Source organism: Bacillus sp. CD3-5 (genome assembly GCF_006349665.1).
GTDB lineage: Bacteria > Bacillota > Bacilli > Bacillales > Bacillaceae_G > Bacillus_A > Bacillus_A paranthracis.
This window is the reverse complement of the sequence record NZ_VEPX01000017.1, coordinates 1-57,671: the sequence shown is the minus strand read 5'-3', so window position 1 is coordinate 57,671 and position 57,671 is coordinate 1. Positions and strand designations below refer to the sequence as shown.

51 protein-coding genes and 1 pseudogene (1 of these 52 running past the window's edge) are annotated in these 57,671 nt (G+C 36.8%); 17 read left to right on the top strand and 35 right to left on the bottom strand.

The genetic code is table 11. From position 1 onward, the window contains the following. Together FH036_RS23735 and FH036_RS23730 are read right to left on the bottom strand one after the other, a co-directional pair. On the bottom strand, nt 1–150 hold the 5' end (the start) of the coding sequence (locus FH036_RS23735) for a hypothetical protein (RefSeq protein WP_000415622.1). The gene continues 183 nt to the left of window position 1, outside the view; 150 of the gene's 333 nt are visible here — the first part of the coding sequence; its start codon is at nt 148–150; its stop codon lies off the left edge, out of view. Between the two features lie 183 nt (nt 151–333). Continuing rightward, nucleotides 334–549 carry a hypothetical protein gene (locus FH036_RS23730; protein WP_139896318.1) on the bottom strand — a complete coding sequence of 72 codons (216 nt, stop codon included), beginning with the start codon at nt 547–549 and terminating at the stop codon, nt 334–336. Between the two features lie 161 nt (nt 550–710). Here FH036_RS23730 and hpt point away from each other — a divergent pair, with 161 nt between their 5' ends. Both hpt and FH036_RS23720 read left to right on the top strand, forming a co-directional pair. Further along, on the top strand, nt 711–1,238 hold the full coding sequence (gene hpt / locus FH036_RS23725) for a hypoxanthine phosphoribosyltransferase (RefSeq protein WP_001019304.1): 528 nt from the start codon (nt 711–713) through the stop codon (nt 1,236–1,238). Nucleotides 1,239–1,452: 214 nt separating this feature from the next. Beyond that, nucleotides 1,453–2,355, top strand: coding sequence for a diacylglycerol/lipid kinase family protein (locus FH036_RS23720; protein ID WP_000167907.1), 903 nt, complete (start codon nt 1,453–1,455; stop codon nt 2,353–2,355). Between the two features lie 91 nt (nt 2,356–2,446). Here FH036_RS23720 and FH036_RS27680 read toward each other — a convergent pair. Further along, nucleotides 2,447–2,620, bottom strand: a pseudogene (locus FH036_RS27680) (DUF7003 family protein); the annotation flags it as partial. 145 nt (nt 2,621–2,765) lie between these two features. Between FH036_RS27680 and FH036_RS23715 the strand changes: the two are divergent. After that, a complete protein-coding gene (locus FH036_RS23715) occupies nt 2,766–3,713 on the top strand; it encodes an Rpn family recombination-promoting nuclease/putative transposase (protein ID WP_139896310.1) in 948 nt (315 codons plus the stop codon). A 224-nt stretch (nt 3,714–3,937) separates the two neighbouring features. On the opposite strand, the gene FH036_RS23710 is transcribed toward FH036_RS23715, so the two are convergent. The 6 genes from FH036_RS23710 to FH036_RS23685 form a co-directional block, all read right to left on the bottom strand. Then, nucleotides 3,938–4,117 carry a hypothetical protein gene (locus FH036_RS23710; protein ID WP_139896309.1) on the bottom strand — a complete coding sequence of 60 codons (180 nt, stop codon included), beginning with the start codon at nt 4,115–4,117 and terminating at the stop codon, nt 3,938–3,940. Between the two features lie 75 nt (nt 4,118–4,192). Next, nucleotides 4,193–4,540, bottom strand: coding sequence for a YxeA family protein (locus tag FH036_RS23705; RefSeq protein ID WP_000819356.1), 348 nt, complete (start codon nt 4,538–4,540; stop codon nt 4,193–4,195). A 239-nt stretch (nt 4,541–4,779) separates the two neighbouring features. Beyond that, the gene (locus FH036_RS23700) at nt 4,780–5,370 is read right to left on the bottom strand and encodes a DedA family protein (RefSeq protein ID WP_139896308.1); all 591 of its coding nucleotides are present in this window, start codon (nt 5,368–5,370) and stop codon (nt 4,780–4,782) included. Continuing rightward, nucleotides 5,370–5,948 (bottom strand): class I SAM-dependent methyltransferase, encoded by a 579-nt coding sequence (locus tag FH036_RS23695; protein ID WP_001176076.1) that lies wholly within the window; start codon nt 5,946–5,948, stop codon nt 5,370–5,372. The genes FH036_RS23700 and FH036_RS23695 overlap by 1 nt, the downstream gene beginning before the upstream one ends. A 142-nt stretch (nt 5,949–6,090) precedes the next feature. Then, the gene (locus FH036_RS23690; RefSeq protein WP_139896307.1) at nt 6,091–8,040 is read right to left on the bottom strand and encodes an ABC transporter permease; all 1,950 of its coding nucleotides are present in this window, start codon (nt 8,038–8,040) and stop codon (nt 6,091–6,093) included. Further along, on the bottom strand, nt 8,027–8,797 hold the full coding sequence (locus FH036_RS23685; RefSeq protein WP_000859654.1) for an ABC transporter ATP-binding protein: 771 nt from the start codon (nt 8,795–8,797) through the stop codon (nt 8,027–8,029). The genes FH036_RS23690 and FH036_RS23685 overlap by 14 nt, the downstream gene beginning before the upstream one ends. Nucleotides 8,798–9,103: 306 nt before the next feature. Here FH036_RS23685 and FH036_RS23680 point away from each other — a divergent pair, with 306 nt between their 5' ends. Next, entirely contained in the window at nt 9,104–9,976 is an 873-nt protein-coding gene (locus FH036_RS23680) for an AraC family transcriptional regulator (RefSeq protein ID WP_139896306.1), read from the top strand. 47 nt (nt 9,977–10,023) lie between these two features. Here the strand turns inward: FH036_RS23680 and FH036_RS23675 are convergent, their stop codons facing one another. The 3 genes from FH036_RS23675 to FH036_RS23665 are packed head-to-tail and all read right to left on the bottom strand — an operon-like array spanning nt 10,024 to nt 11,584. Continuing rightward, complete coding sequence (locus FH036_RS23675) at nt 10,024–10,653, bottom strand: SdpI family protein (RefSeq protein ID WP_044793618.1); 630 nt, start codon at nt 10,651–10,653, stop codon at nt 10,024–10,026. A 23-nt stretch (nt 10,654–10,676) separates the two neighbouring features. Then, on the bottom strand, nt 10,677–11,315 hold the full coding sequence (locus FH036_RS23670; RefSeq protein ID WP_001225596.1) for an SdpI family protein: 639 nt from the start codon (nt 11,313–11,315) through the stop codon (nt 10,677–10,679). Next, a complete protein-coding gene (locus FH036_RS23665) occupies nt 11,312–11,584 on the bottom strand; it encodes an autorepressor SdpR family transcription factor (RefSeq protein ID WP_001070541.1) in 273 nt (90 codons plus the stop codon). The genes FH036_RS23670 and FH036_RS23665 overlap by 4 nt, the downstream gene beginning before the upstream one ends. Nucleotides 11,585–11,792: 208 nt before the next feature. On the opposite strand from FH036_RS23665, the gene FH036_RS23660 reads away from it, so the two are divergent. The 6 genes from FH036_RS23660 to FH036_RS23635 all read left to right on the top strand — a co-directional run bounded on the left by FH036_RS23660 (nt 11,793) and on the right by FH036_RS23635 (nt 20,354). Next, on the top strand, nt 11,793–12,488 hold the full coding sequence (locus tag FH036_RS23660; protein ID WP_139896305.1) for a response regulator transcription factor: 696 nt from the start codon (nt 11,793–11,795) through the stop codon (nt 12,486–12,488). A 2-nt stretch (nt 12,489–12,490) separates the two neighbouring features. Then, nucleotides 12,491–13,513, top strand: coding sequence for a sensor histidine kinase (locus tag FH036_RS23655; protein WP_000765332.1), 1,023 nt, complete (start codon nt 12,491–12,493; stop codon nt 13,511–13,513). 94 nt (nt 13,514–13,607) lie between these two features. Then, complete coding sequence (locus tag FH036_RS23650) at nt 13,608–15,581, top strand: FtsX-like permease family protein (RefSeq protein WP_000145041.1); 1,974 nt, start codon at nt 13,608–13,610, stop codon at nt 15,579–15,581. Between the two features lie 74 nt (nt 15,582–15,655). Next, nucleotides 15,656–17,611 carry an ABC transporter permease gene (locus tag FH036_RS23645; protein WP_000144899.1) on the top strand — a complete coding sequence of 652 codons (1,956 nt, stop codon included), beginning with the start codon at nt 15,656–15,658 and terminating at the stop codon, nt 17,609–17,611. 20 nt (nt 17,612–17,631) lie between these two features. Further along, nucleotides 17,632–18,384: an ABC transporter ATP-binding protein gene (locus FH036_RS23640; RefSeq protein WP_000393249.1), complete on the top strand. Its 753-nt coding sequence runs from the start codon at nt 17,632–17,634 to the stop codon at nt 18,382–18,384. Continuing rightward, on the top strand, nt 18,381–20,354 hold the full coding sequence (locus FH036_RS23635; protein WP_139896304.1) for an FtsX-like permease family protein: 1,974 nt from the start codon (nt 18,381–18,383) through the stop codon (nt 20,352–20,354). The genes FH036_RS23640 and FH036_RS23635 overlap by 4 nt, the downstream gene beginning before the upstream one ends. A 50-nt stretch (nt 20,355–20,404) precedes the next feature. On the opposite strand, the gene FH036_RS23630 is transcribed toward FH036_RS23635, so the two are convergent. The 16 genes from FH036_RS23630 to FH036_RS23555 all read right to left on the bottom strand — a co-directional run bounded on the left by FH036_RS23630 (nt 20,405) and on the right by FH036_RS23555 (nt 38,019). Further along, nucleotides 20,405–20,596, bottom strand: coding sequence for a YjcZ family sporulation protein (locus FH036_RS23630; protein ID WP_001290392.1), 192 nt, complete (start codon nt 20,594–20,596; stop codon nt 20,405–20,407). A 168-nt stretch (nt 20,597–20,764) separates the two neighbouring features. Further along, nucleotides 20,765–22,090 (bottom strand): gluconate permease GntP, encoded by a 1,326-nt coding sequence (gntP, locus tag FH036_RS23625; RefSeq protein WP_139896303.1) that lies wholly within the window; start codon nt 22,088–22,090, stop codon nt 20,765–20,767. A gap of 199 nt (nt 22,091–22,289) precedes the next feature. Next, the gene (locus FH036_RS23620; protein ID WP_000539282.1) at nt 22,290–23,015 is read right to left on the bottom strand and encodes a GntR family transcriptional regulator; all 726 of its coding nucleotides are present in this window, start codon (nt 23,013–23,015) and stop codon (nt 22,290–22,292) included. After that, on the bottom strand, nt 23,015–24,031 hold the full coding sequence (locus FH036_RS23615) for a sugar kinase (protein ID WP_139896302.1): 1,017 nt from the start codon (nt 24,029–24,031) through the stop codon (nt 23,015–23,017). Before FH036_RS23615 ends, FH036_RS23620 begins: the two co-directional genes overlap by 1 nt. Further along, a complete protein-coding gene (gene dagF / locus FH036_RS23610) occupies nt 24,024–24,779 on the bottom strand; it encodes a 2-dehydro-3-deoxy-phosphogluconate aldolase (protein ID WP_000181938.1) in 756 nt (251 codons plus the stop codon). Before dagF ends, FH036_RS23615 begins: the two co-directional genes overlap by 8 nt. A 1-nt stretch (nt 24,780) precedes the next feature. Then, the gene (locus FH036_RS23605) at nt 24,781–25,884 is read right to left on the bottom strand and encodes a DgaE family pyridoxal phosphate-dependent ammonia lyase (protein ID WP_139896301.1); all 1,104 of its coding nucleotides are present in this window, start codon (nt 25,882–25,884) and stop codon (nt 24,781–24,783) included. Continuing rightward, nucleotides 25,862–26,962, bottom strand: a complete 1,101-nt coding sequence (locus FH036_RS23600) for an amidohydrolase/deacetylase family metallohydrolase (protein ID WP_138320877.1) — start codon at nt 26,960–26,962, stop codon at nt 25,862–25,864. Before FH036_RS23600 ends, FH036_RS23605 begins: the two co-directional genes overlap by 23 nt. Before the next feature lie 278 nt (nt 26,963–27,240). After that, nucleotides 27,241–28,101, bottom strand: coding sequence for a M15 family metallopeptidase (locus FH036_RS23595; protein ID WP_138320875.1), 861 nt, complete (start codon nt 28,099–28,101; stop codon nt 27,241–27,243). Nucleotides 28,102–28,183: 82 nt separating this feature from the next. Further along, on the bottom strand, nt 28,184–29,290 hold the full coding sequence (locus tag FH036_RS23590; RefSeq protein ID WP_070807055.1) for a sensor histidine kinase: 1,107 nt from the start codon (nt 29,288–29,290) through the stop codon (nt 28,184–28,186). Next, a complete protein-coding gene (locus FH036_RS23585; protein WP_070807056.1) occupies nt 29,283–29,981 on the bottom strand; it encodes a response regulator transcription factor in 699 nt (232 codons plus the stop codon). Before FH036_RS23585 ends, FH036_RS23590 begins: the two co-directional genes overlap by 8 nt. Nucleotides 29,982–30,300: 319 nt before the next feature. Beyond that, on the bottom strand, nt 30,301–31,407 hold the full coding sequence (gene menC / locus FH036_RS23580; protein WP_139896300.1) for an o-succinylbenzoate synthase: 1,107 nt from the start codon (nt 31,405–31,407) through the stop codon (nt 30,301–30,303). Beyond that, nucleotides 31,408–32,853 (bottom strand): o-succinylbenzoate--CoA ligase, encoded by a 1,446-nt coding sequence (locus FH036_RS23575; RefSeq protein ID WP_139896299.1) that lies wholly within the window; start codon nt 32,851–32,853, stop codon nt 31,408–31,410. 323 nt (nt 32,854–33,176) lie between these two features. Further along, nucleotides 33,177–33,995 carry a 1,4-dihydroxy-2-naphthoyl-CoA synthase gene (menB, locus tag FH036_RS23570; protein ID WP_098669626.1) on the bottom strand — a complete coding sequence of 273 codons (819 nt, stop codon included), beginning with the start codon at nt 33,993–33,995 and terminating at the stop codon, nt 33,177–33,179. A gap of 69 nt (nt 33,996–34,064) precedes the next feature. Beyond that, nucleotides 34,065–34,877 carry a 2-succinyl-6-hydroxy-2,4-cyclohexadiene-1-carboxylate synthase gene (gene menH, locus FH036_RS23565; RefSeq protein ID WP_044793636.1) on the bottom strand — a complete coding sequence of 271 codons (813 nt, stop codon included), beginning with the start codon at nt 34,875–34,877 and terminating at the stop codon, nt 34,065–34,067. Further along, the gene (gene menD / locus FH036_RS23560) at nt 34,874–36,628 is read right to left on the bottom strand and encodes a 2-succinyl-5-enolpyruvyl-6-hydroxy-3-cyclohexene-1-carboxylic-acid synthase (RefSeq protein ID WP_139896298.1); all 1,755 of its coding nucleotides are present in this window, start codon (nt 36,626–36,628) and stop codon (nt 34,874–34,876) included. Before menD ends, menH begins: the two co-directional genes overlap by 4 nt. Further along, nucleotides 36,625–38,019, bottom strand: coding sequence for an isochorismate synthase (locus FH036_RS23555; protein ID WP_044793638.1), 1,395 nt, complete (start codon nt 38,017–38,019; stop codon nt 36,625–36,627). Before FH036_RS23555 ends, menD begins: the two co-directional genes overlap by 4 nt. A gap of 194 nt (nt 38,020–38,213) precedes the next feature. On the opposite strand from FH036_RS23555, the gene FH036_RS23550 reads away from it, so the two are divergent. Both FH036_RS23550 and FH036_RS23545 read left to right on the top strand, forming a co-directional pair. Continuing rightward, nucleotides 38,214–39,167 (top strand): 1,4-dihydroxy-2-naphthoate polyprenyltransferase, encoded by a 954-nt coding sequence (locus FH036_RS23550; protein WP_000425747.1) that lies wholly within the window; start codon nt 38,214–38,216, stop codon nt 39,165–39,167. A 109-nt stretch (nt 39,168–39,276) separates the two neighbouring features. Next, nucleotides 39,277–40,008, top strand: coding sequence for a yteA family sporulation protein (locus FH036_RS23545; protein ID WP_044793639.1), 732 nt, complete (start codon nt 39,277–39,279; stop codon nt 40,006–40,008). Between the two features lie 44 nt (nt 40,009–40,052). Here the strand turns inward: FH036_RS23545 and cspD are convergent, their stop codons facing one another. Beyond that, a complete protein-coding gene (cspD, locus tag FH036_RS23540) occupies nt 40,053–40,253 on the bottom strand; it encodes a cold-shock protein CspD (protein WP_001193054.1) in 201 nt (66 codons plus the stop codon). 391 nt (nt 40,254–40,644) lie between these two features. Here cspD and FH036_RS23535 point away from each other — a divergent pair, with 391 nt between their 5' ends. The 3 genes from FH036_RS23535 (at nt 40,645) to FH036_RS27505 (ending at nt 42,639) form a co-directional block, all read left to right on the top strand. Further along, nucleotides 40,645–41,427, top strand: coding sequence for a TIGR00266 family protein (locus tag FH036_RS23535; RefSeq protein ID WP_001201256.1), 783 nt, complete (start codon nt 40,645–40,647; stop codon nt 41,425–41,427). A 278-nt stretch (nt 41,428–41,705) separates the two neighbouring features. Beyond that, entirely contained in the window at nt 41,706–42,428 is a 723-nt protein-coding gene (locus FH036_RS23530) for a lipase family protein (protein ID WP_001260122.1), read from the top strand. Nucleotides 42,429–42,504: 76 nt separating this feature from the next. Continuing rightward, nucleotides 42,505–42,639 carry a hypothetical protein gene (locus tag FH036_RS27505; RefSeq protein ID WP_000911070.1) on the top strand — a complete coding sequence of 45 codons (135 nt, stop codon included), beginning with the start codon at nt 42,505–42,507 and terminating at the stop codon, nt 42,637–42,639. A 133-nt stretch (nt 42,640–42,772) separates the two neighbouring features. On the opposite strand, the gene glgP is transcribed toward FH036_RS27505, so the two are convergent. From glgP to glgB, 5 genes are all read right to left on the bottom strand, one after another. Continuing rightward, complete coding sequence (gene glgP, locus FH036_RS23525) at nt 42,773–45,181, bottom strand: glycogen phosphorylase (protein WP_139896297.1); 2,409 nt, start codon at nt 45,179–45,181, stop codon at nt 42,773–42,775. Between the two features lie 18 nt (nt 45,182–45,199). After that, nucleotides 45,200–46,630 carry a glycogen synthase GlgA gene (gene glgA / locus FH036_RS23520; RefSeq protein ID WP_139896317.1) on the bottom strand — a complete coding sequence of 477 codons (1,431 nt, stop codon included), beginning with the start codon at nt 46,628–46,630 and terminating at the stop codon, nt 45,200–45,202. Between the two features lie 112 nt (nt 46,631–46,742). Then, nucleotides 46,743–47,777 (bottom strand): glucose-1-phosphate adenylyltransferase subunit GlgD, encoded by a 1,035-nt coding sequence (glgD, locus tag FH036_RS23515; RefSeq protein ID WP_000504147.1) that lies wholly within the window; start codon nt 47,775–47,777, stop codon nt 46,743–46,745. A gap of 18 nt (nt 47,778–47,795) precedes the next feature. After that, entirely contained in the window at nt 47,796–48,926 is a 1,131-nt protein-coding gene (gene glgC, locus FH036_RS23510; protein ID WP_000057612.1) for a glucose-1-phosphate adenylyltransferase, read from the bottom strand. Continuing rightward, nucleotides 48,874–50,811 carry a 1,4-alpha-glucan branching protein GlgB gene (gene glgB, locus FH036_RS23505; protein ID WP_000111375.1) on the bottom strand — a complete coding sequence of 646 codons (1,938 nt, stop codon included), beginning with the start codon at nt 50,809–50,811 and terminating at the stop codon, nt 48,874–48,876. The genes glgC and glgB overlap by 53 nt, the downstream gene beginning before the upstream one ends. A 469-nt stretch (nt 50,812–51,280) precedes the next feature. Between glgB and FH036_RS23500 the strand changes: the two genes are divergently transcribed. Together FH036_RS23500 and FH036_RS23495 are read left to right on the top strand one after the other, a co-directional pair. Then, nucleotides 51,281–51,886, top strand: a complete 606-nt coding sequence (locus tag FH036_RS23500; protein ID WP_000053941.1) for a CalY family protein — start codon at nt 51,281–51,283, stop codon at nt 51,884–51,886. 32 nt (nt 51,887–51,918) lie between these two features. Continuing rightward, a complete protein-coding gene (locus FH036_RS23495; RefSeq protein ID WP_139896296.1) occupies nt 51,919–56,142 on the top strand; it encodes a S8 family serine peptidase in 4,224 nt (1,407 codons plus the stop codon). Between the two features lie 179 nt (nt 56,143–56,321). On the opposite strand, the gene FH036_RS23490 is transcribed toward FH036_RS23495, so the two are convergent. Further along, nucleotides 56,322–57,266: an L-lactate dehydrogenase gene (locus tag FH036_RS23490; RefSeq protein WP_000715338.1), complete on the bottom strand. Its 945-nt coding sequence runs from the start codon at nt 57,264–57,266 to the stop codon at nt 56,322–56,324. Between the last annotated feature and the right edge of the window lie 405 nt (nt 57,267–57,671).

Here is a 57,671-nt window from a genome sequence, read left to right as displayed (position 1 = left end):
ACTTTCGCTCCATTTATTCCATTTCATTGTAAATTTAGAAGAAGAATGATCGTCTTCTCGATCAAACAAGTGCAAAAAATCCATCTCGCCAGCTAGCATTACGGTGTTGCTAGTTGCTAACAAAGAAAAGGTCGTCCAACGTTTCTCCATGCCCTCCTACTCCTTTTTCACATATAGAGTGCCTAAAACTGAATTTACCTAAAATATGCTTGCCTTTTACCTTACACCCATAGTTTATCCAAAACACTACTATGCAACTATCGATTTCCCTTACAACTACCTTACATTTTTGTAAGAAACAAAAAACCTTCACTATGCCTATGTGAAGGTCTCTTATTTCTTATCTATATGGTCTTTCATATCATCAAGTCCAGCTTCTTGCAGCTGTGACATCATACCATGGGAAATTGCGCCTAATACTAAAGTCATTCCAATTAGTGAAATCCGAATCGCTGGTACATCAATTATATAAGCCAACAATCCAAGAACAATTGTTAAAAGTAATGCTTTTATAAATGTTACAGTTGTGTACTGTTTCTGCTTCATTATAATCACCCTTTATGGAAGCGTTTTCTTAATATAATTAGTATATCATATCATCAGATGATTTTGTTAGTGTATTTGTAAAAAATTACTATCTCCTTTGACTTTTTCCTTTCTATCCTTTACAGTCGAAATGTTCACAAGTTTTACACTGTAGGAGGACTCCAATGAATATTGAAATAAAAGACACTTTAATTTCTGAAGAACAATTACAAGAAAAAGTAAAAGAACTAGCACTTCAAATCGAACGTGATTTTGAAGGAGAAGAAATCGTAGTCATCGCTGTATTAAAAGGATCTTTCGTATTTGCTGCTGATTTAATTCGTCACATTAAAAACGATGTAACAATCGACTTTATTTCTGCATCTAGCTACGGAAATCAAACAGAAACAACTGGAAAAGTGAAACTATTAAAAGATATCGATGTAAACATTACTGGAAAAAACGTCATTGTTGTAGAAGACATTATCGATTCTGGTTTAACACTTCACTTCTTAAAAGATCACTTCTTTATGCATAAACCAAAGGCACTCAAATTCTGTACGCTACTTGATAAACCTGAGCGCCGCAAAGTGGACTTAAAAGCTGAATATGTTGGCTTCCAAATTCCAGACGAATTTATCGTTGGCTACGGTATTGACTGTGCTGAAAAATATCGTAACTTACCATTTATCGCTTCAGTTGTAACGGAATAATCGTATAACTTAAAAAATCGATAGTACATGAAATTTATATCGGCGATTTTCAAAATATATCGACTGTAACTCAAATTATATCAGCGATTTTTCAATATATCGCCTTACCGACAATAACCGACAATCTTAGCACCTTATTAATAGGAAGAAGCTGTTCTGAAATACATCGGAACAGCTCCTTCTTTCCATTACAAAAAACAGGGAGAGATGAAAAATGACAAAAACAAAATTTGAAAAAGTACTCCTCATCGTAAATCCAAAAGCTGGACAAGGCGACTTACATACAAATTTAACGAAAATCGTACCACCTCTTGCCGCAGCTTTTCCTGACTTACATATCCTTCATACGAAAAAGCAAGGTGATGCAACAAAATATTGCCAAGAGTTTGCTAGTAAAGTAGATTTAATTATCGTCTTTGGTGGTGACGGCACTGTATTTGAATGCACAAACGGCTTAGCACCTCTTGAAACTAGACCTACACTTGCAATCATTCCAGGCGGAACTTGCAATGACTTCTCTCGCACACTAGGCGTTCCGCAAAACATTGCAGAAGCAGCAAAACTTATCACAAAAGAACACGTAAAACCAGTTGACGTTGCAAAAGCAAATGGACAACATTTCTTAAACTTCTGGGGCATTGGACTCGTATCTGAAGTATCAAACAATATCGATGCAGAAGAAAAAGCAAAGCTTGGTAAAATTGGTTATTACTTAAGCACCATTCGAACTGTCAAAAATGCTGAAACATTCCCAGTAAAAATTACGTACGACGGACAAGTATATGAAGACGAAGCTGTCCTTGTTATGGTTGGAAACGGTGAATATCTTGGCGGCATCCCGTCCTTTATTCCGAACGTAAAATGTGACGACGGAACACTTGATATTTTCGTAGTCAAATCAACAGGTATTCAAGCATTTAAAGATTACATCGGAAAGAAACTATTTGAAGACTCAAACGAAAATGACATCTTCCACGTAAAAGCGAAATCCATTCATATCGAAACAGAGGAAGAAAAAGAAGTAGATACAGATGGAGAAAGTTCACTTCACACACCTTGTCAAATTGAATTGTTGCAAGGACACTTTACGATGATTTATAATCCTGCGGTTGTGTAAATATAAAAAGACGAGCTAAAATTTTAACATTTTAGCTCGTCTTTTTATTAGAAGGAGATTTTAATCTACGCTTTAATTTTTAATATGAGTTTTAATAATCAAACTCCCCCCAATTTGTCCAATGCGTATTACAATCCTTATTCACAATAGCGCTTGGATCTTTCTTCTCTATTGCAGCAGCTACTGATTGGAAGAATTCATTTTCACTTACTTTTTCGTCTTCAACATGTTTCCATTCTTCGGTTTCATAAGCTATTTCCCAATTTCACTAGAGTATAACATAACCATATTTGCCTGTGACATTCTAATAATACTTCTAAAAAATAAAAGAATAGCTTGTTTGCATCCTCTAGTTATTTTTAGATACAATTAAGAAAAGAAGCACCTTCATATAAGGGAGAGGGCATACTTTGTTCAACCAACAATTAGTGAATTTACGCATTGATTTTGCATTTAAACAATTGTTTGGTACGAATGGTAGTGAAGATATTCTCATTGCCTTTTTAAACGCGATGTTACAAGAATCTTTAGAGTCACCTATTGCTTCTCTACAATTAGAAGATCCACATTTACACCGAGAACACGCAAATGATAAATTATCAATTCTAGACATTTCAGCAACATTAGACACCGGGACAAAAGTAAATGTAGAAATACAGCTTAATAATAATCACGATATGATGAAACGCAGTTTATATTATTGGGGAAAATTATACACATCTCAGTTACAAAAAGGTATGCCCTACAGTGCACTTCGTAAAACCATCACCATTAATTTATTGAACTTCATAATGTTTTTAGATCACAAAGAATTTCATACAACGGGTACATTATGGAATACACAACAACAGAAACTCTTGAGTGATGACATAGAGATTCACATTGTAGAAATTCAAAAGTTAACAGAACAATGGCATGAAGAAAAAGTAAACCCGTGGAAAGATCCATTTGTTCGTTGGCTTTTATTGCTTTCAGCAAATGAGGATGAACACTTAACTAAACTATTGGAGGATATTGCTATGAACCAAGACCCTATTTTACAAAAAGCAATAAACAAGTGGGAACGTATGAGTCAAGATTCCTCTTTCCGACAAGCCTATGACGCAAGGGAGAAAGTTTTAATGGATGAAGCCGCAAAATTCGCCCATGCAGAGACAGAAGGAATAAAAAGAGGAATGGAACAAGGAATGAAAAAAGGACTTGAACAAGGTATTGAACAAGGGCGAAAAGAAGGAGTTCAACAGGGAAAAATTCAAATGATTAAAAGTATGTATGCCCTTGGTATACCACTTGAAACGATTGCTAAGGCAAGTAAATTAAGTGTACATGATATTGAACGAATTTTAGAAAATAAATAATGATAAAAAGGCGAAAGAGAACATAATTTTCACTATGTTCTCTTTAAGCAACAGAATTCAATTCAGTATAGATACATTTTCTTAATAAATAGTGCTAGGGTTTCTTAATGTTTTCTTAAAAAGAAGTTCAATAATCATAAAAAAGCCTGCAGTTGTTCCACTGCAGGCTTTCAAATATTTAATAAATTGATGAAGCTAAGTTCATTGTTGCCTTTTTAACTTCTTTAAAAGATTAAATTACATCTCGAACAAAAAGGTGCAGAATTTCCTTTTCTAATTTTCGTATCACATTTTGGACAATATACGTATCGTTCTTCTATCTTTTGTCGTTCTATCATATGTAAAGATACTACCCTCATACTGCACATAATCCCAATTAATATAAGACTAATAACGAGTAGCATACCTCTCACTCCTCCCCTCTAAATTTTACCATAAAATAATAAACCCGATTCTCTCATCAAGAATCGGGTTTATATTTACAATCCTAACTTTGCCTTTGCACCATCAGGCAGTTTATCTATCTTTACTTGCACTTTGTCATGTAAAACCTTTCCTCTTGTAAGCACGTGCCAATACGAACCTTTTTGTAATTCACCTACTCCATCAATCGTTACTTCTTTTTCCTTCCCATCCATATCGTAAGCTTTCACCGTATACTCACGGCCTTTATTTCCGCCTAATTCTTTTCCATCATTATCAATAATTGCGTAATGATTCTCTATATCAAGAAATGGGTTCATCCGATCTAATAGCTTACTCCCACTTAATAAATATGCCGCTCCTGCGACGATAACAAGTAATGATCCAAAAATAAATCTTTTCATCTATATTCCGCCTTTCATTATGTTTTCTTGAGAACATTTCTAAGTATAGAGCGCATTTCTTAATAAAAACTCGTACGGTTTCTTAACTTTTTCTTAATGTAGAGGAAACGTGGCACCACATCTAGGTACATGAAATTATATCGACGATTTTTTCAATATATCGACTTACCAACAAAAACTGACAGTAGAACCGCACAACAAAAGAGGCTGTTCCAAAATGTATTTTGGAACAGCCTCCTCTACTTACTAACTACCGCACTTCTTTTTACATAAAACAAACTGCCAATTAAAACGACAATTACGCCAAAATACACGCCATACTCTATCGCAACTGCTACAATTCTTTCAATATGTTGTCCGAATAAAGAACCGAGCACGAAATAAATGAGTGTCCAAACAAATCCTGTCGTATAAGAATACAAAGCATATATCCGAAATGACATGTTATTCATTCCAACTACATACGGTACAATATGTCTTACAACTGGTATGAAGTAACTTGTAACTAACGCATAATGACCATATTTCTCTACCATTTGTTGAGATTTCAAAAGATATTTCGCCTTTTTCTTTTTCATTAGCTTATGAAGTACTTTTGTACCAAATATTTTCCCTAATATATAACCTAGCGATAGCCCAGATACAACGCCTAAATATGTTAATAAGAATGCAGGAATGCCACTTAATATCCCTAGTGAAGAGACAAAGCCACCACTCATTACGATCATTTCGTCTGGAATTGGCATACCGATAATACCTAACCATAAACAGAAAAATAAAGCCCAATAACCGTATTGTTCAATATAAGATAATAATTCATGTAATTCCATTATGCATATGCTCTCCTTAGCTCTTTTTTACAGCTAAAGACGTAAGCTGGTGGGAAATTGAGCCACACTTTTTCTAGCGTAATTTCAGGGAAGAAATGCTGTATAAATCCTTTTTTCACAAGTGAATATTGAAATGTAATAAATTCACCGTTTTCTTGTATCGATTCCATTACATTGTTTAAAATACGCTTTGAAACTTCTTCTGGTAAAGAGGTAAAAGGTAATCCCGATAAGACGTAATCCACGCATTCTATATGGAACTCTTCCATATACTTCTTTATATTTTCAGCTGAACCGTGTACAACAATGACGTTCTGCTCATCTTTATATTTTCTCTTTAGCTCTTTGCAAAACACTTCATTAATTTCAATAAGAAGAAATATTGTTTCCTTCTTTTTTCTCTTCATAATCTCCTTCGTAAAAACCCCTGTACCAGGCCCTAACTCTACGATGCATTTCGCTCTATGAAAATCAATTACATCTACCATTTTTCTTGCTAATATTTTTGAACTTGGCGCAATTGCACCAGTATGTTTCGGATGTTTAATAAATTCGTGTAAGAATGTTATGAGTTGCATGTAACCATCTCCCCATTCGTTCAATAGTTTTTAACTTGTTTCTAAGTATAACTATCGTTTCTTAATAAAAATTGAGGAGATTTCTTAAGATTTTATGAAGAATAAAAAACAGCTATCGCCTATAGCGATAGCTGCCCCTTTATTACTTCGCACTCACAATCTTATAATAAGAACGAACCGTTAAGAAGTAATATCCAATATAAATCGCGCCGTATACTCCGATACTAATTAGAAGCGGAATCATAATTTCAAATGGTAGTATGTTCCCTAAACCTTTTAGTGCAAACAAGCTGTGCAGGATTCCGATTACTAACGGAATTGCAAAGATAAAGCTTACTTGTTTGGCAATAGCTTTTTTCATTTCTTGTTTTGTGACCCCTATTTTGTGAAGTACAACATAACGCTCACGATCAGCATTTGCTTCTGTTAATTGTTTAAAGTAAATGATAGAACCTGTTGCTAGTAAGAATACAAGACCTAAGAACATTCCAATAAACATCATTAGTCCTGTTCCTTCAAGCCCCATATGGAAACCAGTGTAGAAATCTCTAAATGATAGTACCATTTCTGATTCACTAGCTGGCATCACTTTTATTAATTTTTCTGTTAACACTTTACTATCTTTTTCATCTTTTACATCAATATTTTTTACAACGCGTGTTCCAAATGCTTGTTTCGCTTGTTCATACATTTCATCTGAAACGACAACAACTAATTCATCTAAATTTGTAATCGCAACGTCATTTGCATCTTGGATTTTTAATTGCTTCGTTTCGTTTCCAATTTGGAATACTGCTTTGTTTCCTTTATATTGTGGACTAAACTCATGCCCTTCCATATACGAACTATCATATATAAATGCTTCACCAGCAGCTACATTCACTGTTTCTGCGTCGATTTTCTTAGCAAGTTTATTAAATTCCGACTGAGACATTAACTGATATTTCTCTGAAATCGTGTAATTCATATTCAGAATGAACTCAACTTTGTCTCCTTCAAACTTCCCTTTTACAGGAACTGTCTCAATTTCAAATTGATCTTTGATCGGGTGATCTTTCTTCTCTTCTGCAAAAATCGCATTTACTTTCTTATCAAGCTCTGCATCTTTTTTCTCATAAGAGTAACTGTAAGGTGCAACTGCTTTTGACTGTGTAAATGTGTTGTAATACATCGTAACTGATGTACCAACTGCCGTTAATGTTACCGCGCTTAAAATAGAAATTGTCGCAAGTGACTTTGCATTTCCTTTAATACGATATAGTAGCTGTGACGTCGTTACCATATTCATACCGTTATAAAACGATGATTTATTCGCTCTTGCACGTTTCAATACGAATACTGTAAAGAACATAAATAGTAAGTACGTACCTAATACTGTTGCTAGTAAAATATAAAGTGCAACTGCCATAAAGTCTGCATATTTAACTGCCTTCATGAACATTAATGCTAAGAAATAACCTGAACCGATTAAGAAAACTGAAATGAATGCCATAATGACAGATCCTTTTGGCATTGTTTCTCCTTCACGTTCTGCACGGAAAAGTTCAATTAGCTTGAATCGATAAATTAAGCGATATCCTTGAAGTGATGTATACAAAATAATCACAAAGAAAATAAGTGCTGTATCAATAATGGCAGCCATCGGTACTTCAAAATGAACGTTTAAATTTAATCCCATCATATTTACTAATAACTCAAGGAATAATTTTGAAAGGACACTACCAATCGCAATCCCGATTACTAATGACATTAATCCCATTAACATATTTTCATAAAAGAGCATTTTACCAATTTGTCTTTTACGAATACCTAATAAGGAATAAAGTCCAACTTCTTTTTTACGTTTTCTTGTAAAGAAACCGTTCGAATATATAATAAACACCGCTACGAAAATAATAAGCATCACACTGGAAACTTGGAATGCCCCGCTAATTTTTTTAGAAGCTTCCGCTGCTTTTTCCATTTGTGAATTATATTGCAGTGCTTTAAATGTAAAGTAAATAACGATACTAAAAATCATAGATGCAAAATATACAAAGTAGTCTTTAAAGTTCCGCTGTATGTTGCGGAGGGCAATGCTAGATAAGGTCATCAGCCATACCTCCGGAAATAGAAGACATTACATCAACGACTTGTTGGAAGAACTGTTTACGCGTTAACTCGCCGCGGTGCAATTCTTTATATAACTCACCATCTTTAATGAAAATAACTCGTTTACAATAACTTGCCGCAAATGCATCGTGCGTTACCATTAAAATTGTAGAGTTATCATACTCATTTAACGACTTCATACTTTCAAGTAAATCTGTTGCTGATTTCGAATCAAGCGCTCCGGTTGGCTCGTCCCCGAAAATCATACTTGGGTTTGTAACGATTGCACGTGATGCCGCACAGCGCTGCTTCTGTCCGCCTGATACTTGATATGGGAACTGACTTAAAATATGATCAATACCGAATTTCTTTGAAATTTCAAGAACGCGGCGATCAATCTCACTCGCTTTCACTTTTGATAACGCAAGAGGTAACGCAATGTTCTCTTTTACAGTTAACGTATCTAATAAGTTATAATCTTGGAAGATGAAACCTAAATGATCGCGGCGGAATAACGCTAACTTATCATCATTCATTTTCACGATATCTTTTCCATCAATTAAAATTTCACCGTTCGTCGCATTATCAATTGTAGAAAGAACGTTTAGTAAAGTCGTCTTACCAGAACCAGAAGGTCCCATAATTCCAACGAACTCACCTTCTTTTACTTGTAAGTTAATACCTTTTAACGCTGCAAATTTATTACCACCTGTGTCATATACTTTTTCAATATTTTTTGCTTCTAACACTGTTTTCATCTCGACATCCCTCATTTCATCTATTCTCTATTTTCACTATATACATTCTCTACTCTTGCCACTATCGATGTTTCTTACACAAACATGACAGTTATGTAAGGCACATAAGTAAAGACATCAAAAAGTTAACGTAATGAATCAAAGTACTTTGTTACTATAACATTGGGATATCATGCCATCCATTCATTCTCCTTACAGGAACATTACAATTTTGTAAGGTACAAAATGTACCCTACAAAGTTGTGCACGAAATGTCGGGTGGAGCTATTTCGTTCCTGCTATTCTATGTACAGAGGAGGTCATCATATGGATTCACTTAAAAATATGAATGCTGCAATGCGCTATATTGAAAACAACCTAACAAATGAAATTAATTTTAAAGAAGTTGCGAAGCTAGCTTACTGCTCGGAATATCATTTCAAAAGAATGTTTTCTTTTCTAGCTGGCATATCACTATCAGAATATATTCGTTGTAGACGTCTTACTCTCGCTGCTTTTGAACTAAAAAATAGCGATGCAAAAGTCATTGATGTAGCTATCAAATATGGGTACAACTCACCAGATTCTTTTGCGCGTGCCTTTCAGAACTTGCACGGCATAACACCTTCAGAGGCCCGAAATAGTAATCATTCCTTAAAAGCCTATTCACCAATGACCTTCCAATTATCCATCCAAGGAGGAAATGAAATGAATTATCGAATTGAAGAAAAAGAGTCATTTCGAATTATAGGTATTACAAAACGCATACCGATTGTATTTAACGGTGTAAATGAAGAAATTGCTTCTATGTGGAAAAGTTTAAATCCAGATGTCATTCAAACTTTAAAGTCCCTTTCAAATATGGAACCTACTGGAATTATTAGTGCTTCTACTAACTTTTCTGAAGGAAGAATGGAAGAAAAAGGAGAACTTGATCACTATATTGGCGTAGCCACAACAAAGGATTGTCCAGAGCAGTTTAAACAACTTGAAGTTGCTGCTTCAACATGGGCTATATTCGAAGCTGTCGGTCCATTTCCTGATGCACTACAAAATGTATGGGGACGTATTTATTCTGAATGGTTCCCTTCTTCGAACTATGAACTAGCGGAAGGACCGGAGATATTGTGGAATGAACAGAAAGATACATCCTCTCCAAAATTTAAAAGTGAAATTTGGATACCGGTTTTGAAGAAGTGATAAAAAAAAACAAAGCTGCTCTTCCCTAAAAGGAAAAGCAGCTTTATTTACATTTTCAACTCTTCTTTATAAATGCTATATGACTTTATTGTTGATACGATAATACATATTAATATAATTCCAATCCCCATAAAAATATTAAATGGATCTGGAAGCAAAGCCCCGGCATATATACAAAGTGAACCTATTACAAATACCCTCGAAGCAAATCTATGTGTTTTTCTCCAAACTACAGGATTTTCTAATGTCCAGTCCATTCGAATGCCTACTAACCCGTTCGGCTTCGTTTGTTGCATGTAATTACCTAATACAAGAAACAATGTTCCAAGTCCAAAATTAAATGCAATTGAGCCCGATGCAATATAATTAGACGCTGCTAATAGTGCAAATATGTTACATCCAAATCCGATAAAGAGAATAGCATAATTAATCGCTGAAAGAACTTTGGATTGCTGTATAGACTTATCTTTTATGAATCCAAAAACTAGCCATATCATATAGAGCACTACCATACTACCTATCGAGAATGAACTTGCTTCTATTTTAGAAAAATATCCATCTACTACTCCTGCTGCATTATAATGGCGTGGAATTTGTTCTGGTAAATATGGCCATACAATATACCATCCAATTACAATGCCACTAATTAAACTCCATGGTAATACGTGTCTTTTCATCCTCTCTTCCCCATATTTTTTTATTAGGCCCCTATTTCTTTTTTATAAGCAACATATGAATATCCCATCGTTAATCCTACTGCCCCGACAATAATTCCAATGATTAGGAAACCTTTCCACGCTACGGGGGCAAAAATACTTAAAATCATAATAACCCCTAATACAACAAACACTTTTCCGCTAAAACGGTGTGTCTTTCTCCATACTTCTTCGTTACTTAACGTCCACGGTGTTTTTATGCCTACAAAATAATTCGGTTTACATTGTGGTAAATAGTTGCCTATAACTATAAATAAAAGACCAACAAGAATATGCGGTGTACTATTCATTGGAATGTCATAGCCTAATCCAGCTCCAATTCCAATGATATTTACTAAAAATAATAAGATTAATACACTATAATTTATTACATTATACCCCTTAGAAAACTTATCATAATTCTTATACTTCGGATCTATCTTAGGCAATACAGTCAATAAAGCATATATAAAAACCATAATTGCCACATCAAAAATCATACCTCCCATTTTAGACATATGTCCATCTACTTCACCCGAAACATTCCAGTGACTCGGAACTTCTTCTGGTAAATTCGGCCAAGCAACGCACCATGCAATAATCGTTAAAGCAATTAATAATAACGGAAATACATGTTTTCTCATTTCCCCTCTTCCCCCTTATTCGTAAACGTAAACACCCAAGTTAACAAATCTTGAAAGACAGTTGTGTTTAAAGAGTACACAACGAATTGGCCTTTCTTTTCATCTTGAATAAGTTCAGCATTTTTAAGTGCGTTTAAGTGGTGTGAAATACTTGGTTTTGTCATATTGAAATGTTCAGCGATTTCACCAGCGGTTAGATCACCTTCTTTTAATAATTCCAAAATTTTTCGCCTTGTTGGATCTGCTAATGCTTTGAACGCTTGATTCAATGTCTTTCTTCCTTTCGATAATTAGACATTTAGATATTTATCTAAATGTTAAAATGATTTCAGTTGATTGTCAATTATATACGAGGCCCTTTTTACTTTTCACGCTTTTGACCTATACTGTTTACTAGCTTATCTTTCAACATAATGAAAAGACTTGAAACACATGATACACTATAGCTACAATTGTTTTTTTAGGAGGAATATACATATGTATAAAATTTTAATCGTTGAAGACGATCCAAATATTTCATCATTACTGCAATCTCACATTCAAAAGTATGGCTATGAGGCTGTTGTTGCGGAGAATTTCGATGATATTATGGAATCGTTTAACGCAGTGAAACCACATCTTGTGTTACTTGATGTAAACTTACCGAAATTCGATGGGTTCTACTGGTGCCGCCAAATTCGTCATGAATCTACTTGTCCAATTATTTTCATTTCAGCTCGTGCTGGTGAGATGGAACAAATTATGGCGATTGAAAGCGGTGCGGATGATTATATTACAAAACCATTCCACTATGACGTTGTAATGGCAAAAATTAAAGGTCAATTACGCCGTATTTACGGTGATTATGCGCCAAATATTTCTGAACGTATCGTTGAAGTAGAAGGTTTAAAACTATTCCCAGAACGTCCTGAAATTCACTTCAGATCTGAGCAAGTTCTTTTAACGAAGAAAGAAGCTATTTTAGCAGAAATGTTATTATCTAAATTCCCTCGTACAGCGAGCCGTGAAGATTTACTAGCTGCCCTTTGGGATGACGAGAGCTTCGTTGAAGAAAACACATTAAACGTAAACATTACGCGTCTTCGTAAAAAGTTCAATGAGCTTGGTATTGAAAATGCTATTGAAACAGTGCGCGGACTTGGGTATCGTTTTAACGCAACTTGGAGTGAATAAGCATGAAGCTATTTTTACGTGATCATTTTGCATTTTTTCTACTGTACATATTAAACTTCGGTATCATCTTCGTTCTTTATGATGCAGTAGATGGATTTCAAAATAATAAATTTTACTTCGTCGTTTTAAGTTTATACTTATTTATTTGTTTCCTCGCTTACCGTTACGTCCGCAATCGTAGAATGTACCATAGATTAAGTGAGCAACCAGAAAAAATGGAAGATGCGTTTATTGAAAGAGCGACTGCTCCAATGCCTCACGGTGTCAATGAACTCGTGCGTACGCAGTACCGCCTCTTCCAAAAAGAACTACAATCGTATGAAGTAAAACAACAAGAACATCAATTATTCATTAACCATTGGGTACATCAAATGAAGACACCTGTTTCTGTTATGCAGCTTATGGTGCTAGAAATGGAAGACGAACATTTAATTCCAAAGTTTAAAAAAGAATTAGAGCGTCTAAACCAAGGGCTTGATATGGCTTTATACATGGCTAGGTTAAATAACTTCCATGAAGACTTCCATGTTGAGACGATTTCATTAAAAGATACGGTAACGAAAAACATTAATGGATTAAAAGAACTATTTATCCGAAACGGAGTCTTCCCTGTTTTAGAAGTTCATTCTGATTTACAGGTTGCTTCTGATGCGAAATGGCTAAAATTTATCATCTATCAGTTAATGACAAATGCCGTTCGTTACTCTGGTGAGCGCGGAAAGAAAGTATTCTTATCCGCTTATCGAAACGGAAAAGATATTATTTTAGAAGTTCGTGATGAAGGTGTTGGTATCCCGCAAGAAGATATTCGACGAGTATTCGAACCGTTTTACACTGGGAAAAATGGTCGTACATTCGGAGAATCTACTGGTATGGGACTTTATATCGTAAGTAAAATTTGTGATTATTTAGGTCACTCTGTCAAACTAGATTCTGAAGTTGGGAAAGGAACGACGATTAAAATCATCTTCCACAACGCTGCAAATAATCAATCAGAACATACGGAGAAGGTGACCGAAGCATGATCGTAACATATGCAAGCAAAATGTATGAGAACTCACTCTCATACATTTTTTGCAATAAAACTACTTCTATATCTTCTAACCGGAGGTATAATTTATGACCTTTTGGCAATTTGCATTTAAAAACGTCACGCGCAACTCGAGAGCTTATTTTGCTTACTTTGTAAGTAGTTCTTTTTCGATTGCCGTTTTCTTTTCATTTGCTGTTTACTTATTCCATCCGAAATTACAAAAATTTGGCATGGTCTCTGAAATTTCAGGATTAATGATATTTTCAGAAGTAGTAATTGTATTTTTCTCTTTCTTCTTTTTACTATATTCCATTGGTACTTTTTTAAAAGTTAGAAAAAAACAATTCGGCGTCTTGACCGTTTTAGGAATATCTAGAAAACAATTACACCGTCTCGTCTTCATGGAAAATATGTTAATCGGTATTTTATCTATCTTTTTCGGCATGCAGTTTGGACTTGTCTTCTCGCAATTTTTCTTATTAGTGACAGCAAAAATTACGCACGTACCGGGCATATATTTATACTTGCCTATTAACGCGTTTATTTTAACGACAATCGTCTTCCTTAGTCTTTTTATCGTTGTATCTACATTGACACCGATGCTCATTCGTACAAAAAAAGCGGTACACCTTTTAAAAATAAATAGTAAAAAACGAAAAGAAAGAAAACCGTCCATACTTATTTCTTTATTTGGTGCGATTTGTTTATTTGGTGGCTATGCGTTAGCTGGAAATCCTAAATATTTCGTATCAGTAAGCCCACAAATAGGTGTTATATATATGGTTTCAAGTATTTTCGTCATTCCAACGCTCGTTACAATCGGTACATATTTCTTCTTTTCACAAATTAGTTTCTTACTTATTTATATTTTAAAGAAAAGAAGAAAGTTTTATATGAAACAGATTAATATGCTTTGGATTTCTGATTTAGCAAACCGTATTCGAACGAATATTAATATGCTTTTTATTGTAGCAATGCTATCTACTATCGCTTTCACAATGATTACGTTCCTATATGGGTTCGGAAAATTTATTAAGCTAGACGTTAATAGAACTTCGCCTTTCCCAATTTCTTATTTTTCTTATGATGCGAATCCTTTTGTTACAGAGCATTTAAATTGGCTTGAGCAACAATTACAAAAAGAACATTTTCCTTATAAGAAAATAAAAGCTGATATATATAAAACACCACTAAAAGAAGATAAAGATGTAGCTATTTATGATGATGTATACGCAATTAAGCAAAGTGACTATAACAAGCTTGCGAATTCTTTACGAATGAAACAACTATTTATAAATGATAACGAAGCATATGTTTTAACGGGGACGTCTTATATCACTATATTCAATGAATTTGAGCAAAGCTATAAAAGAGATTACATTACACTCTCTAGTACAAATACGAAATTAAAAGTAAAAGGCTATGAACATATCAGTGCAATTCCATCTGACTTTTCATATCAAACGATCGTATTGCCTGATATTGTCGTGAACAACTTACCTAACACGGTAAAGCATATATCAGCATATAATTACAAAATTCAAAACTGGGAACAGACGTATGAGATTGCTGATAATTTTATAGAAAAAGTGCAAAAAGATCGAAACAAATTCCAGTATGAAGGACCTCTTATTCGATCCTTTGAATCAGCAGGATCGTTATATAGAATAACATCTGGTAGTGCTGCATACTTCTTAATCGGTACATTTTTAGGAGTTATTTTCTTCATTGGTGCTGGTAGTGTTCTTTATTTTAGAATGTATACCGATTTAACGAACGAACAAGAGAAATATATAACGATTTCTAAGATCGGTGTGACAGATAAAGAGATGAAACGATCTGCAACCATTCAGCTTAGTATTTTATTTTTCGTTCCGTACATTATGGCATCCATTCATACAATGTTCGCAACGAAAATGCTGCAAGATGTAATTGGCTTATCGTTGTTCAAAGAAATTTCAGCCGTTCTTATTATTTTTGGATTCGTTGAAATCGTATTTTTCTTATTCATTCGTTCACTTTATATGCAAAAGCTATCACAATATACTAATACACATTAAAAAGGTTATTACATAAAAAAGGTGGGATCTCTTCCCTCCTTTTTCATGCTCATTATATTAGGAGGTTTAGGTGAATGACATTTTGGCAGTTTGCATTTAAAAACGTCTCGCGGAACGCCAGAGCTTATTTCGCCTATTTTGTAAGCAGTGCGTTTTCCATTGCTATTTTTTTCTCATTTGCAGTTTACTTATTTCATCCTAAATTGCATATGACAGACGTAAATTATGCTCTGAACATATTAATGACAATTTCAGAAGTTGTCATCGTATTCTTTTCATTTTTCTTTTTACTATATTCAATCGGTACTTTCTTAAAAGTACGAAAAAAGCAATTTGGGATTTTAACAGTACTTGGCATCTCTCAAAAACAATTAAAACGACTCATATTTATAGAAAACATGTTAATTGGTGTTCTTTCTATATTTTTTGGCATTCAACTTGGACTTGTCTTTTCACAGTTCTTTTTATTAGTTACCGCCAAGATTACACATGTACCTGGCTTATATTTATATTGGCCTACAAGCGCCATTATTTTAACTATCATCATCTTTCTCGGACTCTTTATTCTCGTATCATCTTTTACACCGATGCTCATTCGTACGAGAAAAGCTGTACGTCTTTTAAAAGAAGGAACAAAACAAAAAGAAAGAAAAGCATCTGTGCTCATCTCTCTATTTGGTGCAACATGTTTAATATCTGGATATGCATTAGCCGCAAATCCATTATATTTTCTGTCGCTAGGTGATATCATTGGACTTTTATATGCCGTCTCTAGTATATTTGTCATCCCATCGCTTATTGCAGCTGGAACATATTTTTTCTTCTCGCAAATTAGCTTTTTACTCATTCGTATATTAAAAGCGCGAAGAACGTTTTATATGAAACGCATTAATATGCTTTGGATTTCTGATTTAGCATCACGTATTCGGACAAACATTAACATGCTTTTTATTGTAGCGATGCTATCAACACTCGCTTTTACAATGATTACATTCTTATACGGTTTTGGGAAATTTACAAAGTTTGATGCGATAAGGGAAAACCCTTTTCCTTTTACATATTTATCACATACTGAAAATACGTTAGCGGATGAGCATTTAAACTGGTTAGAGCAGAAGTTTAATGAAGAACACTTTACTTATACAAAATTTAAAACGGATATATATGAAGTATCTTCAGCTGAAAATAATACGCAACTCTATTACGCAATTAAACAAAGTGACTATAATGTACTTGCTAAAGCATTAAATTGGGAAAAACTCACGGTGAATAAGAATGAATCTTATATTCTTATGAAAGACTTAGATGATCAAGTTATTGGAACACTTCACAATAAAGAACAGAAAAATACTCTTACACTTACTCAAAACAATTTACAACTACACGTGAAAGAATATAAAAGTTATAGTCCATTCCCAAACAGCTTAATATACCAATTACTTATACTATCTGATGAAAATGTAGAAGCCTTATCGACCGTTTCCAAGCAAATGAGTGTATATAACTTCAAAGTTACAGATTGGGAAAAAGCACATAATATCGGTTCATCGTTTATAACAAAAATCCATAACGACAATGCAGCAATTCAAGCAGAGCACCCGCCTTTCCATGCAAGTGAAGCGAGCGATTCTCTATATAAAACAAAACTAAATGTCGCTTCATTTTTCTTAATTGGTACTTTCTTAGGTGTTATTTTCTTTATCGGAGCTGGCAGTGTTCTTTACTTCCGGATGTATACAGATTTAACAAATGAGCAAGAAAAATATATAACGATTACGAAAATTGGTTTAACGGAAACTGAAATGAAACGTTCAGCGACAATTCAGCTTGCGATTCTTTTCTTCGTGCCTTACATTATGGCATCCATCCATACGATGTTCGCGACAAAGATGTTACAAGAAGTTTTACATCTCTCGTTCTTCGCTGAGATTACAGTCGTACTTATGATTTTTGGAACAGTTGAAATTTTATTTTTCCTTTTAATTCGTTCCTTTTATATGCAAAAATTATCACAACACATTAAGTTTTAAAAGATAGAAAGGTGATTACTATGGAAGAAGTATTACACATAAAAAACGTCTCAAAAGTATATGAGGGAAAAGTCCCTCATACAGCTTTAAAAAATATAAATTTACATGTAGATAAAGGTGAATTTGTCGCTATCATGGGACCATCTGGTAGCGGTAAATCTACATTTTTAAATGTTATCTCAACAATTGATTCCCCTACTTCTGGTGATGTCGTTATTAACGGAAAAAAACCACACACATTTCGTAGGGAAAAGTTAGCTATTTTCCGCCGACAAGAGTTAGGCTTTGTTTTCCAAAACTTTAACCTATTAGATACACTAACAATCGGTGAAAATATCGTACTACCTTTAACATTAGATAATATTCCATTAAAAGAAATGGATGAAAAGCTTGATAACATTTCAAAAAAGCTTGGCATTGATCATATTTTAGACAAGCGTATTTTTGAAGTTTCTGGAGGACAAGCACAACGTACCGCAGTAGCACGTGCTGTTATTCATCATCCGTCACTTCTACTTGCCGATGAACCAACAGGAAACTTAGATTCAAAAGCGGCAATTGACGTAATGGAGCTATTTACAAAATTAAACAAAGAAGAAGATGCAACAATTTTAATGGTTACTCACGATCCATTCGCAGCGAGTTATTGTAACCGCGTCATTTTCATTAAAGATGGAGAGCTTTACAACGAACTGCACCGCGGATTGTACCGTGAGAAGTTTTATCAAGAAATATTAGATGTTTTAGCATTACTAGGAGGAAGACGTGGATGACATTTTGGCAATTTGCATTTAAAAATGTCTCGCGTAATTCTAAAGCATATTTCGCTTATTTTGTAAGCAGTGCTTTTTCTATCATGGTTTTCTTTTCATTTACTGTGTACGCGTATCATCCGCGCTTACAAAATGTACAAAGCTTTCAAGATCGGGATCCTCTAATGAATTTAGCTAGTACAGCACAGCTTGTGATCGTTATGTTCTCGTTCTTCTTTCTGTTATATTCAATTGGAACATTTTTAAATGTTCGGAAGCAGCAATTCGGAATACTCACGATTCTCGGTATTTCACAGAGACAATTAAAAAGACTGTTATTTACCGAAAACATGATAATTGGGATATTGTCTATCTTTATCGGAATTCAAGGTGGCCTAGTATTTTCTAACTTTTTCTTATTAGTCACTTCGAAATTAACAAGTGCCAAAGGTCTCTATTTATATTGGCCAACAGAGGCGATTATCGTTACAACCGTAACCTTTATCATTTTATTTTTAATCGTTTCTACGTTTACGCCGATGTTTATTCGTACTCGTAAAACGGCGCAACTCATTAAAGGTAACAAAAAAATGAAAGCTGAAAAACGGCCATCTATACTCATTTCTTTATTCGCTTTAATTTGTTTAGGGCTATGCTATTATATTGCTGGTTACCCGCAAGGCTATGTAACAGAAAAAAATGTGCAAAATGGATCTGTCTTTCTCATTATGTTGTCTATTGTACCGCTCGTAATAGTCGGGACATATTTATTCTTTTCACAAACATTTCTTCTTTTCATCTATATTTTAAAGAAGCGTAGAAAGTTTTATTTGAAACAAATAAATATGTTATGGATTTCAGACTTAGTTGCTCGTACTCGTAGTAATATTAATGTACTCTTTATCGTTTCTATGCTATCTGCACTTGCATTTACGATTATTATTGGATTATTTGCTGCTAATAATAATACGAAAGCATCGGTACTAGAGCGGTATCCAGTCCCCTTCACTTATACATCAGAAGGTGACAATTCCCTTGAACAAAAACATATTACTACAATTGAAACTGAGCTTACAAATAGCAATTTCGATTACAAAAAATATAAGTTTACAGTATTAAAAGATACAGCTTCAAAAGAAGATATTATGCTTATGAAGATGAGTGATTATAACGCAATTGCTAAACAATTGAAAAGACCGGAAATAACACTTGATTCTACACAAGTTTATATTATTTCTCGCTACTCACCAGAACTTCTCAATCTCGTATCTAATCCATTTGCAAAACAAAATACGATTACACTTGGATCTAATAAAAAAGAATTTCATATTAAAGGGTTTATTAATAAGGGGATCGAGCCATCCTTTGCATTCCCACATTTAGTTGTCTTACAAGATTATGTATTTAATAATATGATTCCTCATATTGAAACGACTATAATTTATAACTATTTCGTAGAGAATTGGGAAAATGCAATCGTTCCGACGAAAAACATTTTACGTACGATTAGTGATGATGCAAATGATTTCTTTGAAAAAAACAAAGAAGAACATGCTCAAATTCCTTTTTACATTCATACAGCTACGGATGAACTCATGTACGGTAAAGGAAATGCAGTTGCTCAATTCTTTATTTGGGCATTTCTCGGGTTTATTTTCTTTATCGGTGCGGCTAGTGTTTTATATTTCCGTATGTATAATGACTTAACAACTGAAAGACAAAAGTATATTACGATTACAAAACTTGGCTTAACTGAATCAGAAATGTTTCGCTCTGCAACGATTCAATTAGGAATTTTATTTTTCGTTCCTTACATCGTCGCTGGTGTTCACACGTTATTTGCGGTTAAGTTTTTACAAAGCATGTTTTCTTTCTCATTACTAAAAGAAACATGTATCGTACTCACCTTTTTCGGGATTATCGAAATCATTTTCTTCTTCTTAATCCGCTCTCTGTACATTAATAAATTATCACAGCACATAAAAATATGAATAAAATGGCCTTGTGCAATACGCACAAGGCCATTTTCAATAGTTTTTAATTAGCAGCAATATCCACCGTAGCCGCCAGCATAACCGCCGTAACCACCATAACCACAACCGCCGCCTCCGCCGAAGCAGCTAGCACCGATGATGATTAATAAAATAAACAATACGATTAGAAGCGCAAAACCGCCGCCGCACCCATGTCTGCGGTTACAATCATCATGTCTGTGTTCACACTTTTCGCTCATTACTCTATTCCTCCTTTAGTATCATTCATAACAAGTTCACCTTGCTCTAAATGAGGGGATTCCATTTATAGTATGTTTTCAGGGCGAATAGGAAGCTTGGCTTACTTAAAAACGGGCTTGTTTTGGCAATTGGGCTTCATCAAAAAAAGATACCAATTAAGGTATCTTCTAAATAAACATATTGAATAAAAGCGCAAAACCAAATGCAATAAATGATAACAATGTCTCCAGCACTGTCCACGTTTTAAACGTTTCCTTCACCGTTAATCCTAAATACTCTTTTACAAGCCAGAACCCTGCATCATTTACGTGAGAAAACATTAATGATCCCGCGCCTGTTACTATAACGAGCAATTCTAAATTTACACCTGACATATGCTGAATAACTGGTGAAACAATTCCTGCTGCTGTCGTTAATGCTACTGTTGCTGAACCTGTTGCGATTCGAATTAATCCAGCTACCATGAAAGCTAATACGATTGGTGATAACGATATATGTTCTGCCATTTGCGCAATCGCTGTTCCAACGCCGCTTTCAATTAATATTTGTTTAAATCCACCGCCTGCACCGATTATTAAAATAATGGAACCGACAGGTAATAAGCTTTCATCCGTTAATTTTTTAATCATCTTTTTATTAATACCTTGTCTCATGCCAAGTAAATAAAATGCTGCAAAACATGAAATTAGTAAAGCGATTACTGGACTTCCAATAAACACAAAAAATTCAGTCATCTTTTTCGGTAATGAAATATATGGTGCAACGACTGATAAAATCATCAAAACTACTGGCAGTAATATAATAAAGAATGAAACTTTACGACTCGGCAAATCAGTTGATACAGTCGTAACTCGAATAAGCTCTGGTTCATTTTCAGGTATAACCCTTTTATGTACCCACTTTGCAAATATCGGTCCTGCAATAATAGCCGTTGGTAGCGCGATAAGTAATGAATATAAAAGTACCTTTCCTAAGTTCGCGTTATAAATACCGATTGCTGTCATCGCACCTGGATGCGGAGGCACGAGCCCGTGAACAATCGATAATCCAGCAATGACAGGTAACGCAATTAATAATATATTTTGCTTCGTCGTTTTTCGGATGGAAATAACGAGTGGTAATAAAATAACAATCCCCACTTCAAAAAATACCGGAATCCCTATAACAAATCCTGCAAATAACATAGCCCACGGTAGTTTCTTCACACCGAAAAATCGAATAAAGAAATCTGCCACTTGCATGCCGGCCCCTGAATCGGACATCATTTTTCCTAAAATTGTACCGAGAGCTAAAATACCAACTAAATGCCCTAGTACACTACCGACGCCAGTTTCATAGGCAGTCACTATTTTCGTCAAATTCAATCCAGACATGATAGCTAAAAATAAACTCGCAACTGTTAAACTAATAAATGCATGCCACTTCCACCATGATACCCCTAAAATAACAATCGCAATTGCAAGTAACGTGACGATTAATAAGTATATATCCATCTCCCATTCCCCTTACTTTATAAAGTGAAACTTTAATCAGTGGGGGTTTTGTTCATCCCCCACTGATTATTAGTTGAACCAATCGGACGTTTATGGACAGCCCGGCTCCCACCTAACTTCTTTGCTCCAACTGAATTTTGAGGTGGGGGTTTTACTGTCCGTTAACGCGGGATAAAAAAAGAGGGCGAATACCCTCTTTTTATACGTCATAATTCACTACATAATGCTGCATTTCTGTATTGTAGTAGCCTTCGCTATATTCAATTACTTCGCCAACTTCATCGTAAGAATAACGCATACGTTTTAATAACGCTGTGCCCTCTTTTTCACCTAGCGCTTCTGCAACGAAACTAGGCGCAAGTCCAACAGCAAATTCATCTCTGAAGTTTTCTAAATGAATACCTCGGTCCTCGACTAAATCGTAAAGCGATTGCAAATCAAAATCCGATAAATCTGTACTTGCCATTTTCGCTGAGAAATAGTGCGTATAATGAATATACGGTGCATCATTTAACGTATATAAACGTTCAATACGAAAACTCTCTTTACCGAATAATCGAAATGGCACTGTTCCTTCTTCATTCTGAACGATTTCTGCTTTTAGCAATTTCTTCTGTACTTTATATCCTTCTTCCACTAACACTTCAGTAAATTTCTTACCCTTTGACAGTTTTGTCGCAGACGTGTTACGGATGACTTTCGTTCCTTTACCGCTTTTCTTTTCTAAATACCCTTCTTGAGCGAGTTCTTTAATCGCATTTCGTACTGTAATTTTACTCACCTTGAACTCTTCTTCTAACTGCGGTTCGGAAGGAATATTCGTATGAATTGCATATACACCATGCAATATTCGATCACGAATAATGTTTTTTATTTGTAAATATAATGGTCCTTTTTTCCTCGTTACGTTCACCGTTACACCCACTACCTTTCTACATCACCTACTGATGCCGTCATTGCCCGAAGTATATCCTTCTCTGATGACATTGGCGTATCACCGACGATTGTATGTGCAAGCATTCCAGCTGCTGACGCAAATGAAACAGCTTTCTCTGGTGCAAACTCTTCTATCTCGCCATGAATAATCCCGCTCGTATAAGCATCTCCAGCACCTATTCTATCATATACAGAAAACGTAAGTGTTTTTGCAAAAGTGAACGTACCGTCTTTACATATAAATCCGCGAAGCGAGTGTGTATTATCGCTATTAATAGAGCGATGCGTACCAGCGATTGTAGCGATACTATACGTTTCAGCTACCTTTGGAATAAGATCAACAAGTTGCGCCTCTCGCTCCGTTTCTTCTGTTTTCATTCCTAAAACAAACATTGCATCTTTTTCGTTCATCATTACAATATCAGCTAGCCCTAACATTTCTTCATAATGCGGTTTCGCCTGCTCGTACCCATCTTTTCCCCAAAGTGATGGACGATAATTGCAATCAAAGACGACAGTTCCTCCGTTTTCTTTCACTGCTTTCGCTAAAGATTTCATATGATGACGCACCGTATCATTCATCGCAAGTGTAATCCCGCAAAAATGAACAATATCAATTTCCTTCGCGATTTCTTCAAATTGATACATTTCTTCACATGCCGTATTGAAGCTACTTTCTAATCGATTTGAATATGTAACGCGGCTTACACGTGCTCCAAATCCATTTTCTAAAAAGTACATGCCGACATATTTGCCAGCTCTTGAAACAAGCGAGGTTTGCACGCCTAATTTTTGAATGTAAGATAATGCAGCATCTCCAACCGAGTTTTCCGGTAAAGTAGAAATAAGAAGCCCTTCATGCCCGAGATGAGAAAGTGCTGCTGCAACATTCACACCTGTACCAGAAAATGAGTATTTTAATGTATTAGCTTGCGATAACAATTCATATCCTGGTACTTGCAGGCGCATCATTACTTCACCGAATGCTGCAATTTTCTTACGCATATTGATCAACTAACTTCTTCACGACTGCTAATAATTCACGAACATCTTCTACTTTCGTATTGCCAGTTTCTTTATCAATAATAGAAGAGTACACATGCGGGATCACTTGCTCTACATTTGCTTCAAGCGCAATACGTACAATTGTTTCAAAGTTTTCTTTATCGATTCCGCCGGTTGGCTCTAATGCGAATCCTTCTTCCGCACAAGCTTTCGCAACTGCGCGATATTCTTCTTCATGAGCTAGCCCTTTCATCGGGAAGTATTTCAATGAATTTCCGCCCATATCACGTACAAGTGCGATCGCTGTTTTAATTGGAACGATTGCTTTTTCTTCTCCAGCTGCACTAATTGGACCAGTAGAAATATTTACGTACCCTACTTTTCCTGTTGGCGATACTAAACTATTAATCCAGCTATCTTTTCCGCCAAGATTTGCACGTGTCGCTCCAACTGAAGGGAATACTTGGTTAATATGGCTACCTGGATAATGTTTCGCAATTTCAGCTACAACTGCTGCTTGGCGATTATCTCCTGCTCCTAGTCCGATCGATACAGCGTCATCAATTTCTTTTCCATATGCTTTCATCGCTGTAACAGCTTCTTCTACTGTTGGATAATCTTTTGATAATACACCTACTACTACATAACCTTCTGCTGCTTCAAAAATATCTTTCGCATTTCGGGTATTGTTCGCTAATACATTTAATGCTACGCGGCCTTTATAAAAACGTTTTTGAATGTTTGTCATTTTAGTTTCCCCCTACAATTTCTCTCAATTTTTCTTCAATCACATGTATGTCATCACCTTGAAGTGGACGTGGATCAATATCAAAGAATCCTTGTCTTACTCCGTAATCACGTGTATAAATCGCGATTTCCCCTTCGTGTAATGCTGTCACAACGTCTTTTGCCGATTTATTTAACTCTTTTTCGTTAATATGAATACGGGCTCTAAAGATTGCTCTTCCCGCTTCATCTTGAACAATCGTTACATTTACACCGTTTAATTCTTTTAGCGGCATAAGTACTTGTAACAACTCTTTTTCTTGCTCACTCTTATCTTCTTTTACTCCGTACTCATCAAGCGCTTGAAGTAAGCCAAATGTTGTTTCTTTCCCAACTTTCATACTTCTTCCGATGCAATGTAATTGCACTTTCAGCCACTCAATATATTTTCGTTTCCCGCCAACAATACCAGAAGTAGGTCCTTCAATCGCCTTTGAACCGCTATAAATGGCAAGGTCTGCATACTTCACATATTTTTGAATGTCTTCTTCAGCTGCCGCATCTACGATAAGCGGTACGTTATTTCGCTGCGCTACTTCCCATGCTTCTTCAACAGAAATCATATTTTTTTGCACGGCATGATGTGATTTTACATACAGAATCGCTGCTGTATTTTCACCAATCGCATCTTCAATATGCTCTGCTTTCCCTTCATTTGCGTAGCCAACTTCTACAAGTTTTCCTCCGCCTAAGTAAATCATCGTTTCAACAGGAGCACCATACTGAACGTTATGACCTTTTAACATAATCACTTCATTTTTCGCGATGACCTCTTGATGAAGTCTTTCACTTTTACGGCGATTTCCTTCTGTCACGATACCAGCGATAGAAAGTGCAATTCCGCTCGATGCTGAATTCACAACGACAGCTGCCTCTGCATCTAGAATTCTCGCAATATGGTCTCCCGCTTTATCTACTAAATCAGCAATTTCCACATAATTTTGTCCCCCATGTTTCATCGCATCCATAACTGTATCTGTCGGAGCGGATACACCTAAAATACTCATTCTACCGCTCGCATTTATTACTCTTTTTAATCCGTACTTAGCATTCAATGAATGACCCATTGACTACAACCCCTTTCGTATCAATTCTTCTTTCAGCAATGCGCTGATCCCCTTCTGAATCTATTAACGTAATCTTCTCATCTTTCACCGTAAATAAAGTTAAATTTGCAATATCCCCTTCTTGAATACGGCCAAGCTCAGGTTTCTTAAGCCATTCTGCCGCATGTTTCGTCACCGCATGAATCACTTCTTCTAGCGGATAACCTAAGTAAAGGAATTTCGAAAGAACATGAGCCATACTATACACTGGACCGTGCACGCGATTCTTCCGGTAAATATCTGTACTAATTGTATTAAAGGCAATATCGTGACGCTTTGCTGCCTCTGCTACTTTAAAAGAAAAACTAGCATTACCATGCCCAACATCTAAATGAACACCGCGCTTCACTGCATCTAGTAATACAGGTAGCGGTTTGCCTTCTTCATCAAATAAATTATTTTCTTTCCCGTTTAAGTAATGTGTAATCACATCGTCTTTTTCTAAAAGAGGTACAACTTCCTCAATGCGAGGAGGTGCTGAACCGATATGTACCATAATCGGTAATGATGTTTCACGGGATAAAGAGCGCGCTACATGTAGCGGTTCAATTCCACTATCACAAACGACGCTTTTACTCATTCTCGCCTTTAACCCAACGACTACATCTTTATACTTTTCTACTGCTTCTATTACTTTCTCTTTATCTATCCATTCCATGTTGGATAATTCATCAATTCGTTTCAAACCGATGCGAGAAATATTTAAAAAGGCAAATAAATTCGTTTTTGCCTGTTCTCTACTTTTTACTAAATCTGCAATGCGATCAGCACCGCAGCTACCTGCATCAACAATTGTCGTTACCCCTTGCTTAACGCCAATTTCATCCACCTCATCGCCATACGGATCAAACTCTGGAAAAGCATGAACGTGCAAATCAATCCAACCACTCGATACGTAAGTACCTGAGTAATCAAGAACCTTTCCACCCTCGCCAGCACCAGCTTTCGTCACCTGTGCGATTTTATTATTTTCAATTACAATGTCAATCTCTTCCCCGTTCACACGTTTCACATTACGTAGTACGAATCGTTCTGTCATTGTACTTCCACCCTTTTCTATAAGAAGCCATAAGAATACGCTTACATTAAAGTTTCATTTTTTATATCTCTTTCACACGTTTAGCGTAACACAAAAAAAGGGAGAAGTAAATATAACGTTATAATGTTTAAAATTAAATAAAAAGATGCACCTCAAAAATGCTGATAGTACAAGAAATTATATCAACGATTCGACAAGGAATATTGATTTACCGACAAAAATGCCCATCCCTTTCTTATATACGAAAAGGCTGCTCCAAATCGGAACAACCTCTTTATCTATTCCTGAACCGTCACAATAACCCCATCCATATTATTCCCTGAAATTTCATACTGCTTATTCGCTGGAACATTCACTTTCCTATTCCCGGACACTTTATAATAAGAAACCGTATATTTCTTACCTTCCACATCCGTTGTGATTTCTTTTTTCTCTTTTAAGAAGTCCAAATATTCCTCTAATGTAATTTTCTCCTTTTGCATAATAGCACTATGCGGTAATCCTACATAACGTATATGCCACGGCTCATATTGAATGCCTGTAATATGACTTTTATTTTTCGGATAACGTAAAACAAACCCGTGCTTCCATACGTTCTCTTCAATCCATTTTCCTTCAGGCGCTTTTTCCATTTTCTTTTGCGTTGATCCAACGTCCAGTGATAATCCTAAATTATGTTCACTGTATCCTGCTGGAAGTGCATAGTCTGATCCCATTTCTTTATATAACTTACTTTGCTCTTTAAAATCTCGATATCCGCTATTCATTAAAAAATGTTGTACGCCATCTTTTCCAGCTGCATCGACAACGTTCAAAAACTTTTTTACAACATCCTTTGATAAGCGAAGATTTCTATCAAATATGACGTAACCTCTTACTAATTCACTATTGTGATTTACATTTATAATATCAGACCTAATACTATCTTTTTTAACTGGGTAGTCTTTATTAACTAATAATAGATCCCCTTTATAAATTTGTTCTTTTGTAACCTCTACCTTTTTCATATTTTCATTCTTTACTGCACTATTTTCCCCACCGATTTTCACATCAATTTCTTTTTGAAATAACGGTGATATATAAACGCCTACACAGATTGTGCATGCGATAAAAAAAGAAATAAATACCCACTTTTTCATTTCTAGTTCCTCCTTAACGTAACTTACGTCTAGAATAGAAAAAACTATTAAAATAAAAAGTGGGGTAAAGTTTAAATTTTTATTAAATTGTTACGTTCTCGTCTTTTGGCAATCGCACTTCAAACATTGTTCTAACTACATTACTTTCAGCAGAAATCATACCGTTATGCTGTTCAACAATATTTTTCGCAATAAATAGCCCAAGGCCTGTCCCGCCACGGTTCTCTGACCTCGATTTATCACCTGTATAAAACATATCAAAAAGATACGGTAAGTCTTCTTCTGGAATGCTATCTCCGTAATTCATAACTTGTACGACAACTTCTCCATTATCGATATACCCATTCAGATCAACAAATTGCCCATCATATCCGTAACGAACGGCATTTGTTAACAAGTTTTCAAATACTCTAGCTAACAATTTTCCATCACCGTTAATCGGCAAATGAGGATCAACATTCAATCTAGCTTCTAAATGATGTTTTTCTAATAACGGATACAATTCCTCCTCTAACTGTATAAGTAGCTCACTTATATCAATCGGCTTTTTATCCAGCTTTAACATGCCATAATTCATACGTGTAATTTCAAATAACTCATCAATTAAACTTTCCAGCCTTTGCGATTTCGTATACGCAATTGTGGAGAAATGTTTAATTTGTTCTTTTGTTAAATTCTCATCTTTAAGAATTAAATCTAAATACCCTAACACGGATGTTAATGGCGTTCTTAAATCATGAGCTAAGTTTACAACGAGCTGGTCTTTACTACTTTCAGCAAAGTCTCCTCTTTCCACCGCTTCTTTTAACTTTTCACTCGCAACATTTATTTCACGTGCGATCTCTCCAAACTCATCGTTTGATGAAATGCGCACTTCATTTGAAAAATCTCCGTTCGCCAAATGATGAATCCCGCTTGAAATCTCATCAAAGTATTTTAAGTATGGTTTAGTAAGGAAGAAGAAAAATATAATGGATAGCGGGATGAAAATAATTAAAAAGAAATTAACATCCCCAATTTGTTTTATCATGAAACGCACTTGAGCTAACGGATCCTCATAACGAACGACTAATTTGTAATAAATCCGTAACCCTTGATAAATGATATACGTTACGCCACCAGCAAATATCATACTTAACGCAAATAGCATAACCATCTTCGAGCGAAAGCTTCTCATCTTTTTAGCCATTGAAAGTATAACCTACTCCCCACACTGTTTTGATTAACTTGTTCTTTCTTTTATCTTCCCCAAGTTTTTTCCGTAACGTACGAATATGTACCATAACTGTATTTCCGCCTTCATAATAATCATCTGCCCATACTTGCTGAAAAATATTTTCTACATTGTACACTTTCTTCGGATGGCTCGCTAATAAATATAAAATATCAAACTCTTTCGGTGTTAATTCAACTTGTTCTCCGTACACATTTACCGTTCTTCGCTCAGGATCAATAGTAACTCCGCCTACCTGTAAAGCAGATTTATTCTCTGCTACTTTCGGCTGATTCAATGTAAGAAATCGGCGTAATTGTGCATTTACACGTGCGACTAATTCAATCGGTGTAAAAGGTTTCGTCATATAATCATCTGCACCTAATACAAGACCTGTCACTTTATCAAAATCCGAAGTTTTCGCACTCAAGAAAATAATTGGCATATGATGCTTCGCGCGAATTTGACGCGTCACCTCATACCCATCCATTTTCGGCATCATAATATCTAAAACCACTAAGTCGATTGGTTGCGTTTCAATAATATGAACAGCCTCTTCTCCATCAGCTGCTTTCACGACGTGGTACCCTTCTTTTTCTAAATGTATCTCAATTAAATCAGCAATTTCTTCCTCATCATCCGCTATTAAAATGGAAATGCGCTTCATTTTACTCCCCCTTTTCCCCCGCTATTTGCGGGCAGTAAGACTCCCACCTCAAAATTCGGGTGAATCAAATAAGTTAGGTGGAAGATCAACTGCCCATAAAAGCCCGATTGGTGCGGGCTAATAATCAGTGGGGATGCCCCACTGATTAAAGTTTCACTTTATACGCTCGATTGTAAACTAGTCTATCTAATTTGTACAATACGAAAAGGTTACTCGTGGGAGTAACCTTAGTAAATGAAATTTATATCAGCGATTATTGAAATATATCGACTTACCGACAATTAACGACGAAATTCGCCCGCTATTTGAAAGACTCAACCTACCGCTCCAAAACAATTCGCTGCTTCGTAATTTCAGCCAACCTTCCGTGGTCTACTTCATACTCAGTATCCACGCTTTGCGGTACAATCACTTTCCCTCCCTCAAGCGTCACTTCCGGCGAAATAATATCCCTCTCCCAGTGCCTACTAGAGGCAGATATATCACCTGGAATCGTAAAGTTAGGCAGTGAGGCGAGGGCAACATTTTGTGCTCTTGAAATCCCCATCTCCACCATACCGCCGCACCAAACGGGTATGTTATGCTCCATACAATAATTATGAATTTGAACCGATTCTGTTAATCCGCCCACTCGCCCTGGTTTAATGTTCACAATTTGGCAGCTGCCAAGCGTAATCGCAACGCGTGCGTCTTCTAAACTATGGATGCTTTCGTCTAAACAAATGGGCGTTGCAATTTCCTTTTGCAACTGTGCATGATCAAGAAAGTCGTAATCCGCTAGCGGTTGCTCAATCATCATCAATTGAAATTCATCTAATCGTTTCAATTTCTCCGTATCCGCTAATGTATAGGCTGAATTTGCATCAGCCATTAACGGGATGTGCGGGAACTCTTTACGAATCTCTTTCAATAATTCATAATCATGCTCTGGCTTTATTTTCACTTTAAAACGCTCGTATCCTTCTTCTGCATACTTCTCGATTTGTTTTAACATAACCGGAATTGTATTGATACCAATCACAACACCGACTTCAATTTCAGCCTTCGTTCCGCCAAGCACTGTCGCTAACGATTTGTTTTGACGCTTCGCATATAAATTCCAAACAGCCCCTTCAATTCCCGCCTTTGCCATTCGGTTTCTTTTTATATGCTGGAACAAACCAGGTACTTCATTCGGGTGGGAAATTTCAGCTTTCAATAAATCAGGTAATAAAAAATCCTGAAGTACATGAAGCGCTGTCTTCACTGTTTCTTCCGTATACCACGGTTCAGAGAAGGCAACGACTTCACCAAATCCAATATGTCCATCCGTATCTTCTAATTCAATAACGATGCTCTCACGCTTTTCATAAGTTCCGTAGCTTGCAGCAAACGGGATGACGAGTGGCATTTCCGTTATATGAAGTGTCGCTTTTTTTATCTCCACTTACATCTCCTCCACTAATTGTCTTAACTCTCGTCTTAACAATTTTTTCGAAGCATTTCGTGGTAATTCCTCTAAGAACCACGCTTTTTTCGGCACTTTATATTTCGCTAATTTCTCCTCGCAAAAATGAAGAATTTCTTCTTCTGTTATCTCTCCACTTTTTACAACAAAAGCAGCGGGTACTTGTCCCCATTTATCATCAGTCATGCCGACAACACCAGCTTCCGCTACCATCGGATGAGAAAGCAACACTTCTTCAATTTGAGCCGGATATATATTCTCTCCGCCAGAAATGATTAAATCACTGCGTCGATCTAATACGTATAAAAATCCTTCTTCATCTAAATAACCGAGGTCACCAGTATGAAGCCATCCGTTTTGAATAGTTTCGCGCGTCGCATCTTCACGGTTAAAGTAACCGCCTGTTACATTTGGTCCTTTTACTACGATTTCGCCTTCCGCAAATGGCGGTACTACGACGCCATCTTTTTCGATACGAAGTTGGCACTGAAATAGTGGTTTTCCGGCTGAACCTACTTTTGTTAACATGTAATCCGCGGATAACGTACAAATTTGCGAAGACGTTTCTGTCATACCGTACGTTTGATATACAGGAATCCCTTTATCTACACACGTTTCTAATAACGGTTTCGGCGCTGGTCCTCCGCCAAGTAACATACATCGTAAAGAAGATGGATATGTTCCTTCTCCAAGTCGCTCTAATAAATCAGTTAACATTTTAGAAACGACAGAAATAATCGTTACGCCTCTCGTTTGAAGTGCTTTATGAATAAAATCCGCATCATATTTCGGAACGAGTAAAATGCGCATACCGTACATAATGTTTTTCATTAAAAGAGATAGCCCGCCAACGTGGAACATCGGCATACAAGCCAACCAGCAATCATCATCACGAAGCCCTAAATTAAGCGAAGAGCCAACCGCGCTTGCCCAATGATTGCCGTACGTTAAAATAACGCCTTTCGGTTTGCCTGTAGTCCCAGACGTATAAATAATTGTCATCGCTTCTTTTAAAGAGAATTCTTCTTGTATAGAGGCTTCCTCTTTTGGTCCATTCATCACTTCGGCGAATGAATAGACAGGAATATCTTTAGCGTCAAAATCTTGATCCGTCACTAAACAAATAACTTCAGCATCATCCATTTGCCAAAGTAGCTCTTCTCTTGAAAGACGCGTATTTAAAAGCACAGCTACTGCACCTACGTACGATAGGGCGTGAATAACTGTAATCATCTCCATACCATTTTTCATCAGAACAGCCACCTTTTGCCCACGCTTCACTCCTACATGCGTGAGGTGTTCACAAACAGATACTACTTTTTCATGTAGCTGCATAAAAGTAACTTTCTCTTCCTCTATTTCAATTGCAGTGCGATCTGGTGTTAAAAATGCACGTTGCATTAACCAATTTGGCATCGTCTCCATCATTCATTCTCCTTTCATGAAAGAAAGAGACTTGATATGACATCAAGTCTCTTAGTTGTTTTGTTTCCGGTTTGATCTTATCCAGCTGCTCCTCCTAGCCCCTTCCGTCTAAGAACCTTCCGCACGAGAAAGTAAAAAACACTTTCTGTGCGAAAGAACCTTAGCCTACGAGGCTAAACAGTCGGCTCCGCTTTTGAAACATCCAGCTACAGCAGCTAGAATGTTCGGTGGCTTCACTTCTTCCTACGAGGCAAAAAGCGCCTCTACGTCAGAAGCTCCATCCCCCTCACATTCTGAACGAGCTGCTTCCGCTTTTAGTTTGATCAAGGGAAACGAGGGAATTGACCGAAGTCCGGACTGCGTTTTTCTTTGAATGCGTCGCGACCTTCTTTTGCTTCGTCAGTTGTGTAGTACAATAACGTTGCATCTCCAGCTAGTTGTTGAATACCAGCTAGACCGTCTGTGTCTGCGTTGAATGCAGCTTTTAGGAAACGAAGTGCCATTGGGCTGTTTGCTAAGATTTCTTGTGCCCATTGTACTGTTTCTGCTTCAAGTTCTTCTAATGGTACTACTGTGTTTACTAAGCCCATATCAAGCGCTTCTTGTGCACTATATTGACGGCATAGGTACCAAATTTCGCGAGCTTTCTTGTGACCTACCATACGAGCTAAGTAACCAGCTCCGTATCCACCGTCAAAGCTTCCTACTTTAGGACCTGTTTGTCCGAATACAGCATTTTCTGCAGCGATTGTTAAGTCACATACGATATGAAGTACGTGTCCACCACCGATTGCATAACCTGCTACCATCGCGATAACTGGTTTAGGAATTGCGCGAATTAGACGTTGTAAGTCTAATACATTTAAACGAGGGATTTGGTCGTCACCTACATATCCGCCATGACCGCGAACTTTTTGGTCGCCGCCAGAACAGAATGCACGTCCACCTTCACCTGTTAAAATGATAACGCCAACATTTGCATCATCACGAGCTTGTGCAAATGCATCGATTAACTCCATTACCGTTTTAGGACGGAATGCGTTATGTACTTCAGGGCGGTTAATCGAAATCTTTGCGATACCATTGTATGTTGAATAAATAATATCTTCGTAATTGCCTTCTTTTACCCATTCAATAGCCATTACAACTACCTCCTTGTATATTTCTGATCTCCTCTATAAGTGTAACTTCATTCTTAACTGAAAAAAGCATCACTGCATAGTTTTTAGAAATCCCTTTACTATTGTATCAAACTTTTCCGGTTGTTCCACATGAATTGCATGGCCAGCGCCATCAATTTTGACAAATTTCGCGTCAGAGACGCATTTTTCGATATTTTTTAATATGCGCAAGAACTTTTCATCATGCTCACCGTTCATTAAAAGAACAGGCATTTTTAATTTTTTCAGCTCATTCCACCATGAAGGCTGAGCCCCTGTTCCCATGCCGCGCAAGCTATTTGCGAGCCCTTTTGGATTGTTAGCAAGTCGCTCTTTTCGCACTGCTTCTTGTACGTTTTGTGCTAAACGTTTTTGCGTTTCAAACAGCGGAATACTTTCCCACATCGATACAAAACTTTCGATGCCTTCTCGCTCAATTTTCTGAGCAAGTCGCTCATCTTTTTCACAGCGTTCTTTTCGCTCATCTTCACTTTCAAGCCCAGCTGTACAATTTTCTAATAAAAGAGAACGTACATATTCTGGATATAGACACGCCATCGTAATCGCCAGTCTACCGCCCATTGAATAGCCAAGTATATGCGCTTTTTCAATATGAAGATAATCTAGTAGTTCTTTCATTTGCAACGCTACATTTCGAATATTATAATGCGTCACATCTTCAGGGCTTTCCGTTTTTCCGTGCCCAACAATGTCTACTAAAATGACTTGAAACTGCTCGCTCCAAGAAGGAATGAAGGAACGCCACGTTTCCATACTTCCCGTAAAACCATGAAGAAGTAGAAGTGGTTCTCCGCTTCCGACTACTTCATATTCATACGATACACCTTGCAGCGTTACGTTCATTTTGATTCACCTTGCAACGATGTAGTAATGACGTCCTGTGTTTTTGCCCATAACGTACGGTGCAATGTTAAGTTTTCATCACGGTTCGTACAAATTTCTACAACGTGTAAACCTTCTTTCGTTGCACCTTTTTGTACTTCTTCTCGGAACTGCTCCCAGCCATTTACACGGCTAAATGAACCACCGTACATTGTAACAACATGCTCATAATCAAGCCCAATTGGAGTTCCAAATAATGATTCGAAATGTTCCTTTTTCTCATATTGTGGTAAGAATGAGAAAATACCACCACCGTCATTATTTACAACGACAATCGTTATGTTTAATTCATGTAATTTTGCGGCTAGTAGTCCATTTAAATCGTGATAGAATGATAAATCACCAATCACTAATACGAGCGGATCGCAAATCATGCTCGCTCCTAAAGCTGTCGAAATGATTCCATCAATCCCATTTACACCGCGATTTGCCATTACTTGAATGTCTTTATCCGATGTGAAGAAGAAAGAATCTGTATCACGAATTGGCATACTATTACTTGCAAATAACGTTGCCCCTTCTGGTAATACGCGGACAATATCTGTAATGACTCTTCCTTCAAATGCCGTATCATATGTTTCCATTTCACGAAGTGTTTCCTTCGTTTTTTCGTTTATATGTTGCCACATTTGGGACCAATCATTCTTTTTCATAACTGACATTTTTTCTATTAGTGCACTGCAAAATGCAATATCACTCGCTTGGACAACTTCTGTTGCAACGAGAGCTGGATCTCTCCATTGTCCTGATTCGTCAACAACGATATGAACAGCTTTCGTTTGTTTTTTGATGAACTGCGTTAATGCTTTCGAAACAGGCATACCACCGAAGCGAATTATAACTTCCGGCTTCCACGTTTCTTTTAACAGCTCATTTCGTAAAAATGTATCGTAACAGTCGATTACCATCGTTTTATCGTGGTGTCCACTACGAATGTTAGAAAGTGGATCCGCTAATATTGGATATCCCGTTTTTTCAGCTAGTTGCGTTGCAAACGTTGCGATTTCTGAATGACTATCATCTCCACAAATAATAAGCCCCTTTTCCATATGTGAAAGGCGCCCTACAAGAGAATCTACATATTCACTCGGCATCACCGCGTTCCCTCGCTGAACTACTCCTGTATATTCTCCGCGTCCTTTATCCCATAAACTTTCTAATGAGAAGTCCGGGATGAGCGGTTCGCGAACCGGAAAATTAAGATGAACAGGTCCTTGCGGTGCTAAAAGCGCGCTTGCTATCGTGCGCTGCGTTGTCATGCGAGCGTAATGATACATCGCCTCATTCGCTTCTGGAAGTGCCATCTCTGTAAATTGCTTCACAAACGTGCCGTATAAATTAATTTGATTCATCGCTTGTGGTGCACCGACATCTCTTAATTCATGCGGTCTATCTGCCGTTAAGACGATAAGCGGCACTCGCGAATGAAAAGCTTCACATACAGCTGGATAGTAGTTCGCTGCAGCCGTTCCTGACGTACATAATAATGCAACAGGACGTTTTTTCGCTTTTGCAATACCGAGCGCAAAAAATCCTGCAGATCTTTCATCTACATGTAAATATGTGTTCATTCCTTCATGTTGTTCCATTAGTAGAGCAATCGGCGTTGACCGTGAGCCTGGACTAATGACAACATCACATACATTTAGACGCGTCAGTTCATCCACGAACGCACCTAAATAATATGATAATGCTTCTATATGATTGTTCATTTCATTAATTCCTCCAAAGCACCAAGCATCGGTCTAAACTTCAAACTTGTTTCTTCATATTCAAGTTGTGGTACTGAATCAATTACAATCCCGCAACCGGCGAATAAGGATGCTTTCTCGCCATTTAATAATCCGCAGCGAAGTGCAACCGCAAATTCACCATTTCCTTCATCATCTATCCAGCCAATCGGTGCACCATATAATCCTCTGTCTAACAATTCAACATCACGAATTAGTTTCATCGCTTCTAAACGAGGTGTCCCGCCAAGAGCTGGTGTTGGATGTAATTCTTCTACCATCGTTAAAAGACTCGCGTCGCCTTTTGCCTCTACAGGCGTATATAAATGAATTAAGTTTTTCGTTGTTAATAGACCGGGACTCTCCGGAATATTAACGGATTCGCAGTGCTCATTTAATACCGACCTGATCATGTTCACAACATAACCGTGTTCAGCTAAATTCTTTTCATCATGAAGAAGCGCATCACTATTTCGCTTACTTTCTTCTATAGATTGACCATGACCAGTTGAACCAGCAAGACACATTGAAGTAAACTTCTCATCTTCTTTACGAATTAATCTCTCTGGCGTCGCTCCTAAGAAGCATGCTCCTTTATAATCAAAAGAAAATACGTAACAATCTGGTTGCCCAATGCGAAGTGCTTCTAAAACAAGCGCAGAATCAATATGATGATCCATCTCTACTTTTAGCTCCCTCGCTAATACAACCTTCTGCACGTTCCCCTGCTTCATCTCATCTTGCACTTTCTCAATGGACTTCATCCAGCCTTTCGGATCCACTTCTACTTTAGAAGTAACTGTTAATTTCGATCCTTCTAGTGCACATTTACTCTCCTCAAAAATTTTCTCTTCTAAAGAAACAATTTCGTTATAAAGAGTTTCTGCACAATCTGTTGCTGAAACAAATGTATTCATTGTTAACCATGCTTTTTCATTTTTTACAGTTAATAAAAATGCCGGTAGTGAAAATGTCGTATCATCAAATTCTTTCCATAAATCTGTTTTCTCTTTTTCTTGGTCAAATGAAAATCCACCAAATAAAAGAGGACCTGTTCCAAATTCGTATCTTTCTCTTTGTACAAATGCTTTCTCTTTTACTTTATCCCACTCGTCACGAGCAGTTTGAAAGCGTTTGTGAGAAGCAGTTGCTATAGTGAAAACAGAACCAATTCCAGCAAATATTACATGCTGAGCTGGGTCTGCAAAATAACATCTATTTTCGAATGAGATCCTTTTTCCTGCTGCATAAAACAGAAGTGGATCCATCCAGTCTATTTTTTTAACAAAACTAACCAATATTTTTTCATCAGTTGCATGCTTAATGGCTGCACTTAGAACTTCCTGCAAGCCTTTTTGTTTCGTTTGAATCACAATTGTCTCCCCCCTATGGGCGAAAAATAGTCATAATTACGCTTGATTTTAAGATACACCTCAAACGAAAGGCCTGTCAACGTTTAGCATTTCTGAGAAATTCACCTTCTCTTCCTAGAAAATAAACGTTGACACTAAATGATGCTTTTTCTACACTTAGTTGTGTACAATATGTGACCAAAGGAGGATTCAACATGGAAATGAACGTCGAAACGAATTCCTCTCCTACGGCGCCAAAGCCAAGCAAGCAAACAGGCTGGCGCATTTGGTGGAGTTTACTACGTCCCCATACATTAACAGCAGCTTTCGTTCCTGTTTTCATCGGAACAGCCTATGCAATGCAGGTCGGAGGTATAAATCAAATACATCTCCCTCTTTTCCTTATAATGCTTCTTGCTTGTCTTCTCATTCAGGCAGCAACAAACATGTTTAATGAATACTTTGATTATAAAAGAGGACTTGATCACGAAGGTTCAGTTGGTATCGGCGGCGCTATCGTTCGCGATGGCATTCAGCCAAAAACAGTACTTAACTTAGCATTTGGATTTTTCGGTATCGCAATACTATTAGGTGTTTATATTTGTATGAATTCTAGCTGGTGGCTTGCTGCAATCGGTCTTGTTTGTATGGCCGTTGCTTACCTTTATACAGGCGGTCCACTTCCAATTGCATATACACCATTTGGAGAGTTAACAGCCGGATTATTTATGGGTGTCATTATTATTGGGATTTCATTCTTTATCCAAACTGGAACTGTAACATCAGAAGTCGTTTTACTATCTATTCCAAGCTCGATTTTAATTGGTGCCATTTTACTAGCTAATAACATCCGTGACTTAGATGGCGATAAAGAAAACGGTCGTAAAACGTTAGCCATTCTCGTTGGACGCGAGCGAGCGGTCGGTGTACTTGCTTCTATGTTCATCGTTTCCTACATTTGGACAATTGCTTTAATTATCGTGGGCATCGTATCACCATGGATGCTGATCGTATTTTTAAGTGCACCGAAAGCATTTAAAGCGACGAAAGGCTTTATCGGCAAAAGCATTCCAATGGAAATGGTACCTGCGATGATAGCAACAGCAAAAACAAATACAATCTTCGGTCTCCTCATGGGAATCGGATTATTGCTTGGATATTTCCTTTAAAAGGAGCTGCTAATGCGGCTCCTTTTTCATATACCAATTTCAGCTCATAATTCCTACTCGCAACGCTCATACTATGTAAAGAAACTGAATTGTAGGAAGGTGGACGACTATGTTAACTCCACAACAAATAAATCAATTTAAATCCGTTTTAGAAAAACAAAAACAAGAACTAGAGCAAACGATACAAACACACGAAAATGAAGATCGTGCATCTGAACGTGAATCTGTTGGAGAATTATCTAGCTATGATAACCATCCAGCTGATATGGCAACAGAGCTATATGAACGTGAAAAAGACTTCGGGCTTATTGAACTTTGGCATAAACAGCTTGAGGACACGAAACATGCCTTGCAGAAAATAGAAGCGGGTACGTACGGCATTTGCGAAGTGTCTGGCGAAGAAATTCCATTTGAAAGATTAGAAGCAATGCCAACCGCTACAACATGCATCCAGCACGCGACAAATAAGTTAAATATGAATACGCGACCAGTTGAAGAAGAAGTGCTGTCTCCTTCTTTTCACAAACATGACGAAGATCGTTCTGTTGAATACGATGCAGAAGATGCATGGCAAGATGTTGCCAATTACGGAACATCTGAAACACCATCTGATTTAGAAAGACAAGATTCGAAAAACTATAATGGCATGTACGTAAATAGCGAAGAAAACGTAGGCTACGTAGAGGATTTCGAAAACTTTATCGGTACAGATATGTATGGAAAAAATCTGCAAGTTTTCGCTACGGAAGAACATGAAGAATATGAACAAATGCTTGATGACTTTGAAGAGCGTACCTTTAAGGGCGAATTATCTTCAAATGAGTCGAGTTCCAAAGAATAAAAAAAAGCATTCCGAAAATCGGAATGCTTTTTATCGCTAGCTAATTAGTTTTTTGTAACGTTAGCAGCTTGTGGTCCACGGTTACCTTCAACGATTTCGAAAGAAACTTCTTGACCTTCTTCTAAAGTTTTGAATCCGTCACCTTGGATAGCTGAGAAGTGAACGAATACATCGTCTCCACCTTCAACTTCGATGAAACCGAAACCTTTTTCGCTGTTGAACCATTTAACTTTACCTGTTTGCATGTCATGTACCTCCTAAATAAAAATGAAACTATGAATCCACATGAAAAGGTGGATATAAAGGACATGAATGTATAACAAGCTTACAGCCTTTAATTCAACGTGCTTTATTTCCGTACCACATTATGTAGCTCAATAGTGATTTCACTATATCACGCTATATCCAAAACGTCAAATGAGAACACTTTCATTCCACCATTTTTTTATGATTTTAATATAGTGTTGAATTTCCATATTCATATTTTATCCCGCCATTTACGGGCAGCTTGATTGGTGGGAACTGCTAATCCGTTTTGGATGCTCCCACTTTATTTAAAAATTAACAAAACTAAAGTATTCTAATCCTGTTAAATTCTGTACAATATAAGTATCTATTACATACGAGGTGAAAAAAATGAGAGCACATGAAATCGAGTATAAGTTATACGGCGATGATATGCAGTTTGTTGAAATTGAGTTAGACCCAGAAGAAAGCGTGATCGCAGAAGCTGGCGCGATGATGATGATGGAAGATTACATAGAGATGGAAACAATATTCGGTGATGGTTCTGGCCCATCTGGAGGTTTATTCGGAAAATTAATGGGCGCTGGTAAGCGTCTCGTTACAGGTGAAAGCATGTTTATGACTGTATTTACAAATACAGGTCACGGCAAGCGTCACGTATCCTTTGCTGCTCCTTATCCGGGTAAAATTATTCCTGTAGATTTAACAGAATATCAAGGGAAAGTAGTTTGTCAAAAAGATGCGTTTCTTTGTGCCGCAAAAGGCGTTTCTATCGGCATTGAGTTTACGAAAAAAATAGGAACTGGTTTCTTCGGTGGTGAAGGTTTCATCATGCAAAAACTTGAAGGTGATGGACTTGCTTTCATGCATGCAGGCGGAACTGTATACAAACGTGAATTAAAGCATGGCGAAAAACTTCGCATTGATACAGGTTGTCTCGTTGCCATGACAAAAGACGTTAATTACGATGTCGAGTTCGTTGGAAAAGTAAAAACAGCTCTATTTGGCGGCGAAGGTTTATTCTTCGCAACGTTAGAAGGACCTGGAACAGTTTGGATTCAGTCCTTAACACTTAGCCGCTTAGCAGCACGTCTGACAAGCCCAGCAGCGCAAAGCACTGGTGAAGGTAGCGTTTTAGGTGGACTTGGTCGTTTATTAGATGGAAAAGAGTAAACAGGGCCCTTATAGGGCTCTTTTTATTTAGGTGGACTATACAAACCACTTCGAATCATATAATACTCCATCACTTCGTTAAGCCACACTTCTTCTCCTTGAAAACTCACCAATTGAATAGCCTTCTCTTTTGCTTATCTTACACTCCTCCTAACAGTATGTTTACAAAAATCATACTCCCTCACGTAACTGTAGTTTCAAGGTTTTTTTCTAAAAGAATGAATCAAGTCCCTCACTGCATATATTGAACTATACCTTTTCTTAAGGAGGCTCCCTTAATGCGTACTCCTTTATCCTTTGATAAAGATACTGCCATACTGTTAGCTTCTTGTTGTGAGTTAACGTATGAACAATATAAACAAAATGGGATTTTTGAAATACCAGATGGTTTTCAATATGTACAAGGCTTTCAAGGAAAAACCATTCAAACGACAGAATGGTTCGGATTCATACTAGAATCTGAGGATACCGTTATTGTAGCTTTTCGCGGGACACAAACAGATACAGACTGGATTATCGATTCACTCGTTAACCAAAAACCATATCCATATGCTTTAAATAGCGGAAATGTCCATAACGGCTTTCTTTCCATTTATGAATCTTGCCGAGATTCTATTATGGATATGCTCGTATCATTACCAGCCCATAAGAAACTTCTTGCAACAGGTCATAGTTTAGGCGGCGCACTCGCTACACTACATATACTCGATGCGCGTATAAACACTGCCTTCGCACAGTACGGTCTGTATACATTTGCCTCCCCAAAAGTGGGAGATATCGCCTTTCGGAATTATTATAAACTGCAAGTAGCTAGTAGCTTTCGTTTCGTCAATTTATTTGATGTCGTTCCACTTCTTCCTCCTCGAAACATAAATTTTAATGACCAAGACTGGGAATATGCACACGTTCATCACAACATGACTTTTACAAAAAACACAAAATCGATTGCAAATAATCATGCCATGACAACATACAAAACATGTCTGACTTCTCATTTTTAACCAGTAAACAATTGGAAATTAAATATCCTTATACTATAATAATATATGAAGTTACTTTTGGATGAGGGGACCTTACATGCTAAAATTTATCTTTGCACTTTTTCTCATTGTAATTTTTACGTTTACAGGTTTCTTTACATTTTCATACTTTGCGACAGGAGAATATGATGGAACAGGTATCATATATACTGCGATCCCATTTCTTTCTTAAGCAAAAAAGAAAACCGAGCTTAATGAGTTTAAGCTCGGTTTATTTATTAGTGTTAAATTTTGTCGGTAAACCGATATATCTTAAAAATCGCCGATATAAATTTCATATAATCTTTTCCAACGTAGCAATCTCTTTAAATTTGCGTAACTGTATTACCAATACCCCAAATCTCATTACTATACTGTAAAATCGTTCGATCGCTCGCAAAATGACCAGATTGTGCAATATTTAAAATCGACATTTCGAGCCACTTCGTTCGGTTCTCATAAGCTCTACCAACAGCTTCTTGCTTTTCCGCATATGGGCCAAAATCTCGCAGAACGAAATATTCATCATTTTGAATAACAAGAGAATCGTAAATTGCTTCAAATTCAGCTCCCGACTGTGCAAAGAAACCATTCGTTAACTGGTCTACTACCTTCTTAATGTGCCCATTGTGGTGATAATAATCACTTGCACGATATCCACCATTTTGATAGTAATGAAGAACTTCTTCGGCTGTTAAACCGAAAATGAAACAGTTATCATCACCGACTCTATCTTTTATTTCAATATTCGCTCCGTCTAACGTGCCGAGCGTAATCGCACCATTCATCATAAATTTCATATTGCCTGTTCCGGATGCTTCTTTACTCGCTGTTGAAATTTGTTCACTTACATCGGCCGCTGGGAATATATCTTCCGCTACAGACACTCGATAGTTTTCTAGAAAGATAACTTTCATATATTGGCTTACGTACGGATCGTTATTCACTTTCCTTGCAAGTTCGTTTATTAATTTAATAATTTTTTTCGCATAGTAATAGCCAGGTGATGCTTTCGCTCCAAAAATAAAAGTACGCGGATAAAATGTAAAACTAGCATCCTCTTTCAAACGGTTATACAAATATAAAATATGAAGAACATTTAATAATTGTCGCTTGTAAGCATGTAGCCTTTTTACTTGCACATCAAAAATAGAATTAGGATCAATTGTAATCCCCATTGTATTATGAATACGCTCTGCTAAAATCTCTTTACGCTCTTGTTTTACCTCTGCAAATTTCTCTTGGAAACTCGCATCGTATTGAACTAATTGTAGCTCTTGAAGCTTAATCGGTGCTTTCTTCCACTCTGTTCCAATCGCCTCTGAAATAAGGTTTGTCAGCTGTGGATTCGCCTTCATTAACCAACGTCTATGAGCGATTCCATTCGTTTTATTATTAAACTTATCTGGATAAAACTCGTAAAACAATCGCATTTCACGTTGTTTTAAAATCTCCGTATGAATTTTTGCTACACCGTTTACGCTATGGCTACCGACAATTGCTAAATGAGCCATTTTCACAAGATCATGCGCAATAATCGCCATCTCTTCAATGCGATGCCATTCATACGGATAACGTTCCCAAAGCTCATGACAGAAACGTTCATTGATCTCTTCAATAATCATATAAATTCTCGGTAATAACGGTTTAAAAATGTGAATTGGCCATTTTTCAAGAGCTTCTGATAACGTCGTATGATTCGTATAAGAAATCGTTTGCGTTGTTATGTGCCAAGCTTCTTCCCATGCTAGTTTTTCTTCATCTAATAAAATACGCATCAGTTCTGGAATCGCCAAAACTGGATGGGTATCATTAATATGAATCGCAATTTTCTCATGTAATTGACGAAGGTCACCATATCTTTCTCTATGCATACGAACAATATTTTGCAAGCTTGCTGATACGAGAAAATACTGTTGTTTCAAACGAAGTATTTTCCCCTCATCATGCGTATCATCTGGATATAAAAACTCCGATACCGCCTCTGTTTCACGCTTATATTTCAAAATATCTTTGCAATTTTGTGGGAAAGGAACTGGTTCCGCATTCCAAAGTCTAAGTGTATTTACAGTACTCGTCTCATAACCTACTACTGGAACGTCATATGGTACGGCCATAATTACTTCTGCATTTGTATGCCTGAATTCTAAACGCCCATCAATGTAGAGCGTTTCAACATTGCCGAAATAACTTACTTCTACAGCTTGATCATGCCTTCTTACTTCCCATACATTTTCATGAAGAAGCCACTGTTCTGGAAATTCAACTTGATAACCATCAACAATTTTTTGATCAAATAAGCCGTGTTTGTAACGAATTCCGCACCCATGACCTGGTAAGTTTAAAGATGCAAGTGAATCAAGGAAACAGGCTGCTAACCGTCCAAGTCCACCATTTCCAAGACCTGCATCTGCTTCCACCTCTTCTAATTGTTGCAACGAAATTCCAAGCTCAGAAAGCCCTTGCTCACATACATCCTTGATGCCTAAATTTAATATGTTACTTCCAAGCAAACGCCCAAGTAAAAACTCAATGGATAAGTAATACATTTGCTTTCGCTCTCCAGACCGATAACTTTCATTCGTTGCAATCCATTGACTATTCATATACTCACGTACCATGTACCCAAGCGTATTGTATTGATCACGAGTTGTAGATTCTTTGAAACTTTTACCATACATCGTCTCTAACTTTTCTAGAAAAGCTGATTTGAAACTTTCAACATGAGTAAACATCTCTTCACCACCTACATGTTATTCCATGAGACTTTTATACAATTTTTTATAAGCAAGAGCTGATTTCTCCCAGCTATAATCTTCAGTCATCGCTTGTTTTACAAGCTGATCCCATACCGGTTTATCATGATAAAATTCAATTGCACGACGAACTGTGTGCAACATGTCATGTGCATTAAAGTTCGTGAAACTGAAACCATTTCCTTCTCCAGTTTCTTCGTCATAAGATTGTACCGTATCATTTAATCCGCCTGTTTCCCTTACAATTGGAATCGTACCATACGCTAATGCGATAAGTTGTCCAAGGCCACACGGCTCAAACAGTGATGGCATTAAAAATAAATCACTTCCCGCATACACTTGGTGCGCTAACTCCTCATTAAAGCCGATATACACTTTTACCTTCTCAGGATACTCATATGCCATCCACTCAAAGAATTGTTCATATTCCGAATCACCTGATCCTAAAATAATACATTGTACATCTTCTTCCATTATTTCTCGGAATACAGTACGTACTAAATCAAGACCTTTTTGCTTCGTTAATCTCGTTACCATTGAAATAATTGGTGTATCTTCTTTTTCTGGCAAACCAAAATAACGCTGCAACGCGCGTTTATTTTCATTCTTTTCATATAATGAACCTGCATCGTACTGAGCAGTAATATACGAATCTGTTTCTGGATTGTACACGCTCGTATCAATTCCATTTACAATGCCGCTAAGCTTACCATTATATTTTCGCAGTAATCCATCTAACTTCTCACCGAAAAATTCATATTGAATTTCTTCTTTGTACGTCGGGCTAACCGCTGTAATTTGATCAGAAGCGATAATACCGCCCTTCATAAAGTTCACATTTCCATAAAACTCTAACTGCTCACTATGAAAATATTCATCACCAAGTTCTAACAAGTCGTACATCACTTCAGGAGGAAATACACCTTGGAACTGCAAGTTATGAATCGTATATACCGTTTTAATATGCTCATATAACGGGTTATCTTGATACTTTTCACGCAGTAAAAAATTCACCATGGCTGTATGCCAATCGTGGCTATGAAGAACATCCACTTCGAAATCAAGATGCGGAATACACTCTAATACTGCTTTCGAGAAATAAGAAAAACGCTCTCCATCATCATAATGACCATACAGAGAATCCCTCTTAAAATAATATTCATTATCTATTAAGTAATACGTAATCCCGTCTTGCTCACCTTTTAAAATTCCACAATATTGATTTCTCCAGCCAAGCGGGACGTTAATTACTTTATGTAGCGTACATCCGTCCCTTAATTTTTGCGGAATAAGACTATAATTTGGGAGTACAATGCGAACGTCCACACCTAATTTTTTTAGCTCTTTTGGGAGCGCACCTGCTACATCAGCTAATCCTCCCGATTTAACAAATGGTACACATTCTGATACTGCAAATAAAATATTCACTTGTTGTCCCACTGCACGAAAAGCTTATACTACTTCCCTTGCAGCTTCCTCCCTTCGAGTTTTCATTTAAATTAAAATTTGAATCAGTGGAGGAAAAACCCCCACTGATTTCTTAAGAATAACTATTAATCGTACTGTTTTGAATGCTTCCTTTTTCTACAACGTATGGTTCATCGGCAGTTCCTTTTAAAACAACACCGTCACCAATTTTCACATCTTTATCAATAATAACACCGTCTATTATACAATTATCTCCAATTTGGCTCTTTTGCATAATAATGCTATTACGAACAATTGAACCTTTTCCAATTTTAACAGAACGGGAGACAACGCTATTTTCTACTTCACCTTCAATAATACTGCCGTTTGCAATCATTGTATTTTTCACAGCTGCACCCTTTACATAACGAGTTGGTGGTTCATCTTTTACTTTCGTAAAGATCGGTGCTTCTTTCTTAAATAGTTGCTTCCAAATAGCAGGTTGCAAAATTTCTAAGCTATGTTTATAGTAACTTTCAATCGAATCAATAATAGCTACATATCCTGTATGCTCATATGTAGCAATATGTAGTGATTTTCCGCGCTTTTCTCTCACTACATCGAATAAGCTATATTGCTCCACATCTTTATATGACTCAAATAAATCTAACAATAATTGTTTCTTTAACACGTATGTTTGAAGCGAAACCCCTTCATGGCAAACTTCCGTAATATCAGCTGCCGTATGTATATGTCGCTCTAACACTGCTTGAAAATGTAATGCTGTTACGAGATGGCTATTCGTAATCACGACGTACTCTTCTCTGCTTCTTAGAAAATAATCAATATGTCTTCTAAAATGTGCAAAAGATCCAAATTCATCTTGATCACATTGGCAATTTGGCGGGAATAAAAACAGTCCGTCTCGTTTTCTATCTAAATCCCACTGTTTGCCTGAACCAACGTGATCCATTAGTGAACGGTTTTTATGGCTTGTAAAAACTGCCACACTATGAATATTAGAATTCACCATATTTGAAAGCATGAAATCAATGAGTCGATAACGGCCCCCAAACGGTAACGCCGCTAGTGAACGATGCCCTGTTACTTTCTTTAAGGAAGGAAAACTTCCCGTTGCATTAATAATTCCTAACATTTTTTCTCCCATTCATTTCATCCCCCTTTTCTATTTCCCTTCAGCAATGAGTACTACATCGTCAACATTTTTTTCCGGACGAATAATTGTTCCATCTTCAATAACCATTTCCGATCCAACAATTGCCCTTTCAATCACAACATTTTTGCCAATCTTCGCTCCTGGCATAACGACAGAATCAATAACCATACTACCTTCTTCCACCGTCACCCCTTGGAATAATACAGAATGCTTCACGTCCCCTTCGATGACGCATCCTTCGTTAATAAGTGATTCTTCTACTCTTGCCTTTTCAGCAATATATTGAGGCGGTTCGTTTGGATTAACAGAATAAATACGCCAGTCACGGTCGTTTAAATTCAGTGATGTTTCATCGCGCAGTAAATCCATATTCGCTTCCCATAAGCTCTTCACTGTACCAACATCTTTCCAATATCCTTCAAACGGATATGCCATCAACTTCTTCCCTTCATCTAATAAAAGCGGAAGCACATCTTTTCCGAAATCATTACTAGATTCAGGATTTCTTGCATCCATTTCTAAATACTCTTTCAAAATAGCCCAGTTAAAAATATAAATTCCCATTGATGCAAGATTACTTCTTGGAAATTGCGGTTTCTCTTCAAATTCAACAATCTCCATCTCTTCGTTCGTATTCATAATGCCAAAGCGACTCGCCTCATCCCAAGGCACTTCAATAACAGAAATCGAAACGTCCGCTTCTTTCTCAATATGGTAATCTAGCATTTTACTGTAATCCATTTTATAAATATGGTCGCCTGATAAAATGAGAACATACTCTGGCTCATATTGACTTAAATAGTTTAAGTTTTGATAAATGGCACTTGCCGTACCTGTGTACCACTTCACACCTGAAGACTCCGCATAAGGAGGTAATACTGTGACTCCACCACTTACTCGGTCTAAATCCCACGCATTGCCAATTCCGATATAATTATGAAGTTCTAGTGGTTGATATTGCGTTAAAATCCCAACCGTTTCAATACCAGAATTCGCGCAGTTACTTAGCGTAAAATCAATAATGCGATATTTACCACCAAATGGAACAGCTGGCTTGGCTAAATTTTTTGTTAATGCACTTAATCGACTACCTTTTCCCCCTGCTAGTAACATTGCTACGCACTTTTGTTTTTGAGCCATCTTGTTTTTTGCTCCCCTTTCTCGTCTTCACTGGTCGTAATATGGATACGCCAAATGGTGGAATTGTAATTTCTACATGTGCTGCTTGATTATGAAACGGTTCTTGAATCGCTTTCAGACGTTTCTTATTTACTTGCCCTGACCCGCCATATTGCTCAGCATCACTATTTAAAATCTCGTTATAATACTCGAAATCTGGTACACCTACTTTATAGTTTTCATATGTAGCTTTCGTAAAATTACATACGACAACTAACGCATCTTCTTGTTTATCCCCTTGGCGAATAAATGAGAAAATACTTTGCTCATGATTATTAGCATCTATCCACTGAAATCCTTCAGGCGAATGATCAAGCTGCCAAAGTGGTTTAGAGCGCTTATACAATGCTATGAGCTCTTTAAAGTAATCATGCATATAACGATGCATTTCAAAATCATGTAAATTCCAATCTAAATCTTCAAGGTCTTTCCACTCATCAAACTGTCCAAATTCTCCTCCCATGAAAAGTAATTTCTTTCCTGGGTGAGTAAAGAAATATCCATATAATAAACGAAGTTGAGCAAACTTATCCCAGTACTCTCCTGGCATTTTATTTAATAACGACTTTTTCCCATGAACGACTTCATCATGAGAAAGCGGTAATATGAAATTTTCAGAGTAAGCATATACTAAAGAGAACGTCATTTTCTCATGAATATACTTCCTGTACTCAGGCGCACACTCCATATATTTCAGCACATCATTCATCCAGCCCATATTCCATTTGTAATTGAATCCAAGTCCCCCTTCATACGTTGGGGCTGTTACAAGTGGCCAAGCTGTTGAGTCTTCTGCTGTCATAAGAAAATCTTCATCTTCTGCGAACACCGCTTCATTTAACTCTCGTAAAAATGAAACAGCGTGCTCATTACTTTGCTCCTGTCCTTCTTTATTCCAGTACAGCATGTTTGCAACTGCATCCACTCTGAAACCATCAATGTGGAAATATCTCATCCAAAATAATGCATTTGAAATTAAGAAATTACGTACTTCCCTCTTTCCTAAATCGAAATTGACAGTTCCCCATACTGGATTTTCTTGCACATCTTTATCTTTATATTCATAAGTCGGTGTCCCATCAAACAAATATAAACCGTGAGCATCTTTACAAAAATGCCCCGGCACCCAATCTAAAATGACACCGATTCCATATTTATGACATTCATCGACAAAATGCATCAAATCATGTGGCGTGCCGAATCTACTCGTTGCTGCATAATATCCCGTTCCTTGATATCCCCAAGAACGATCATATGGATGCTCAACAAGCGGCATAATTTCAATATGTGTAAATTGATGTTCTACCACATAAGGAATGAGTTCTTCTGCCATTTCCCTGTAAGAATACAGTGTTCCATCTTCTTTCTTTTTCCAAGAACCGAAATGTAATTCATAAACCGTCATCGCTTCTTTATAAACTGATTTTTTCTTTTTCTTACGACTCCAGTTTTTATCATTCCATTCGTATCCCTTTATATCAAAAACTACAGATGCCGTATTCGGTCTTACTTCTGCATACACAGCATACGGATCTGCCTTGAGAATGACATCACCAGCCATCGTTTCAATCGCATATTTATATATTTCTCTTTCTTCTATATGCGGTATAAATAGGGACCAAATTCCCTCTTCTGTCACTTGCAGCATCTTATGTTGCTCATAATCCCATTCATTAAAATCTCCAACAACACTCATTGCTTTCGCATGAGGAGCCCATACTGTAAATCGTACACCTCGCATCTCATCTTCCGTCACAATATGTGCGCCAAAGATGTTATAACTGTCATAGTACTTTTCTGTATGAAACTCATCTCGTTTCACTTCTTCACAATTTATTACACTCAATATGCTCACCTCACTAAGATGACAGAATTTTTTATACTTTACCAATTCTGCGAAAAACTGAAATATCCTTGTTCATTTATAAAAAATATACGTTTTTTTCTTAAAAATGTTGAATTTTTTTCACATTTCTATATAAAATATCGAATTTTGACGAATATTCATTGAAAACGCTTCATTTTTCACTAGTCTTTTATCTTACTATTTATTTCTCAACCTCTATTTTATTAGCTTTACCCTCTTTTTCATCCTATTTTCCACTTAAAATCGCAACAAAATAATCTTTCATAAAAAAATGTTTCTCAACATTTTTCGTCACAATTGTATTGAAATGGAAAATTTATAAGCATATACTTGTTCTCAATAAAGAACGTAGACTTTTCGTAACTACAATTCATAGCGGACTACTATGTTTACTTATTTATCCTTGTTACGAACAGTCGCTATAAAAATTTAATTAGGGGGCTTTCTTATGTCATTAAAACAAAAGGTTGGAATGGGAGTTGTCACAGCAACGCTTGGCTTATCCCTTACATTCGGCGGTGTATTCGCCTACTTCAATGATTCAGAAACATCTAGTAACTCATTTCAAGCTGGAACACTAGACCTTTCTATTAATCCAAGTGTAATTGTTAATGTGAAAGATTTAAAACCAGGCGACTTTATTGAAAAAAATTTCACGCTTGAAAATAAAGGGTCATTGGATATTGCAAAAGTAGCACTTGAAACATCCTATGAAGTTACAGATGCAAAGAAAAATAATGATGGGGAAGATTTAGGCGATCACATCATCGTCAAATTTTTAGTGAATGATGGAAAACCATCTAATCCAAACGATGATCATGAAATTTTGTGGGAAACAAAACTATCACAATTAAAGACTATGAAACCTGAGGATGTGGCTACTTCTTTAGAACGTCATAACTTAATAGACGGTATTAAATCTGGTGAAACAGATTATTTACACGTGCTCTTCTCCTTTGAAGACAACGAACAAGATCAAAATAAATTCCAGGGCGATTCCTTACAGCTAAACTGGACATTCCATGCAGAGCAAACACCAGGCACGGAGAAATAAATTTAAAAATATAAATTATCGGAGGCTTATACATGAAAAAGAAAAATCGTTTTGTTACCGGAATTGTAACGGCTGGCGTTCTATTTTCAACTGCCCTTCCGTTCCATGTACTGGCTGAAAATCCTATTAACCAAATTGACTCTTCAAACGCCCGGTCTTTACTATCAAAACTTTCTAAAGAACAGCGCCAGGCATTACAAAAGTTAGATGCTAACCCTGGTTTTACTATCTCGCCAGATATTAATACGAGTAGTTCTGAACCAGTAAATATCATTGTAGAATTTCAAACTGCGCCAGTAAAGATTAATGAATTAAAACAAAAAGAAAAAGGATTACAAGCTGCTCCTGAAAATATAAAGGCACGTATTGATCAAGAACATGAGGAATTTCAAAAAGGACTAAAACGCCTTTATCACTTCAGTCCATCAGTAAAGTCAGGGAATTTCCAGTCTGTACAAATTAAACGTTCTTATAAACATGCGATAAATGGTGTTGCGCTGACGTTACCTGCAAATACAGTAGAAGAATTGTTACGAATTGGCGTTGTAAAGCGTATTTGGAAAGATTATGAAGTGAAACTAAATTTACCAAAACAATCTGAGCAAAAAGCACCTCAAAAACTAACAGATAGTATTCCGCAAATTGGGGTCGATAAGTTACATAGCGAAGGCATTACCGGAAAAGGAATTAAAGTTGGTGTATTAGATACAGGTATTGATTACAATCATCCTGACCTAAAAGACGTGTATAAGGGCTATCGCGCAAAACCTGGCGAAGACTCTAGCAAGGTAGATCCAAACTCCGTAAAAGGTTGGGACTTTATTAATAACGATGCAGATCCGATGGAAACAACTTATACAGAGTGGCAACAATCTGGCGCTCCTGAATTTGATGATCGTGGCTCTTCCTTCTACACCGCGCATGGTACTCACGTAGCAGGTATCGTTTCTGCGCAAAAGAAAAACACATCAGATTCCGCAGTAAAAGGTGTTGCACCTGACATTGAACTGTATAACTATCGTGTACTCGGTCCATACGGAAGCGGAGATAGTTCTGGTATTATTGCTGCAATCGATAAATCTATTTCTGACGGCATGAATGTTATTAACTTATCGTTAGGTGACGATAGCAACAATCCGCTTGATCCAACGTCTATCGCTGTTAACAACGCAATGCTTTCTGGCGTTGTTACAGTCGTTGCCGCTGGTAACTCTGGACCAAATCCAGCGACACTTGGATCACCAGGTGCCTCTCCATTTGCTATTACAGTTGGAGCAAGTGATAGCTCTATTTCCTTACCAAAACTATCAGGTCATGCTGGGCAATTACAATTCCCTAACCTCATTTTATTCGGCAAAAACTTCACTGATAAAATAGAAGATTTCAAAGGACAATCTCTCCCTATTGAATCTGTAGGAATCGGTACGCCTGACGAGTTTAGTAAAAAGGATGTAAAAGGAAAAATCGCTCTCGTTGCACGTGGTACACTGTCATTTGACGAAAAAATTGCTAACGCAAAACAAGCCGGTGCAAAAGCCGTTATTATTTATAACAATGTGGACGGAGAAATTCCTTTCTACGTTGGCGAAAGTACAAAATACATTCCCGCATTCCGCCTAACGAAAGAAGACGGTGTAAAACTAAAAGCTCAAATCGAACAAGGTAATACATCCTTTACCTTTGACGAACTTAGTTATATTCAAACAGAAGGCGATCATCTTGCAGACTTTAGCTCCCGCGGTCCTGTTACATCAAATGATGATATTAAACCAGATATTACAGCGCCTGGTGTTGCTGTACTTTCAACAGTACCTGAATATATTAACGACCCACAAGAGGGCGAAAACTATGACGTTTCCTACGAGCGTATGCAAGGAACATCTATGGCTTCTCCTCATATCGCGGGCGTTGCTGCTCTTATTTTACAAGAACACCCAGAATACTCTCCATTCGATGTAAAGGCGTCTCTTATGAACACAGCTGATGATTTAAAAGAAAAGTATTCCGTATATGAAGTTGGAGCTGGACGAGTAGATGCGTACAACGCCGTTCATACGGAAACTAGTTTTAAAGTGCTAGATACAACAAAAACAGTTGTAAATGATGAAGTAATTGAAGTCCCTGAAGAAACTGGATCCATTGCATTCGGGAAGTTCTATCAAAAAGACGGTGAAGCTCTTGAACAAAAACGAAATATAAAAGTGGAAAACCATAATAAACAAGAGAAAAAAGAATTTAAAACAGAAATTTCTTATACACCAGCATCTTCTGCCATTAACGATGCTACCGCAAACGGTATAAAAGTTTCTACTGCTGAAACAATTACGATTGATGCTGGTAAATCAGATGAAATTGAAGCAAAAATTAATGTTCCAGCTGGTGTAAAACAAGGCCGATATGAAGGATATATTCATATTACAAATACGAAAAATAAAGAAGAAACGTATCAAATTCCATTCTCTATTCGTGTATCAGAACATGGTATTGAAAATGTCTTATTATCTAGAAAAACGATTTCAACTGATACATCTAAATTCAACCCTTACCGTGAATCGTATTTGCACGGGGCATTCCAATTAAATAGCGAACTTGAAACGTTAGATCTTATCGTAAAAGATTCGAAAACAAATAAAGCTCTCGGCTTCATCGGAACACTAAACACGAGTGGACTAAAAACGGATGTGTATTACTACTTAGAATCCTTCTTTAACGGAAAAGTGTATCCTTTTACAAATGATCCTGCAAAACCAATTGGTGATGAGAAAATCGACTTACCGGAAGGTGATTACACAATTGAGTTTGTTGGCTATGATAAAGCTGGCAAAGCACGGGTGAAAGGTGATTATGTCGTAATTGATAATACACCGCCAGAAGTGAAATTAACTGGATTACAGCCCGGTATTTATGAATTAAAGGAAGAAAATTATACAGTAGAAGATGGTAAAAAAGCGTTATGGATTAAAGGAAATGTGTATGATTCGAACGTTGACTACTTAAAAGGAAAAGGATTAAACATTACGCAAGAAGCAAACGGAGTGATGTACTATGATTATTCTCCATACTTGCATAAGTTTTTACCTATTAATGCAAATGGTGACTTTAAAGTTGGCATTACTCCTGAATCCTTTAAAACTGAAGGTCCAATGAACACAGGCGTATATATTTTCGATTATGCAACTGCAGGAGCTGACTATCCAAGCGGTGTAAATAACTATTGGTTTATCCCGCAAGGAGCTCAATATGCGAAAACTAGTTATGATAAAAAAGAAGTATATAAAGGTGATGAATTCACTGTGACGCTAAACGCCAAACATGTGAAACAATTCGTTGCTGGGGAATTTAACGTAAAATTCCTAGAAAAGAACTTCAAATTTGCAAATGCGAAATTGAATCCTGCTTTTGAAAAACTCCTTTCTGAAAAAGGGGCAACCGCAAAAGTAAATGAACCGAAACTAGAAGAAGGTTCTGTTACAGTAGGCGGAGCTATTGATGATAAAAACTTCGCTGGATTAGATGGTGACTTCCCGTTCATTGATGTCACTTTCAAAGTAGAAAATGATGAATTTTATGAAGCAAATGCTCAATTAGAGTCACCAGTGTTTGTATACTGGAAGCCAGGAGAAACAGAGCCAAATAGAATGCGCGTCCTTCAAGATCAATCATTCTCAGTAATGTCCTTAAACTCACTAGTAGAAGGAAATATTAAGCCTGGTGCATTCTTAAATGAACGTGGATATTTAGATGAGAAATTCGATTATACAAAGCTTGGCGTAAAAGTATATGCGACTGATTCTTACCGTCATAAGTTTGAAGGCTCACTAGATAAATACGGATACTTCAAACTAAATGGACTTCCTGTTAATAAACGCGACTACAACTTATACGTAGAGGTTCCAGGGCATTTAACAAGCCGACTAACAACGAAACTTGGTACTGAAAAAGACGGTAAGCTACTTGGCCAATATTATTATGCACGCCTTGATGAAAACCTTGCCGGTGATGTAAATGGCGATAAAGTAATTGATATAAAAGATGCTGAAATTATCGCTAGCAACTATGGTAAAAAAGGAGTATCTGTGAAAGACGGTGACCTAAATAAAGATGGTATTGTTGACGAAAAAGATATTCGCTTCGTTGAAAAGAACTTCTTGAAGAAAGGTCCTGATGCATCTAAATCACAAACACCTGTTGAAAAATCAAAAAGCGGTACACTGGCAGATATTTTAAAGAAATTAGGATTAACGCCTAAAAAATGATAATAATAAAGAGCACTCTACGCAAAGTAGAGTGCTCTTTTCTATAAACGACCCTGATCCAGCAAAAGGGGTATATTGGGGATATACAAGGGAAACCGGAAAAGGAATTTATATTAAATTATATATAAATCCAGAAGTAAGAAGTAGTTCCCCACTTCTGGATTATTTAGCAATTATTATTATAGTACTGGTGCCATTGTTTCTTTTAATACTTTTACAGAATGAGCAAATTTCGCTTTTTCATCCTCATTTAACTCAAGCTCTACGATTTCACGTACACCTTCACGGTTAATTACAGCTGGAACACCTACGTAAGCATCTTTCTCACCGTATTGACCTTCAAGGTATGCAGATACAGTTAATACGCTGTTCTCGTTGTTTAAGATTGCTTTAGTTACACGAAGTAGTGACATACCGATTCCGTAATAAGTTGCACCTTTACGCTCAATGATATGGTAAGCTGCATCACGTACGTTTTCGAAGATTTTGTCTAAGTCTTCTTGTTTGTACTGTTCGTTGTTAGCTAAGATTGTTTCTAGTTTTTGTACACCGATAGTAGCGTGACTCCATACTGGAAGTTCAGTGTCACCGTGTTCACCAACGATGTAAGCATGAACGTTACGTGGATCTACATCTAAGTAGTCACCTAACATGTAACGGAAACGAGCAGAGTCTAAAGTAGTACCAGAACCAATTACGCGCTCTTTTGGTAGACCAGATTCTTTCCAAGTTACGTAAGTTAAAATATCAACTGGGTTAGTTGCGATTAAGAAGATTCCATCGAATCCGCTATCCATAATGCCGCGAACGATTTGTTTAAAGATCTTTGTATTTTTCTCAACTAAGTCTAAACGAGTTTCACCTGGCTTTTGTGGTAATCCAGCAGTGATGACTACTAAATCTGCATCTTTACAATCTGCATAGCTACCGCTCCAAACTTTTGTTGGTGATGGAGAGAATGGTACCGCATGGCTTAAGTCCATTGCTTCCCCTTCTGCTTTTGCTTCATTAACATCTACTAATACGAATTCTTCAGCTACACCTTGGTTGATCATTGAGTAAGCGTAACTACAACCTACAGCTCCTGTTCCTACTAATACTACACGATTGATACCTTTTTTCATGGTAATTTCCCCTCTCTATTGTTCACATATATTTTTTATGATTGTTTAAGTAATTAATTAAAATACTAATTTAATGTTGTTTAACTTCTTTACACTCATATTGTAGCACGTATTATTGTGAATTACTTCACAAATTATGACCTATTTGTGAACTTTTTCACATAGAGTGTAAAGTTATTAGGTCAGGTATGGAATCCATTTCAATGGAGGCGTTTTCTTTAGATTGTGAAAGGGATTTTCTTGTGGTTTTGTCGGTAAGTGAAATTATATCGGCGATTTTTACAATATATCGACTGTAACTCCAAATATATCAGCGATTATTGAAATTTATCGATGATGTATAAAAGTATGTGTAAACATTTTTAGGCAAAAAATAAGGCAAAGTACCCCCTAGGTTTATCCAGA

What these genes read in the sequence shown, in the direction of transcription:
- FH036_RS23695 (WP_001176076.1), bottom strand. Translation starts at nt 5,948, where the DNA reads ATGCAACTCATAACATTCTTACACGAATTTATTAAACATCCGAAACAT.
- gntP (WP_139896303.1), bottom strand. Translation starts at nt 22,090, where the DNA reads ATGGATATATACTTATTAATCGTCACGTTACTTGCAATTGCGATTGTT.
- FH036_RS23710 (WP_139896309.1), bottom strand. Translation starts at nt 4,117, where the DNA reads ATGCTACTCGTTATTAGTCTTATATTAATTGGGATTATGTGCAGTATG.
- FH036_RS23595 (WP_138320875.1), bottom strand. Translation starts at nt 28,101, where the DNA reads ATGAAAAAGTGGGTATTTATTTCTTTTTTTATCGCATGCACAATCTGT.
- FH036_RS23615 (WP_139896302.1), bottom strand. Translation starts at nt 24,031, where the DNA reads ATGCGTAAGAAAATTGCAGCATTCGGTGAAGTAATGATGCGCCTGCAA.
- FH036_RS23680 (WP_139896306.1), top strand. Translation starts at nt 9,104, where the DNA reads ATGGATTCACTTAAAAATATGAATGCTGCAATGCGCTATATTGAAAAC.
- FH036_RS23670 (WP_001225596.1), bottom strand. Translation starts at nt 11,315, where the DNA reads ATGAGAAAACATGTATTTCCGTTATTATTAATTGCTTTAACGATTATT.
- FH036_RS23590 (WP_070807055.1), bottom strand. Translation starts at nt 29,290, where the DNA reads ATGGCTAAAAAGATGAGAAGCTTTCGCTCGAAGATGGTTATGCTATTT.
- FH036_RS23635 (WP_139896304.1), top strand. Translation starts at nt 18,381, where the DNA reads ATGACATTTTGGCAATTTGCATTTAAAAATGTCTCGCGTAATTCTAAA.
- FH036_RS23575 (WP_139896299.1), bottom strand. Translation starts at nt 32,853, where the DNA reads ATGGAGACGATGCCAAATTGGTTAATGCAACGTGCATTTTTAACACCA.
- menD (WP_139896298.1), bottom strand. Translation starts at nt 36,628, where the DNA reads ATGAACAATCATATAGAAGCATTATCATATTATTTAGGTGCGTTCGTG.
- FH036_RS23685 (WP_000859654.1), bottom strand. Translation starts at nt 8,797, where the DNA reads ATGAAAACAGTGTTAGAAGCAAAAAATATTGAAAAAGTATATGACACA.
- FH036_RS23630 (WP_001290392.1), bottom strand. Translation starts at nt 20,596, where the DNA reads ATGAGCGAAAAGTGTGAACACAGACATGATGATTGTAACCGCAGACAT.
- FH036_RS27505 (WP_000911070.1), top strand. Translation starts at nt 42,505, where the DNA reads ATGCTAAAATTTATCTTTGCACTTTTTCTCATTGTAATTTTTACGTTT.
- glgC (WP_000057612.1), bottom strand. Translation starts at nt 48,926, where the DNA reads ATGGCTCAAAAACAAAAGTGCGTAGCAATGTTACTAGCAGGGGGAAAA.
- FH036_RS23690 (WP_139896307.1), bottom strand. Translation starts at nt 8,040, where the DNA reads ATGACCTTATCTAGCATTGCCCTCCGCAACATACAGCGGAACTTTAAA.
- menH (WP_044793636.1), bottom strand. Translation starts at nt 34,877, where the DNA reads ATGAACGTAACGCTGCAAGGTGTATCGTATGAATATGAAGTAGTCGGA.
- FH036_RS23655 (WP_000765332.1), top strand. Translation starts at nt 12,491, where the DNA reads ATGAAGCTATTTTTACGTGATCATTTTGCATTTTTTCTACTGTACATA.
- hpt (WP_001019304.1), top strand. Translation starts at nt 711, where the DNA reads ATGAATATTGAAATAAAAGACACTTTAATTTCTGAAGAACAATTACAA.
- FH036_RS23500 (WP_000053941.1), top strand. Translation starts at nt 51,281, where the DNA reads ATGTCATTAAAACAAAAGGTTGGAATGGGAGTTGTCACAGCAACGCTT.
- FH036_RS23720 (WP_000167907.1), top strand. Translation starts at nt 1,453, where the DNA reads ATGACAAAAACAAAATTTGAAAAAGTACTCCTCATCGTAAATCCAAAA.
- FH036_RS23660 (WP_139896305.1), top strand. Translation starts at nt 11,793, where the DNA reads ATGTATAAAATTTTAATCGTTGAAGACGATCCAAATATTTCATCATTA.
- cspD (WP_001193054.1), bottom strand. Translation starts at nt 40,253, where the DNA reads ATGCAAACAGGTAAAGTTAAATGGTTCAACAGCGAAAAAGGTTTCGGT.
- FH036_RS23535 (WP_001201256.1), top strand. Translation starts at nt 40,645, where the DNA reads ATGAGAGCACATGAAATCGAGTATAAGTTATACGGCGATGATATGCAG.
- menB (WP_098669626.1), bottom strand. Translation starts at nt 33,995, where the DNA reads ATGGCTATTGAATGGGTAAAAGAAGGCAATTACGAAGATATTATTTAT.
- FH036_RS23605 (WP_139896301.1), bottom strand. Translation starts at nt 25,884, where the DNA reads ATGGGTCATTCATTGAATGCTAAGTACGGATTAAAAAGAGTAATAAAT.
- FH036_RS23700 (WP_139896308.1), bottom strand. Translation starts at nt 5,370, where the DNA reads ATGGAATTACATGAATTATTATCTTATATTGAACAATACGGTTATTGG.
- FH036_RS23545 (WP_044793639.1), top strand. Translation starts at nt 39,277, where the DNA reads ATGTTAACTCCACAACAAATAAATCAATTTAAATCCGTTTTAGAAAAA.
- glgD (WP_000504147.1), bottom strand. Translation starts at nt 47,777, where the DNA reads ATGGGAGAAAAAATGTTAGGAATTATTAATGCAACGGGAAGTTTTCCT.
- FH036_RS23585 (WP_070807056.1), bottom strand. Translation starts at nt 29,981, where the DNA reads ATGAAGCGCATTTCCATTTTAATAGCGGATGATGAGGAAGAAATTGCT.
- FH036_RS23490 (WP_000715338.1), bottom strand. Translation starts at nt 57,266, where the DNA reads ATGAAAAAAGGTATCAATCGTGTAGTATTAGTAGGAACAGGAGCTGTA.
- FH036_RS23705 (WP_000819356.1), bottom strand. Translation starts at nt 4,540, where the DNA reads ATGAAAAGATTTATTTTTGGATCATTACTTGTTATCGTCGCAGGAGCG.
- FH036_RS23640 (WP_000393249.1), top strand. Translation starts at nt 17,632, where the DNA reads ATGGAAGAAGTATTACACATAAAAAACGTCTCAAAAGTATATGAGGGA.
- glgP (WP_139896297.1), bottom strand. Translation starts at nt 45,181, where the DNA reads ATGTTTACTCATGTTGAAAGTTTCAAATCAGCTTTTCTAGAAAAGTTA.
- FH036_RS23530 (WP_001260122.1), top strand. Translation starts at nt 41,706, where the DNA reads ATGCGTACTCCTTTATCCTTTGATAAAGATACTGCCATACTGTTAGCT.
- FH036_RS23550 (WP_000425747.1), top strand. Translation starts at nt 38,214, where the DNA reads ATGGAAATGAACGTCGAAACGAATTCCTCTCCTACGGCGCCAAAGCCA.
- FH036_RS23675 (WP_044793618.1), bottom strand. Translation starts at nt 10,653, where the DNA reads ATGAAAAGACACGTATTACCATGGAGTTTAATTAGTGGCATTGTAATT.
- FH036_RS23650 (WP_000145041.1), top strand. Translation starts at nt 13,608, where the DNA reads ATGACCTTTTGGCAATTTGCATTTAAAAACGTCACGCGCAACTCGAGA.
- FH036_RS23600 (WP_138320877.1), bottom strand. Translation starts at nt 26,962, where the DNA reads ATGACAGAACGATTCGTACTACGTAATGTGAAACGTGTGAACGGGGAA.
- dagF (WP_000181938.1), bottom strand. Translation starts at nt 24,779, where the DNA reads ATGACAAACATTCAAAAACGTTTTTATAAAGGCCGCGTAGCATTAAAT.
- FH036_RS23495 (WP_139896296.1), top strand. Translation starts at nt 51,919, where the DNA reads ATGAAAAAGAAAAATCGTTTTGTTACCGGAATTGTAACGGCTGGCGTT.
- FH036_RS23645 (WP_000144899.1), top strand. Translation starts at nt 15,656, where the DNA reads ATGACATTTTGGCAGTTTGCATTTAAAAACGTCTCGCGGAACGCCAGA.